This window comes from Pseudomonas sp. TE3-3-F2023 (assembly GCF_036784815.1).
Lineage (GTDB): Bacteria > Pseudomonadota > Gammaproteobacteria > Pseudomonadales > Pseudomonadaceae > Aquipseudomonas > Aquipseudomonas pudica.
Map to the genome: position 1 here is coordinate 3593922 of NZ_CP145113.1, position 56086 is coordinate 3650007.

Sequence of the window (56086 nt, forward strand, 5' to 3'; positions counted from 1 at the left end):
GCACCATCAGTACACCCACCAGCATGCCGACGGTGGTGACGCCACCGCTGAGGGACTGGCCGAGGGTGCTGGGGGAGAACGCCACCAGCAGGACGAAGCCGTAGTAGATCACCAGCATGGCCAGGGTCAGGCTGCCGTTGAGGCGGCGTTTGCGTTGCACCAGGTGCTGGAAGTCGGGGTGGTTGACGATGCTTTCGATGCGTTCGGGTGTCATGGGTTGCGATCTCTGGGTGTTGTAATTGTTTTGTTGAGGTCACGCGGGTGTTGCATTGCAATGCTGTTGGTGCGGCCTTTGTAGGAGCGGCCTTGTGTCGCGAAAGGGCTGCGCAGCAGCCCCGGCAATCCATGATCAGGGCCAGGATCCTGGGGCCGCGTTGCGGCCCTTTCGCGACACAAGGCCGCTCCTACAGAGACCGCGTCAGTCCGAGAGGGGCTTGGGCCTACAGCTGGTCGAAATCGAGCACCACCTTGTCGCTCACCGGGTAGGTCTGGCACGACAGCACGTACCCGGCCGCCACTTCGTAGTCCTCCAGGGCATGGTTGCTGTCCATCTCCACTTCGCCCTCGATCACCCGGCACTTGCAGGTCGAGCACACGCCGGCCTTGCACGAGTACGGCAGCTCGGCGCCGATGGCATTGCCGGCGTCCAGCACGCTCTGGGTGTTGCGTGGCAGGTCGAAGGTGAGGGCGCGGCCGTCGCTGATCACGGTGATGTGGCTGAGCGCCGAGTCCACCTGGCGCGCCGCTTCACGAGCCTCACGACGGGCTTCGCTGCCGGCTGCGGCGAACAGCTCGAAATGGATGCGTTCCTTGGCCAGGCCATTGGCCCGCAGGCTGTCGCGCACCGTCTCGGTCATCGCCTGCGGGCCGCAGATGAATGCGGCATCCAGGTTGGCAACGTCCATCCAGCGCGAGAACAGCTGGCCGCACTTGTCGGCATCGATGCGACCGTTGTACAGGTCGACATCCTGCTGCTCGCGGCTGAACACGAAAATCAGGTTCAGGCGGTCGAGGTAACGGTTCTTCAGGTCCTCCAGCTTGTCGCGGAACAGTGCGCCGGAGCTTGAGCGGTTGCCGTACAGCAGGGTGAAGCGGCTGTGTGGCTCGCTGGCCAGGGTAGTGGCGATGATCGACAGGATCGGTGTGATGCCGCTGCCGGCAGCCACGCCCAGGTAATTGCCCTGGCGGGCCGGCTCCAGTGGCACGAAGAAGCTGCCAGATGGCGGCATCACTTCCAGTTGCTGGCCGGCCTTGAGCACATCATTGGCAAATGCCGAGAAGCGCCCGCCAGGCACGCGCTTTACCGCCACACGCAGTTCGCCGTCCTGCACGGCACTGCAGATGGAGTAGGAACGACGGACTTCTTCGTTGTCCAGCTGGGTACGCATGACCAGGTACTGGCCCTGGGTGAAGCGGAACTGCGCCTGCAGGTGCTCGGGCACGTCGAAGGCAATCGACACCGCATCGCGGGTCTCGTTGCGCACTTGCTTGATGGTCAGGCTGTGAAACTGGCTCATGGCGTTCTCCACGGCTCAAATGCATTTGAAATAGTCGAACGGCTCCAGGCACTCGCGGCAGCGGTAAAGTGCCTTGCAAGCCGTGGAGCCGAACTGGCTGAGCAATTCGGTATGGGCACTGCCGCACTGCGGGCAACACACCTGCGGCGCCTCGCCGAGCAGGCTGCGTTTGCTGGCGCTGCCCTGTGGCGGGGCGATGCCGTAGGCGCGCAGGCGCTCGCGGCCCAGCTCGCTGATCCAGTCGGTGCTCCAGGCCGGGGTCAGCCGACGGTCGAGAGCCGGCGCGGGGAAACCTGCCTGCTCCAGCGCCTGGCGGATATCCCGTTCGATCACCTCGGTGGCCGGGCAGCCGGAGTAGGTCGGCGTGACGACCAGGTGCAGGTGCCCGGCGCGCCAGTCGAGGTCGCGCACGATCCCAAGGTCGACCACGCTGACCACCGGCACTTCCGGGTCCATGACCTGGGCCAGTACCGCCCAGGCCCGTGCCAGGTCGTCGCTTTGTTGCGCGCGGGCACCACGGTCGCCGGCAATCAGCTCACCAGTTTGCATCGGGGTACGCCCTTGGCAGGAACTGCATCTCGGCCAGCAGCAGGCCCAGGTGCTCGGTGTGCAGGCCTTTGCGACCGTCCAGGTAAAAGTGGCTGGCGGCCTTGGGCAGTGGCAGCTCGGCCGAAGTGAAGGTTTCGCCAACCTGCTTGAGCCAGGCCGCGCCGACGGCAGCGGGGTCGGCGGCAACGCCCGCTTGCGCCAGGCACACTTCGTTGTCGCTACCAGTGGCCAGTTCGACGGTGAAGCGCCACAGTGCCGGGATGGCCGCGAGCATGCGTTGGCGGCTTTCTTCGGTGCCACCGCCCAGGCGCTGCACCCACTCGCTGGAACGGCGCAGATGGTAGGTGACTTCCTTCAGGGCCTTGGCGGCGATACCGGCGATACGTTCGTCGTTCGAGTCGGCCAGGCCCTGAAGCACGGCGAAATGCCAGGCGTCATACAAGAACTGCTTGGTCATGGTCACGGCGAAATCGCCGTTGGGATGCTCGACCAGCAACAGGTTGCGATAGGCCCGCTCGTCACGGCGGAAGGCCAGGGCATCGGCGTCACGGCCATCATCGAGCAACTCGGCGGCGTAATCCAGCCAGTTGCGCGCCTGGCCGACCAGGTCGAGGCCGACGTTCATCAGGGCCAGCTCTTCTTCGATGGCCGGGGCGCGGCCACACCATTCGCAGAGGCGCTGGCCCTGCACCAGGGCACTGTCGCCGAGCAGCAGCAAGTAGGGGACAAGGGCTTCGTTGTGCATGGCCAACCTCACATGTGCCCGACTTCGTCGGGCAGTTCGTAGAAGCTGGCATGGCGGTAGACCTTGTCGTCCGCCGGGGCGAACAATGGGTCTTTCTCGTCCGGGGAAGAGGCAGTGATCAGTGCCGAAGGCACCACCCACAGGCTCACGCCTTCGCTGCGGCGGGTGTACAGCTCGCGGGCGTTTTCGATGGCCATGGCGGCATCGGCGGCGTGCACGCTGCCGACATGCTTGTGGTTAAGGCCGTGCTTGCTGCGCACGAACACTTCGTAGAGGGTCCAGACAGACATTTTCGATCTCCGCATCAATCGCCGCTCAGGCGGCGTTCTTGTTCTGTTGCTTGCGCGCGTAGGCCACGGCGGCCTCGCGTACCCAGGCACCGTCCTCGATGGCCTTGCGCCGGGTGGCGACACGTTCCTGGTTGCACGGGCCATTGCCTTTGATCACCTCGTAGAACTCGTCCCACTGGATTTCGCCGAAGTCGTAATGGCCGCGCTCGGCGTTCCACTTCAGTTCAGGGTCGGGGGCGGTGCAGCCGAGCAGTTCGAGCTGCGGCACTGTCTGGTCTATGAAGCGCTGGCGCAGTTCATCGTTGGTCTGGCGCTTGATCTTCCAGGCCATGGACTGGGCGCTGTTGGGGGAGTGCTCGTCGCTGGGGCCGAACATCATCAGTGCCGGCCACCACAGGCGGTTGATCGCGTCCTGGACCATGTCCCGCTGGGCCTGGGTGCCGTGGCGCATCATGGTAAGGAGGATTTCGTAGCCCTGGCGCTGGTGGAAGCTCTCTTCCTTGCAGATGCGGATCATCGCGCGCGAATACGGGCCGTAGGAGGTGCGCTGCAGCACCACCTGGTTGACGATGGCGGCGCCATCGACCAGCCAGCCCACTGCGCCCATGTCGGCCCAGCTGAGAGTGGGGTAGTTGAAGATGCTCGAGTACTTGGCCTTGCCACTGTGCAGCTTGGCGATTTCTTCGTCACGGTCGGCGCCCAGGGTTTCCATGGCGCTGTACAGGTACAGACCGTGGCCGGCTTCGTCCTGGATCTTGGCCATCAGCTGCAGCTTGCGCTTGAGGCTGGGGGCCCGGGTGACCCAGTTGCCTTCGGGCAGCATGCCGACGATTTCCGAGTGGGCGTGCTGGGAGATCTGCCGGATGAGGGTCTGGCGATAGGCCTCGGGCATCCAGTTCTTGGCTTCGATCTTGATTTCGGCGTCGATCTTTTCCTGGAAGTTGCGCTCCTCGGGCGACATCTCTTCCAGCGACTTGACGCGCTTGACTCCGGTTTCCACTAGCTGTGCGTACATGTGTTCCGACTCCTGCTAAGGCATGAGTCATTTGTAAGCGATACAAAACATAACGTCAAACAGTTTAATGTGTATCGAATAAGATTTGTGTATCGCTTTGCGGGCCAAGGGGGCTGCTGTGCAGCCCTTTCGCGACACAAGGCCGCTCCTACAGAAGATTGCGTTACCCTGTAGGAGCGGCCTTGCGTCGCGAAAGGGGCGCAAAGCGCCCCCAGCAATCTCCCAGGCAAAAAAAGCCCCGGACGATGCCGGGGCCGAAAAGGCAGCCGAATGAATCAGCTGGCCAACCGTTTGTCGAACACGTGACAGGCCTTGCCCTCTGAACGCTTGAGGGTGCCGCAGGGCTGCAGGCATACCTGGGTGCTGATGCCGATATAGGTCTTGATCTGCTTGGTCAGCTCCCCGGTCAACAGCTTGCGCTGGCCTTCATCGAGTTGCTGGCACTCCGCACGCAGTTCCACATGCACCTCGACACTGTCCAGGTTGCCATTACGATACAGATGAATCTCATAAAGCTCTGAAAGCTGTTTTATTTTCAGCACCTGCTCCTCGATCTGGGTCGGGAACACGTTGACCCCGCGAATGATCAGCATGTCATCGCTGCGGCCGGTGATCTTGCCAATCCGCCGCATCGGCCTGGCGGTGCCGGGCAGCAGGCGAGTGAGGTCGCGGGTGCGGTAGCGCACCATGGGCAACGCTTCCTTGCTCAGCGAGGTGAACACCAGTTCGCCCAGCTGGCCGTCCGGCAGCACCGCGCCGGTGACCGGGTCGATGATCTCGGGGTAGAAATGGTCCTCCCAGATGGTCGGGCCATCCTTGGTTTCGATGCACTCCATCGCCACTCCTGGCCCCATGATTTCCGACAGGCCATAAATGTCGAGGGCATCGATGCCCAGCCTTTGCTCGATCGAGCGGCGCAGCTCATCGGTCCACGGCTCTGCACCGAATATGCCCAGGCGCAGCTTGAGGTCTTGCGGGTCGATGCCCTGGCGCTCGATCTCGTCGGCCAGGTTGAGCATGTAGGAAGGGGTGACCATGATGATGTCGGGCTGGAAGTCGCGAATCAGCTGCACCTGCTTTTCGGTCTGGCCACCGGACATGGGGATCACCGTGCAGCCCAGGCGCTCGGCACCGTAATGCGCGCCAAGCCCGCCAGTGAACAGGCCGTAGCCATAGGAGACATGCACCTTGTCCCCCTTGCGCCCGCCCGCGGCGCGGATCGAGCGGGCGACCACATTGGCCCAGGTGTCGATGTCGTTCTGGGTGTAGCCCACCACTGTCGGCTTGCCGGTGGTGCCACTGGAGGCGTGCAGGCGCACCACCTCTTGCTGGGGCACGGCGAACATGCCGTAGGGGTAGTTGTCGCGCAGGTCGTTCTTGCCGGTGAAGGGGAACTTCGCCAGGTCTTCCAGGCACTTGAGGTCGTCGGGGTGGGCGCCGTATTCGGCAAAACGCTGACGGTACAGCGGCACGTTGTCATAGGCGTGCTTCAGGCTCCAGCGCAGGCGCTCCAGCTGGTGCTGGCGCAAGGCGTCGACACTGGCGGTTTCCATCGGGTCCAGCAGAGCACGATCGGCATCATGGTACATGTTCATGGCTTCACTCGAATTGTTCTTGTACGCCGCGCGGCACCGGTTGCAGGCCGTGCGGTGAGTGTCATGGAAGCAGCATATACGGCTGCGTTCGGTTCGGTAACAAGGCGATGGTCCGAGCCGCTCAGAGGCGTTCGATGACCATCGCGATGCCCTGGCCAACGCCGATGCACATGGTGCACAAGGCGTAGCGTCCGGCGGTTTCTTCCAGCTCGTGCAATGCGGTGGTGACCAGGCGTGCACCACTCATGCCCAACGGGTGACCCAGGGCGATGGCACCACCATTGCGGTTGACCCGCTCGTCGTCGTCGGCCAGGCCGAGCTCGCGCAGCACCGCGAGGCCCTGGGCGGCAAAAGCCTCGTTGAGCTCGATGACGTCCATGTCGGCCAGCGACAACCCGGTAAGTTCCAGCACCTTGCGGGTAGCCGGCACCGGGCCGATGCCCATCAGCCGTGGTTCGACCCCTGCCACCGCCATGCCGACGATGCGGCCGCGGGCCTTCAGGCCATGGCGGCGCGCGGCAGCGCTGCTGGCGAGCAGCAGGGCGCATGCACCATCGTTGACCCCGGAGGCATTGCCGGCGGTGACGCTGCCGCCGTCGCGGAACGGGGTACCCAGCCTGGCCAGTTGCTCCAAGGTGGTATCGCTGCGGGGATGTTCGTCGTGCTCGACCACTTTGGCCGGGCCTTTGCGCTGCGGGATCTCGACCGGCACGATTTCCCGTGCCAGGCGCCCACGTACCTGGGCGGCGGCGGCCTTGTGCTGGCTGCGCAGGGCAAAGGCGTCCTGGTCGGCGCGGGAAATACCGAACCGCTCGGCAACGTTCTCGGCCGTTTCCGGCATCGAATCGGTACCGAAGGCTGCCTTCATCAGCGGGTTGACGAAGCGCCAGCCGATGGTGGTGTCGAACAGCTCGGCCGCACGGCCGAACGCCTGCTCCGACTTGCCCATGACGAACGGTGCGCGTGACATCGACTCCACGCCGCCGGCCAGCATCAGCCCGGCTTCGCCGCAGCGCAGGGCGCGGGCTGCATTGCCAATGGCGTCCAGGCCGGAGCCACACAGGCGGTTGATGGTGGTGCCGGGCACTTCGATCGGCAGCCCGGCCAGCAGGCTGGCCATGTGCGCGATGTTGCGGTTGTCCTCGCCAGCCTGGTTGGCGCAGCCGAGGATGACGTCGTCGATGGCTTTCCAGTCCAGCTCGGGGTGGCGCTGGATCAGGGCCTTGAGCGGGATGGCGGCCAGGTCATCGGCGCGCACGCCGCTCAAGGCCCCGGCATAACGGCCGATGGGGGTGCGCACGGCGTCGATGATTAAGGCATCGGCCAGGGTGTGTTCAGTCATCTTGCGTCTCCTGCGCCAGCACGGTGCCGCGCACTTTGTAGGACTTGCCATGGAACATCGCCACCAGCTCACAGCGCTGGTTCTCGATGCGGACATCGTAAAGGCCGGTACGGCCCTTGCGGCTGACCTCGCTGGCGCGGGCGGTAAGTACATCATCGCGCAGCGCCGGAGCCAGGTAGTCAATGCTGCAGCCCAGGGCGACAGTGGCCTGGTCGTAACTGTTGCAGGCGAAGGCAAATGCCGAGTCGGCCAGGGCGAACAGGAAACCGCCATGGCAGGTGCCATGACCCTGGATCATGTCGGCGCGTACCAGCATGCGCAGGCACGCCTGGCCCGGGCCGGCTTCCAGCAGGCGGATGCCCAGGCCCTGGGTGGCCTGGTCGCGGGCGTACATGGCCTCGGCACAGGCTTGTGCCAGTTCGACTTCAGTCATGCAGGGTGCCTCCTTTGGCTTCGCAGCGGCGTAACAGCAGGGAAGGGCGGTAGCGGCTCTCGCCGTAGCTGCGCTGCAGGTTGTCGAGCACGCGCAGGGTGTGGGGGATGCCGATGTTCGCGGCCCAGGCCAGCGGGCCGCAGGGGTAGTTGACGCCGGCACGCATGGCCAGGTCGATGTCAGCGGCGCTGCCGACACCTTGCAGCACAGCATCGGCGGCCTCGTTGGCGAGCATCGCCACGGTACGCAGCACCACCAGGCCGGGCAGGTCGGCGACCGCCGTTACCTTCAGGCCGGCACGCCGCAGCAAGGCCACCGCGTGATCCCGAGCGTTGTCGCTGGTGTCGGCCGACCAGCTGATGGCGAGGCGGGTGGCGGTGGTGTAGTCCAGCGCGAGGTCCAGCAGCACCAGGTTGCGCAGGCCGTCGTCCCGGGCCCGCTGGCTGGCCAGGCGGCCATCAGACAGCGCCAGGGTGGCATCGCCCACGTGGAGCAAACCGCCGCCGGCGCGCTGGGTCACGGCGATGCCGCTTTGGCGCAGGCGCTCGATCAGCGGCTGCATCACCCCCAGGTCGCCTTCGACGACGCAGGCGTCGACGATGGCGGGGCTGTGCAGTTCGGCTGGCTGCGGGCGTTCGGCGCCTTCGGCATAGCTATAGAAGCCTTGGCCGGTCTTGCGCCCGAGGCGGCCCGCGTCCACCAGTTCCTTCTGCACCAGCGAAGGCTGGAAGCGGAAGTCGCCGTAAAATGCATCGAAGACCGAACAGGTGACGGCGTAATTGACATCGTGGCCAATCAGGTCGGTGAGTTCGAACGCGCCCATGCGGAAACCACCGGCATCACGCAGCAGCGCATCGAGGCTGGCGCAATCGGCTGCGCCTTCCTGCAGCAGGCGCAGGCTCTCGGCGTAGAACGGCCGCGCCACACGGTTGACGATGAAGCCCGGCGTGGAGCGTGTGTGCACCGGCTGCTTGCCCCAGGCCTGGGCGGTGGCATGAATGCACGTGGCAACGGCCGGGGCGGAGGCCAGGCCCGAGACCACTTCGACCAGGGCCATCAGCGGTGCCGGGTTGAAGAAATGCATGCCAACCACCTGTTGCGGGCGCTGCAGCCCGGCGGCGAGGCTGGTGATGGACAGCGACGAGGTGTTGCTGGCGAGGATGCAGTCGGTGGCGCACAAGGCTTCCAGCTGGTTGAACAGCGCTTGCTTGACCTGCAGGTTCTCGACGATGGCCTCGATCACCAGGCGAGCATCGGCCAGGGCTTCGAGGTGGTCCACCGGGCACAGCCGGGCGCTGATGGCTTCCCGTTCGGCAGCCGGCAACTTGCCTTTTTCCACCAGGCGGGCAAGTTGCCGCTCTATGCCGGCCACCGCCTGGGCTGCAGCGCCAGGGCGGTTGTCGTAGAGCTTTACCGGGTGGCCGGCCTGAGCCGCAACCTGAGCGATGCCTGCGCCCATGGCGCCCGCACCGATCACCGCCACCTGAGCGTTGCTTGCGAGTGCGCTCATGATCAACGCCCCTTGAATGCCGGCGTGCGCTTGTTCATGAACGCACTCACGCCTTCGCGATAGTCCTCGCTGCGCCCGGCCAGGCGCTGCAGGTCGCGCTCCAGTTCCAGCTGTTCATCGAAACCGTTGTCGAAACTGGCGTTGAGGCTGCGCTTGATCAGGGCCAGCCCGTAAGTGGGCTGGGTGGCGAGCTGTCGGGCGAGGGTGAGGGCTTCGTCGCGCAGCGCGGCATCGTCCACCACGCGGTGGATCAGCCCCCATTGCTGGGCCTGTTCGGCGCCCAGGCGCTCGCCCAGCATCGCCAGGGCCTTGGCCCGCGCCATGCCGACCAGGCGCGGCAGCAGCCAGGTACCGCCGGAGTCGGGTACCAGGCCAATCTTGCAGAAGGCCTGGATGAAGCTGGCCGAGCGGGCCGCCAGCACCAGGTCGCAAGCCAGCGGAATGTTGGCACCGGCACCGGCAGCCACACCGTTCACCGCGCAGACTACCGGCAGCGGCAGGTCGCGCAGGGTGCGCACCAGCGGGTTGTAGAACTTGTCGATCGATTCGCCCAGGTCCGGCATCTCGGCGCCCGGGGCGACGTTGCGGTCGGACAGGTCCTGGCCGGCGCAGAATCCACGGCCTTCGGCAGTCAGCAACAACACCCGTGCTTCGCTGCTCTGGCGTACTTGCTTGAGTGCCTCGCGCACTTCCAGGTGCATGGCGGTATTGAAGCTGTTCAGCTGCTCGGGGCGATTCAACGAGAGGAGGGCGACGCCTTCCTCGATGGAAAACAGGATGTGCTGGAAAGTCATGACAGACTCGCTCCGTCAGTCGAGGGAAAGGTGATCAGCGGCCCTGGAAGCGAGCCTGGCGTTTTTCCTGGAAGGCACGGATGCCTTCGTCGCGGTCGGCGGTGCCGGCCAGCAGGGTGAAGGCATGGCGTTCGAAACGCAGGCCGCTGGCCAGGTCGGTATCGCCGGCCTTGAGCAGCGCTTCCTTGGCCAGGCGCACCGCCAGCGAGGCCTTGGCGGCGATGCTGCGGGCGACGTGCAGGGCGCGTTCGACGGTGAGTTCCGGCTGGGTGATTTCGCTGACCAGCCCGGCCTGCAAGGCATGACGGGCGGTGATGGCTTCGCCGGTCAGCACCATTTGCATGGCCAGCGGCTTGCCTACAGCCCGCAGCAGGCGCTGAGTGCCACCGGCGCCGGGGATGATGCCGAGGTTGATTTCTGGCTGGCCGAAACGGGCGTCACTGCCGGCGATGACGATGTCGGCGCACATCATCAGTTCGCAGCCGCCCCCAAGGGCATAGCCGTTGACGGCGGCGATCAGTGGCTTGGGGAAGGCGGCGATGCTTTGCCAGTGGGCCACCCGGGGGTCGTTGAGGATGCCGACCAGATCGCGCTCGGCCATTTCGCGGATATCAGCGCCTGCGGCGAATGCCTTGCGGCTGCCGGTGATGACCACCGCGCGGGTCTGCTCGTCTTGCCCGGCCGCTTCCAGCGCGGCGGCCAGCTCTGCCAGTAGCTCGGTGCACAGGGCGTTGAGTGCCTCGGGCCGTTGCAGGGTAATGAGCAGCACACCGTGGTCGGGCGCCTGCACATCGAGATATCGCGGCATGTCGGGTTCCTCTGGCTGCACGCACGGCACATCGTGGGGCCGGCATTTCTTGGAATTGTTTGCAGGGGCGTGATGCGGGATCACGTCCAGGTGGAGCCAGTATATGCATTGCGCGATACAACAATGCAACATTCAAAATTGTTTCATGTATCTCTTTCTGTGTGAGTGACAACTGCCTCAGCAAAGGGTTTCATGATGTTGAATCGCTTCATCAACCTGTATTCAACGCATAATGCTGAATTTATGGGAGCGCGATGACTCCAGCAAAAGCGATACACGACCATGCTGATTGACGCACCACAAGATTGTGATACAAGATCAAGGCGCATTTGAAATCATTTCAGGAGCTTTGCCATGCCTTGCTATCGACTGGACGGCCTGACGCCCGTGGTTCATCCGACAGCCTACGTGCACCCCAGCGCCGTGCTGATCGGTGATGTCATCGTCGGCCCTCGTTGCTACGTCGGCCCCCTGGCATCAATGAGGGGGGATTTCGGTCGTATCGTGCTGGAGGAGGGCGCCAACCTGCAGGACACCTGCGTGATGCACGGTTTCCCGGGTGGCGATACGGTGGTCGAACGCAACGGGCATGTCGGGCACGGTGCCGTGCTGCACGGCTGCCGCGTGGGCGAAGACGCCTTGATCGGCATGAACGCAGTGGTGATGGATGGTGCCCATGTGGCACCGCGTTGCATTGTCGCGGCCACGGCATTCGTCAAGGCGGGCTTCGAATGTGCGGCGCAAAGCCTGGTGATGGGCTCGCCAGCTCAGGTCAAACGCCCGTTGACCGAACAGGAACTGGCCTGGAAGCAACGCGGCACGGCGGAGTACCAACACCTGGCGCAACGCTGCATGAACAGCATGGTCGAATGCCCGCCGCTGACCGAGGTCGAGCCCGAGCGCCCACGCATGGAAGACACCGGCGTCAGGCCCAAAGGCCAGGCATCGGCATGAGCCTGGCAGCGTCGCGCAATGGCCACGCGGCACGCCGCGCAGGTATAGTCGGTGCTTTAACCGCGCATAGTTCGCCCATGAGCAATCTCGCCCCACTGAACAACTTGATCACCCGCTTCCAGGAACAGACGCCAATCCGCGCCAGTTCCCTGATCATCACTTTATACGGCGACGCCATCGAACCCCACGGCGGAACCGTTTGGTTGGGCAGCCTGATCAACCTGCTGGAGCCGATCGGCATCAACGAGCGCCTGATCCGCACATCGATCTTCCGCCTTACCAAGGAAGGCTGGCTCACCGCCGAAAAGGTCGGCCGCCGCAGTTACTACAGCCTGACAGGTACGGGCCGCCGGCGGTTCGAGAAAGCCTTCAAGCGGGTCTACAGCCCGAGCCAGCCAGCCTGGGACGGTGCCTGGACGCTGGTGTTGCTCTCGCAACTGGAGGCCGGCAAACGCAAGGCTTTGCGTGAAGAGTTGGAATGGCAGGGCTTCGGGGCCATGGCGCCGAACCTGCTGGGCTGCCCACGGGCAGACCGCGCCGACCTGGCCACCACCTTGCGTGACCTGGAGGCGAGCGACGACAGCATCGTCTTCGAAACCCACACCCAGGAAGTGCTGGCATCCAAGGCCATGCGCGCCCAGGTTCGGGAAAGCTGGCGTATCGACGAACTGGGGCAGCAGTACAGCGAGTTCATCCAGCTGTTCAGGCCACTTTGGCAAGGTTTGAAAGAGCAGCAAGAGCTCGATGCGCAGGATTGCTTCCTTGCACGAACGCTGCTGATTCACGAATACCGCCGGCTGCTGCTGCGTGACCCGCAACTGCCGGACGAGCTGTTGCCTGGGGATTGGGAGGGAAGGGCCGCGCGACAGTTGTGCCGTAACCTTTATCGGCTGGTGTTTGCCAAAGCGGAAGAATGGCTGAATGCAGCGCTGGAAACGGCTGATGGGCCGTTGCCGGATGTGAATGAAGGCTTTTACAGGCGTTTTGGCGGGCTTGTTTGAAGATTGAGTGCAGAGGCGGGTTATATATAACTACGCTAAATGAGTATTTAGTGTAGTTATACCTTATTTGCATATGCAGCATGGCAAATGGGGGGGGTATGCCTGGCCCTCAGGTATCGCGCGGTCCTCATGTATCTTTTGTCGCTTGTACTGATCACATCGCTTTCAGGCCAGCACCCACAGGGATGGTGCGTGGCTTGCGGTCTGCGCGAGATGTAAACAACTGTCCTCTCAATCCTGCGGGCCCTTGTAGGAGCGGCCTTGCGTCGCGATGGGCTGCGCAGCAGCCCCAAGGTTTCAAAGCAGACGCATGAATTGTTGGGGCTGCCTTGCAGCCCATCGCGACACAAGGCCGCTCCTACAATTGACCGCGTTAACCGATCGACCGGAAGTTGGGTTGCCGGTGATGGGAAGCGTGACAACCTCAATGGCGCTGGCTGACAGGCGCTAGTCGTCAGTGTGGTCATGCATGCGCTGGGTTTGTCCTGATAAACAAAGTCGAGGGTGATCGTACCAGGTTTCGTTCAAGCACTCAGGGTAGCCAACAGTCCAAAAGGCAAGGCTAACGCATCTGGCACCAGGTCGGCGCTAGTGATGGTAAGCGAGCGATGGATCAGGACAGATTATCTAGACCAGGGAGCTTTCCCTGGTCCCAAAGTGCCTCACTCGTGGGCCGGTGACCAAATATAGACTAGCGCATAATGTGTATTATGTTAAATGGCGTATTTGGAAGCGCCCGTTCATATTTCGTCTATCACGCCCCCTGTGACTGGTCTAAGAAAATGAGAAGCGTCGACGCAAAAAAAGATACTGAGTAATCAAACCCGTAGCCTTTACCCTCGAAATTCGCCGGGACCGTTCGTAACCGATTGCGGAGACCGGCTTACCTGGCCAGATCTAAATGCCGTGTTGCCGGCGTTGGCTGAGCAGCTCGGCGACGGCACTCCTGACCGATATTTAGACACGCGATCTTCTCTATCAACTACGAGGGTGTGGAGTACTTTCCACGTTTCGCCCTCGAAGCACGCACCTTGGCCATTGCGGCCCAGGGAATGCAGCGCGTCATCGCTGTGCTGGCCACCAGGATGAATGACTGGGCCATGGCTTTGTGGTTCGAATCATCCAATTCGTATTTGGGGGGTAAGCTGCCGAAGGACATCATATCCTACGACCCCGACGCGGTTGTTCAAGCCGCACAGGAGGAGATAGATGGGGCCTCGCATGGCTAGCGCTGCTCGTGGCTAGGCCCATCCTCGCGCCTCGCTCGCTATACCCGAGAGACAATACCGCATTATTTAACTACGCCCTCCTCCATCCAGGCTCCCTGCCTGCAGTCTAATGAGACTGAGTGGGTGGATACCCATGCGGCCGACCAACTCTTCAATTCTTTGAATCGTCGGCGACTTGAGTCCGCGCTCAAGGGAGCTCACGTAGGTTCGGCTAAGCGTCTTGCCGCTGAGCTGCTCTGATAGCTCCTAGCACCGCTACGAAATCTTCCGACTTCACTCGTTCGACAATGCACGCGTTCCATAGTGATGGAATGGCATGAGTCTCGGCTGTCAGCAAAGCAGCCTCCCAGTAGCCTTTCAGTTTCAAACTCCCACCACCCACTGCCAGGCGCGAGGGGTTGAGCAAATTTATGATACTGGCCATCCCAAGACCCAATGCATCACCCCCGGCCCTTACTGTTGCCATGGCGATAGGGTCATCATCATTTGCCAAACGTGCGAGCGCCTCGCCACTGATGCCAAGCAGGGTGGCCATAGCGCCGCCACCGGCTATTTCATCCAGCCGCTTAACTGATCCATCAATGTGCAGCGGGAGGTACCCAAGCTCGCCAGCCCAGCCATTAACACCACGTAACCTCCGTCCGTGCGTCATGAATGCGGCGCCGATGGCAGTGCCAGCCATGATCACGCCACCTGTAAAATCATCGCTAGCATCCTGCATTTCTTCCAACAGGGCCGCCTCTACATCATTGATGACTGTCACCTGGCACACAAGTGCTTTGAGCGAGGTTTCTGGACGCCAGCCTGTCAGGCTGGGTAGGACATCGCAGCTAACGATCTCGCCGTCGGAAGCGACCAGACCAGGTACCGCGATACCAATACGAGTCGGGCGTAGATTCAGATCATCTATGAAGGCGCGGAGCTGGGCGGAAAAGTCTTCGGGTGTATAGCTGGGCCCAGTTTCAAATCGTCGTGAAAAGGCTCCGCATAATAGCAGTAGCTTAGTACCGCCCAAGTCGGCGCCAATGATGATCTCATTCCCTTCAGGGGTACTGTGCATTGCGATACCTTTGGTTTGGGGTGGACATCTTCAGGTCTCGGGCTTGAATGGCTCATCATTTAGTTGTACGCGATAGTGTACTGAAGGCACCTCACGAACTGGTAAGTCACGTTAGGGATCGCTGAACATATGCGTGATGCAAAAGCTCTCTGTGATGTTTCTTCGGCGCGAGGAGTAGTGCCTCGGTGTCGTTGAGCAGCTGCTGCCACTCCTGGGTCGACATTACCGGAAGATTAGTGCCTGTCATGATGGCATCCCCAGTACTGTATGTACATACAGTATTCTGAAAAAGCCCGGCTGCATAGAGAGTGCGGACGAAGTGCGCCTGCGACGGGAGTTAAGGTTGGCCAGATTGAACAAGACTCGCCGAGCAACCCGCAAAGCCTGGATTCGGCTGACACAGACTGGGTTCATCCAAGCGACTTGCGATAGCCCTCCCCCGATACTATTCACGTCCTTTTCACATGCGATGTGGGAACGTTAGCTATCCCTACGTGTGATAGAAGCTCCCTTGCCCGCCTAGCAGCGGGCTTTCTTTTGCCCGCAATTCCCCATTGACTCGGGCCATTCGTCCGTTGGTCTGTCCGCTTCATCGGCCATGGTTGTCCTCTAAAGACACCAGCCAGAGCCTTTCTCATGCGACAGCTATTCCAATCGATAAGCCTTCCCCTCGCCTGCACTCTGCTGTGGGCCTGCTCCGCTCCCGAAACGAAGTCTCCTGTGGAAACACCTGGCAGGCCCGAGTCTGGTAAAACCCAGCTGCTGGAAGCCGGCGCCGCGACGCTGCAGTCCAAGCCGCCCATTGAGGCCATCAACGCCTACCTGGATGGCTTTCACTTCTACAACGGGCATCCGGACGTGCAGATGGAAGCTCACCATTACTGCTCGATCCTCAATGAGGATGTCATCCAGTGCGTGATCTTCGACGGCAATACGAAGGACGCTAAGATTATGGGCGTCGAGTACATCATCGACGAGAAGCTTTTTGCCGGATTACCACCCAAGGAGAAGGCGATGTGGCACAGCCATGGTTACGAGGTCTCCTCTGGGCAACTGGTCGCCCCAGGCATTCCTGTACCTGCTGAGCATGCTCTGATGGAGCGCCTGGCGCGTACTTATGGGAAGACTTGGCACACCTGGCACACCGATCAGGACAAAGCGCTGCCGGTGGGTGTGCCGCAGTTGATGATGGGCTTTACCGCAGATGGGCAGGCTGATCCGGCGATGGTCGAACAGCGCAATCGGCGCCTGGGTGTGGATGCTGCGAAAACCAAAGCCGAGCGGGCTGACATTCGTATTCCTGAAGCTGATCCCCAGGCTGATGGCTGGCAGCACGGTACCGTCATTCAAATCACCGATCCAACTGGCGCGCATCTGCACCGCCCCGCTACATCGACTCCGGCGAATACCAACAGCCGTTCCAGCCAATAGCAAATTCAGAGGTATATAGCTCCGCCATTGGGCGTGCCCCTTCAGGGACGGCTGTCGTGAACCGCAACCTGGCATAGCGAGGTTACGGCCCTATCGGGCTTTTATCCTCACGCCTCTGGCTCTCCATGGGCCGGCGCCCTCCGCTTGCTATGGATAACACGATAGTGGGGGCTTAACAGGTTGCCACCTCATGGCCAACCTCAAACATTGCATTCAGGTCAGGAGCTTCCATCTTGCCTTCGGCGCAGCTAAGGCCGAGTCGCTGTCATCAGAGGATGAACTACGCTTCCTAAACAACACCGTAGATCGAAGACGCATTGCAGACGGTCGTTAAGGCCGGATGCTGGTGGTAAGGGAATGGCCATTCTTCGGGATCCGAGACCCTCATCACCATCGTCGGGGTGCGCTCCGTGAGAATCCAAAAGCTGCACATCGCCTTTCTGTATCTCACGCTTCTCCTGGGGGGTTGTACAACAATCAACATACCTCACGAACCCAGTCACGCCTTGCCTGCGAACGATTCGGCATTCGGCCGATCTATCCAGGCCCAGGTTGCCCCCCATCAAGGACAATCGGGCTTTCGCCTATTCCCGGAGAGTGCCGAGGCTTTCGCCGCCCGCGCGGAACTGATTCGCAACGCTCAAAGCAGCATTGACCTGCAGTACTACATCGTCCACGACGGTATAAGTACTCGAATACTGCTGAGCGAGCTCCTCGTCGCTGCCGACCGTGGCGTGCGCGTCAGGATCTTGCTCGATGACACCACCAGCGATGACCTGGAGCAAACCATCGCGACACTGACGATGCATCCGCATATACAGATCCGCGTGTTCAATCCTCTCCATCTTGGCCGCAGTACCGTCGTGACACGCACAATGGGTCGGCTATTCAACCTTTCTCAGCAACACCGGCGTATGCACAACAAATTGTGGTTGGTAGACAATTGCGTGGCCATCGTTGGAGGGCGCAATCTGGGTGACGAGTATTTCGATGCCGAGCCCAACAGAAATTTCACTGACATTGACATGCTCAGTGTCGGCCCGGTCGCAGCACAGTTGGAATATAGTTTTGATGAGTACTGGAACAGTGTCCTCAGCAAGCCCATCGAGCAGTTCATATCGTTCAAGCCGTCTAGCAAAGACCTGAAAGATCTTCGGACTCGGCTGGATGCCTCCTTGGAGGCAACGCGCACCCAGAAGCACGCGCTCTATCAGCAATTGATGAGCTATACCACCCAGCCACGCCTGAATAACTGGCGCAAGGAGTTGATCTAGCCTGGAACAAAGCGATGTGGGATGCACCGAGCAAGGTATTGGCGAGTGGTGAACCCGCTCCGCACTTGCTGTTGGCCACCCAATTGGCACCCGAGCTCAACGGAGTCAGCAAGGAGTTAATCTTGGTATCGGCATACATGGTGCCTGGACAACCGGGGGTGGTTTACCTGACCCGTCGAGCCGACGCCGGCGTGTCGATCAGCTTGTTGACCAACTCGCTGGAGGCCACCGACGTACCGGCTTCGCACGGTGCTTACGCACCCTATCGCAAGACCTTGCTTGAGCATGGTGTGCAGCTGTTCGAATTACGTCGTCAAGCCGGTGATCGAAGCGAAAGCGATACCAGGCCGCGCTTCTCTCGCAAGGGCTCCTCCAGCGGCCCTTCTAGCAGCTCCGACTCCAGCCTGCATACCAAGGCGATGATTTTCGACCAGCAAAAAGCGTTTGTCGGTTCGTTCAATTTCGATTCGCGCTCTTTGCTGTGGAATACCGAGGTCGGTGTCTTGGTTGATGATCCGCAGCTCGCCGGACGGGTGCGCGAACTGGCGCTGGAGGGCATGGCACCTGCTCTAAGTTATCAGGCCCGGCTGCAAGATGATCACTTGGTCTGGGTTACCGAAGACATGGCCAACAACGCACGTTGACCACTGAACCGGGGGGCTGGTGGCGGCGCTTCAATTCCTGGCTCAGCAGCTCAATAGGGCTTGAAAAGATGCTTTAGCATGGGAAAGACAAATCATGCGGCGGCCAGTTCTGCTTCGGAAAGTTCCATGTCCGTGTGACAGTGAATCGCCTCTGGTTTCCTAGAACTCCACCTTGCCCCGGCCCGCCTTGACAGTGCTGCGCCTGGCTTTTCCTTCGAGGCGACGGGTCTTCGAGCCGAGGGTCGGCTTGGTGGGGCGGCGTTTCTTCTCGGTCTTGCCAGCAGTGATGATCAACTCGGCAAGACGCGCCAGTGCGTCAGCACGGTTCTGCTCCTGTGTGCGGTATTGTTGTGCCTTGATGATCAACACACCGTCGCCGGTGATGCGGCTGTCACGCAGCGCCAACAGCCGCTCCTTGTAGAACTCGGGCAGCGACGAGGCGGGAATGTCGAAGCGCAGGTGCACGGCGCTGGACACTTTGTTGACATTCTGACCACCTGCGCCTTGCGCGCGGATGTAGGTCAGTTCGATATCGGCATCTGGCAGATGCACGTTATTAGAGATGGTCAGCATGGCATGGCCTTTGTAATTCCCCCCATTATCACAGCCTTCGCCGCTCACCCACAGAACAAAATTCTTATTTTCCGAGGCTAGTTGTAATCAATGAACAACGAACGATTCACCATCACATCAGGCAATAGAATTCCGTAACCTCTGCCACAATCTCTCCCTTGGCATCATAAAGCCTCGCCTCTGGCGTCATGGCCATGGAGCGGGCCTCGAGCACGTAGCGCTGCCCAGCCTTGAAATGCTCGTAGTCTAGGGTCAGGTAGCATTGCCTTACCGTGGTTCCTCCCATCAGGCTGATGCCACCGCCACCATTGACCTCGTAGTCGAACCTGACGACCAATTCATGGCTGCCGGGGCTGACCTCAAAGAAGCGCCCGTCGCGCAGGCGTTGTTTATCCAGGCGTTCGGCCAACAGCACACGGTCATTCGGAAATGGCGTCGAGAGGTCGACCCAAGCCAACTGTGGGTTGGCAGTGGGCATCGGCGCCTGGCAACCCGCAAATGCAGCGATCGCGAACAACAGCGTCAACTTACGCATGGGTAGCTCCCCAAAGGCTCCTGGACTCACTATTCAGGATAACGCCGACAAGTGTCGAGTGCGCCTGAAGGGACGACCGAAGCCCCCTCCTTCGCCTTCATGCTGATACTTGGTTCACGCAGCCCCTTCTCGTATGATCGTCGCAATCTGATCTGGAACGGATTTCGTGAAGTCGTTACCTGAAAATGTCCCAATTACCCCTGCCGCCCCCAAGGACGCGAAATGGAACGTGGGCGAGGCTGCCAACCAGCTCTCATGGGACGACCTGCGGATCATCAAAACGCTCAGTGAGTGTGGCAATCGCGCTGCCACGGCCAAGAAGCTCGGCATCAACGTGTCCACCGTCTCCCGCAGGGTCTCCCAGGTTGAAAAAACACTGGGCGTAGCCTTGTTCGACCACCGCAAATCAGGCTATCTGCTCACCATCGAGGGCGCGGAGTTGCGTGCTCTCGCCGAACGCGTGGAGCTGGACATTGTCAGCGTGACGAGGCGTGTCTCACGTGCCGGCCAAGGGCCACTCGGAAAGCTTCGTATCACCACCAGCGACTCACTGCTGCTTTACTTCCTCACCCCCATCATCGCGGACTTCAAGGCCCTCAATGAAGGCATCACGATCGAGGTGCTGGTGGGCAACGAATCACTGAGCCTTGCGCGAGACGAATCGGATATTGCGGTTCGAGCCACCAGGAAACCCGCCGAAAGCCTGGTGGGTCGCAAACTGGCCACAATCGCCTGGGCGCCCTACGGCAGCAGCAACCACACATCGCCTGCTCCTCTGTTCACAGAAGGCCAGGCATGGGTTTCCTATTCCGCGGCGCTACGCGGGCTCAAGGCAACGAGCTATGTCGAAAACAGGGTCGCTGCCGAGTGCATCTCGTACCGCACCGATTCGGTTGCGGCGGCAAGTGCTGCAATCGCGGCAGGCCTGGGGGTGGGTTTTCTGCCCTGCATGCTGGGTGATATCACACCAGGGCTTGAACGAGTCGGCCCGGTGGTGCCGGAGCTGCAGGATGAGCTGTGGCTGCTGACGCACCAGGACATCCGCAAATCGTGGCGGGTCAAAGCCTTCATGACATTCTGTGCCGCTGCCGTTGCCAATCAGAAGCCGTTGATCGAGGGCCAACTGGTACTCCCGGTCACGTAGAGCGAAACCGGGAGTGCGGGTCACTCAGCGCGTGGGCCAAGTACCGCTTTGCAGGCGATTTCGATCAGTTGTGGGCGCTGGGCAAGCCTCGAAACGCCGATGATGTTGCTGGCGCATTGAGGCCGCTCCGTGCCGTAGGCGGCCTTGCGTACCTTGCCGACCACGGCAAAGGCCGCGTCCATGTCCAGTACGTAAAGCGTCTCTTCCACGACATCTTCAAGCGTCGCTCCATACAGCGCGAGCAGCTTGGCGATATTGTCGTAGGCGGCGCGCATCTGATCCCCCATCGAAGAGAAATCACAGGGCCTGCCGTCACGATCCAGCGGTGCCGGCGCGACCAGGTTGCCTTCTTCGTCATGATTGAACTGGCCCGATACGTAGATCTCGTTCCCTACCCGCCGAGCCTGCGGATACCCATAGGAACTCTCCCACGGCACGCCCCAATAGGCGGTTTGTCTGTTGAGTGGTTGTGAAGCTGCCATCGCTTTCTCCTGGCGTAAACCGGATCAGGTAGATCCGCGTTTGCGGGCGAATCCTAGCAGCAGGATGAACAAGCGGATGATGCATTAATGCGCTCCTGAGAGCGCAAAAGTGCGCCACCGCATCGCTCAGCGATTCGCTATCTTGTGCTCGGACTCAAGCAACGGCCATCACTGAGGACGTCATCCAGTGCCTCAGCACAGTCTGCCGAAGGCAGGCGCCGTGACTTGTGCGATGACCACCATCCAGCTGACAGGGAACAACAATGAACAATCCAAAAACTGAAGTCCTGACCCCATTCAACAGCCAACTGATCTTCATCGATCAGCAGCCGCAGATGGCCTTTGGCGTTCAGAGCATCGATCGCCAGACGCTGAAAAACAACACCGTAGGCCTGGCCAAGGCAGCCAGGATCTTCAATGTGCCCACCACCATCACGACGGTCGAGACTGAAAGCTTCTCTGGGCACACCTACCCCGAGCTGCTCGCCGTCTTCCCCGACGCTCCGCTGCTGGAGCGAACCTCCATGAACTCCTGGGATGACCAGAAGGTGCGTGACGCACTCAAGAAAAACGGGCGCAACAAGATCATCGTTTCCGGCCTGTGGACGGAGGTGTGCAACACCACGTTCGCGCTGTCTGCAATGAACGATGCCGGCTATGAAATCTACATGGTTGCCGACGCCTCCGGTGGCACCACCAAGGAAGCCCACGACTACGCCATGCAGCGCATGATTCAGGCAGGCGTGATTCCGGTGACCTGGCAACAAGTGCTGCTGGAGTGGCAACGCGACTGGAAAAACCGCGACACCTACGATGCCGTCATGGAACTGGTGAAAGAACACTCCGGCGCGTACGGCATGGGTGTCGACTATGCCTACACCATGGTGCACAAAGCACCAGAGCGCGTTCAGCACGGCCCAACCCTGGCCCCGGTTGCTGCCGCTGTCTGACCATTGCCAGCCCCTGCATCCAGGGGCTGTTCATTGACCCGCTGATGGGTACGCCGGCTATCTGACAGGCCACCGAATCGAGCGTTATCGTCTGTAGCCCGCCCAAGGCTGCAGTGGCCTGCTCTGCCCCCTCGAAACGTGCGTGCCCACTTCATTGATTAATGGATTGGTATGAACAGCGATCACTGCACTGTGCTGGCGACTGTCGCACTGAAAACAACCGGGCTCCTCAAGCCCTGGCAGGTCACGACTGCCAAGAAGTTGATGCTGGAGAACCTGGACACTGGCATAACTGTTACGGAACTCGCCCAAGCCTGCTCGCTGTCGCGTAGCCATTTCACACGAATGTTCAGAGATACCATGCACGTGCCCCCTCAGCAGTGGATGCGTGAACAACGGTTGCGCAAAAGCAAGGAACTACTGGGGGGCTCGGGAATGATGCTTGCCGAGATCGCACTGGAGTGCGGTTTCTGCGATCAGTCCCACTTCTGTCGCACATTCGTGAAGGCCGAGGGGATGTCGCCGCAGGCCTGGCAGCGACAAGCGTCCATTCGAACTGAGCCTCTGCTCAGTCAGGGAGCACATTTGTGCTCTGTCGCTGACGCTGGACATCGACCAATGTCCACCCCTGGCGGTCCCAGGTACGTTCCTGGCCACACACCAAAATTTCGTACCCCTGAAGTTAATGCGTTTAGTCAGCTTCCCAGACATTCCTTGCACACCGCGGGAACGGGCCCGGGTCATAACAGTACACACAGACCTTCCTGTGTCTGACCTGAGGTAAGCGATCATGGCAAACAATCAAGACAAGGGTGGCAACCAAGGCAATGCTGACACTGGCATGGGTAACAACACTGCCGGCACCGGCCAGCAAGGCGGCCAGGGTTCGGGCGGTCGGATGCCCGGCCAGCAGCAAGGTGGCAGCCAGTCCGGCCAGAAACCTGAGGACAAGATGAACAAGGACTGGGAACGTTCCCGTGACACAGGCAGCCAAGGCGGCCAGCGTACTACTGAAAAGCAGAACCAGAACGTGACAGACAAGGACCGCATGGGCGGTCAGCAAAACCAGGCAGATGACCAGCAGTGGGATAAAGATCGCTGATCATCCGCAGCGGGCATCAGGGTGAGTTCTGCCCTGATGCCACCTCCATCGTATGGGAGGCTCCTGATGAACAACTCCAGAGAACGGCATTCGACAGTCATTTGCCTGCAAGCAGGACGCATCCTTTTCGTGCGCAAGCAAAGCGCTGAATGGTCGTTGCCAGGTGGGAAAATCGATCCAGGCGAGCATCACCTGGATGCTGCGCAGCGCGAGCTGATGGAGGAGACTTGCCTATCCTTCGACGGGGCCAGGTTCCTCAATCACTACATGCTTGCAGCCGAGGAACACTACCTCTATCAGCTGCCTGTCGAACCTGGCGCGCAACCCGCTGCAAATCACGAAATCGTGGAGTGCCGCTGGTTTACAGCGCCCGAAATTCACAAAGTGCACGTCAAACCGTCCAATATCGAGCTGCTTGAACGAGAGCATCTGCTCCCTGTGTAGTGCTTTATCGGCAGCACAGCGCATATGGACCTGGTGTGCATTAACCCGATTCAGCGCTTGTCATTCGGCCGATACCACCCGCCGGGCATCTCTTCGCACAGCTTGGGGCGGGACACCGAAACCACGAATGAACACCTCCCGCATATGCCGACGGTCCCTGAACCCTGTCTCCTTCGCCACCACATCCAGGCTGTGACGGCTCTGCTCGATCATCAAGCGGGCAGCCTCAAGACGCAGGCTCTCCACAGCCTTTGCGGGTGACTGGCCTGTCTCTGCAGTGAATACGCGGGTAAATTGCCGAGGGCTCAGATGTACGGATTCTGCGAGCTCCTCCACACTCAATGGACGATTCAAATGCTTGCGGGCGTAATCCAGGGCGTTCTGAATCCGATCAGATTTCGGCGAAAGCGTGAGCAGTTCGGAATGTTGCGATTGCCCACCGGAGCGGCGCTGATGCATCACCAGCTTTCGTGCCACCGACTTGGCCATCTCGGTTCCCAGATCCTTTTCCACCATGCCCAGCGCCATGTCCAGGGCGGCGGTCATCCCGGCGGATGTCCAGATCGGCCCATCCACAATGAAGATTCGGTCTTCTTCCACTTCGATTTTCGGGTGCAGTTCACGCAGCTTTTTCGCATAGGCCCAGTGTGTCGTGGCGCGCCGGTTATCCAACACTCCGGCCTGGGCCAGCACGAAACAGCCGGTACACAGGCCAGCGATGCGGCGGGCGCCGTCGACAAAGCCGCGAACGCTGGCCAGCACGTCATCGCCTGGCGGGGTCAGCGGGGTCAGAGTGCCCGTGATCATCCAGGTATCAGCCAAACCAGGAGCGCCCAATGGCAGTGTGTCCATGTACATGCCCAGGGAAGACCGCACCGTTCCGCCCCCGACGGAAAAATTCTGGATCTTGTAAACCGTTTCGCCCGCGACGATGTTCGCGAATTCGAACACGGCCTGCGTCGCCAGCGACATGATCTGGAAACCTTCGGTGATGAGATAGCCGACCCGGTGCATGGTTGACGCTCCACAGTTCAATGTCCTGAAAACGTACCATATGTGTCGTTTGAGACAAAGACGACCTTCTGCATCATGGGCTCCACACCCAACAACGGAGCACGACCATGAAACAGCAATTCAAAGGTACTGCACTCATCACAGGCGCCTCCACCGGCATCGGTTCGATCTACGCAGACCGCCTGGCGCGTCGGGGTTACGACCTGGTGCTGGTGGCCCGCAATCGGGAGCGCCTGAACACCCTGGCCAGCCGGCTGACTACAGAAACCCGGCAGAACGTGGAGGTATTTCCGGCAGACCTGGCAAACCCGGATGATCTGGCCAAGGTAGAACGCAAATTGCGCGAGGACGCCAGCATCAGCCTGCTGGTGAACAACGCGGGCATAGGCACGCACACCAGCCTGCTGGAGAGTGATGTCGAGCGCATGGCTGAAATGATCACTCTCAACGTCACCGCCCTCACCCGCCTTACCTATGCCGCCATCCCTGGATTTGTCGCCCGCAAGCAAGGCGCCGTGATCAACATCTCGTCCATTGTCAGCCTGGCGCCGGAGTTGCTCAACGGTGTGTATGGTGGTAGCAAGGCGTATGTCACCGCCTTTACCCAGTCACTGCACAGGGAGCTTGCGGAAAAAGGCATCAGGATCCAGGCTGTGCTGCCAGGGGCAACCGCTACCGACTTCTGGCAGATCGGCGGCTTGCCGGTCGAAAACCTGGACCCAGGCATCGTGATGTCGGCCCAGGACCTGGTGGACGGGGCCCTGCAGGACTTTGACGACGAGGTACTGATCTCCATCCCTTCAATGCACGACCTGCAGTCCTTCGAACGTTACGAGGCAAGCCGGCAAGCCCTGTTCGGCCAACTGTCCAGCAATCGGCTGGCCCCACGTTACAACGCCAATTGATCACGGTTGCCAGCGCCAGTACCGGGTGTAGCTGTCGGCCTGTCGACCAGGGCGACAGCCACCCGATTATCAGCGAAATGCGGAAAGTGTTCCGGCAATAGCCGGGTTTTTCTGGAAGCCCGGGGTGCTTAACCTGTCACCACTGCTCACCAGAAGGTTCACATCCAAATGAAAGCAATCGTCTACGACACGCCCGGCCTCCCGATACAGGATCCCCGGTCCTTGTATGAACATGAACTGCCCAAGCCCACACCTGGTGCCAGGGACCTGTTGGTGGAAGTCAAAGCCATCGCGGTAAACCCGGTCGATACCAAGGTCAGAGCCAGCCGCAGCGGTGACCACCCTCAAGTGTTGGGATGGGATGCCGTCGGGATCGTCCGCGAGGTCGGCGGCGAGGTGTCGTTGTTCCAGCCTGGCGACGAAGTGTTCTACGCCGGCGCAATCGACCGCCCGGGCAGTTACAGCGAATTTCACCTGGTCGACGAGCGTATCGTTGGGCACAAGCCCCGCACTCTGGACAATGCCAGTACCGCCGCCTTGCCGCTGACCTCCATCACCGCCTGGGAACTGCTGTTCGACCGCCTGGGTGTGGAGGAAAATGGCGGCATCGGCAAGAGCCTGCTGGTCATCGGCGCTGGCGGTGGTGTTGGTTCGATCCTGGTGCAGCTTGCACGCAAGCGTACCCAGCTCAAGGTGATCGGCACCGCGTCACGGCCTGAAACCCAAGCCTGGGTCAGCGAACTCGGGGCACATCATGTCATCGACCATTCGGCTTCCTTTGCCCTGCAACTGGAACAACTTCAGCTCAACCCGGTGGATTACGTCATCAGCCTGACCCACACCGATGCGTACCTCGCGCAGATCGTCGAAGTGCTGCGGCCACAGGGCAAGCTCGCGCTGATCGATGACCCTCAGCATCTCGATATCATGCCGTTCAAGCGCAAATCGCTGTCGGTGCACTGGGAGCTCATGTTCACCCGCTCGCTGTACCAGACCGAGGACATGATCAAGCAGCACCATCTGCTGGAAAAGGTATCGGCGCTGGTCGACGAGGGGGTCATCAAGACCACCGTTGGCGAGCACTTCGGCAGCATCAACGCCAGCAACCTCAAACGCGCCCATGCCCTGATCGAAAGTGGCAAGGCAAAAGGCAAGATTGTCCTGGAAGGCTTCTGATCACTGATCCAGCCAAGGCAACGAAGGCGGGGCCATGCGCCCCGTCAGCTTATTCATCAGCAGCGACGAGCTGCTCGAAACGCTCCGCCAGAAACGCTCTGAGCACCTGCACAGCCGGTGTGAGCGATGTTCGATGAGCGCACACCAGTTGCAATGGCGCAGGTTGGCCGTAATCCCCGGGAAACAACTCGATCAGCCGACCGGCGCGTATGTCCGCCAGCACATCCAGCCTGGATTTGTAAACGATCCCCAACCCTTCGACGCCCCAGCGCCGAACGATATCGGCGTCATCGCTCACACGGTCACCTGTGACTTGCACGGTCCTGACGCCATCGGGCAAATGAAAGCTCCATCGCTCGTAGGTTTGCTCGCCCATCACATAACGCAGGCAATTGTGCCTGACCAGATCCTCCAAGGCGTCTGGTGCCCCATGCCGTGCCAGGTAATGTGGTGAGGCACAGACTGTTCTGCGATTGCCAGGGGCAAGCATCAGTGAAACAAGGCCGGAATCTGCCAGCTGCCCATATCGGATACTCGCATCCAATTGTTGGCCGACAAGGTCGGCTACCTGATCGCTGACCCGCAGTTGCAGCTTCACCTTGGGGTGCGATTGCTGGAAGTCGTCCAGCCAGGGCAGCAACAGATTCCTGCCAATATCCGAAGGCATGGACAGGCGAAGTGTACCCGCGATCTCATCTCGCCCCTCGGTCAGCGCCACCTCGCCGTTGCCCAGTGCCTCCAAGGCCTGACGGGCATGGGGCAGATATCGCTCGCCATCATCCGAAAGCCGCAAACGCCTTGTGGAACGCACGAACAACCTGGCCCCCAGGCTGCTTTCCAGGCGCTGGACTGCCCCGCTGGCCAAGGCCGGTGAAATATCCAACAACCTGGCTGCTGCCGAGAAGCTGCCGGCGGAGGCTGTGGTGACGAAGACCTGAAGGTCATCAAACCGAACTGTTTTCTTCACTGTGGAAATGTCTTGACCTGGCGCGAGGATCAAAGCGTAGCGGCAATCCTGATACGTGCCCAGCGTTGGCTTGCAGGAAATGGGAGCGTGCCAGGCGTGCCGCGTCATCCAGGCAAAATAGCGCGGCCAGCCTGCCACCTATTCAGCGCCGATGGCGCATGCCACGAGACCGTTCTTTTCCAGGTAGCGCTGCTGATCTTCGTCCGCCAGCTCGAAGCGCCCTAGTTCGACCACCACTGTGGTAACCGGCCGGCGATAGCGCCCCGAGCTGTCAAGTCGGGTGCGCGCCGCGACAGCTATCACCGCCTGAGCGCTAGTGTGCGTGAAGATCGCAGAGCGGTACTTCACCCCCACATGCTCGCCCTGGCGATCGACCGAGGTCGGATCATGCAGTCCCCAGAAGGCATCGACCAGAGAGGCATAGCTGATTGCCTCAGGGGCGAAATCCACCTGCACCACTTCGATCAGCGGCGCATCCCGCCCAGCCTCCAGCGCGTAACCGACGCGGCTGTCGAGCACCCCATCGAGCTTGCGCAACGCCATCTCCGCACCCCAAAAGCATCCCGCGCCAAAGGTGGCCTTTTGTGTTTCGCTCATACCCTTCCCTCTTCGCGGGCTTGCAGATGCTCGTTGAGTCGGGCGATGTGCTCCGGACCGATGCCGCAGCAGCCCCCGACGATGGTCGCACCCTCTTCAATCCATTGCTGCGTCCACTGCAGGTAGGCCTCTGGCCCAAGGTCGCTGCGGATATCGAGCAGAGTGTCGTTGGCCTGGGCGTCTTCACGCACCGGAGGAAAGGCATTGGCATAGACGCCGAGCGGCAACTCGCACGCGTGCTTGTCAAGCACCTGCCGGGCACTGTAGAGCGCGGCGCCCATGACTTCCGGCTGGCTGCAGTTGAACAGCAAGGCGCTGGCTTCCAGCTCAAGGGCCACTAGAACTGCCTGCTCCACGCTTTCGCCCGAGCGCAACAAAGGCTGCGCCTGTTCAGTATCGGGGTCGAGCAGCGTGAAGGATAGCCAGAGCGGCTTGCGCTCGCCGTCCAGCGCGGCGCGCACAGCCCGGGCTTCGGCCAGGGAACTCTGGGTTTCCGCCAGCCAGAAATCCACATGCGGCGCCAGGCCGCAGATCAATTCACGGTGGATGGCATGGGAACGGACTGGATCGAAAAGGTCCGGCCGATACGATCCAAGCGCAGGCGGCAGTGAACCCGCTACCAGCACCGAAGCGTCCGCTTCGTCGGCGGCACCTCGGGCAAGCTTCCCGGCAAGCCCGGCCAGGGCCTGACCGGAACGGGCAAAGCGTTCTTCACCAATATGAAACGGCACCAGCGCATAGCTGTTGGTGGTGATCACCCTGGCGCCAGCCGCAATGAACGCACGGTGTACCTGCGCCACGTATTCAGGCGCCTCAAGCAGGGCCAGGGCAGACCATTCCGGCTGCCGGAACGGCGCGCCAATGCGCTTGAGTTCTCGTCCCATCCCGCCATCAAGAAGGGTCCAGGTGGTCTTGGTCATTGCGCGGCCACCTTGGTGCCAGCGGCACCCAACCAATGATCGACGGTCGCCTGGTTGTCTGCAATCCAGGCCTTGGCGGCAGCGTCCGCCGGCTGCTTCTCGCGCTCGATCTTGAGGATAAGATCGTTTAGGGATGCCGGATCGATACTCACGTTTTCCAGGAATGCGGCGATCCTGGGCGCGCGCTGCTGCAGCGCCGAAGACGCGAGGATGTGCACCTTCGCATCCGGATAAGCGCAGGTGACTCTGCTCTTGTTCAACCAGTCGGCATCGACGGTCGGGCTGATGAATTTCCAGCAGCCGTCAGCCTTGTACAAGGGGTCGCCCTTCTTGTTGTCCTGGGCATAGCCATCGAACGGTGGCTCATCGAGACGGCGCAGGTCATAGGCAGAGAAGATCCAGTCCGGTGTGTAGGCGTAGAAGATCACCCCGCGCTCGGCTTTGTAGGCAGCGTCGAGCTTGGCGTAGGTCACCGAGGCTTCGGTGGATACAGACTCGAAATTGCCGTCGAAGCCAAAGTCCTTGGCTTTTATCTGACCGATATAAGTCGACTCCCACCCCGCCGGGCCCACCAACAGCTGGGACTTGCCGCCCCCTGGCGGAGCGAACAGCTTGGCGACTTCAGGCTTCTTGAGATCGTACACCGACTTTACTGCGTACTTGTCCTGTATGTAGCCGGGCACATAAAAACCTTGCTCACCAACGTAGGGATGCTTGTTGGGAATCAGTGAATGTGTACCGCCAGTGACGTATCTGGCCCAGGCGGCAGACTGGTTCGGCAGCCAGATGTCGGTAAGCACGTCCACCGAACCATCGCCCTTGGCGGCGGCTGCGAGCAGTACAGGAAGATCACCAGCCAGATAGGACACATCACCGTCGAGCCGGCTGGTGATGATGTTACCGAGGATGTACTGGATGGCGATGGCGCCGGTCCAGTTCTGCTCGCCGATGACGATCTTGTCCTTGGCGAAGCTTGCCGTGGCTGGCACTAGCGCGCCCAGCAACGCGACGCCAGCGAGGGCACGAGAAAGGAAACTGGCCATGAAGGGGGTTACTCCTGAGTGGAATGATGACGTTTGCGAAGGGATGCCTGGATGATCCGGTCGGGCACCAAGGCACAGAAAACAATGGCGATGCCGGCGAGGACGCCTTCCCCACCCTTGATGTTGCGCAACGCGGTCATGACGTCGTAGCCGAGGCCACCGGCGCCGATCAGCGCCGCCACGACGACCATGGACAGGCTCATGACGATGGTCTGGTTAACCCCCAGCAACAGGGAGCCGGAGGCCAGCGGCAACTCGACCCGAGTGAGCGTCTGCCAGGGCGTCGCGCCATGGGCGACTGCGGCTTCCACGGCGGCCTTGGGCACCTCGCGGATACCCAGCGCGGTGAGACGGATCATCGGCGCGAGGGCAAATATCACCGTGGCAATCACCGCCGGCGTCTTGCCGACGGAGAAGAACGCTACCGCCGGGATCAGATAGACGAAGGTCGGCAAAGTTTGCATGACATCGAGCAGCGGCGTGATCAGGCGCCGCGCCAGCGGCCGCTTGGCCAGCACGATGCCGGTGGGAATGCCGATCAGCAGCGACAGCAGCACCGATGAGCCTACCAACGCGATGGTAGAGACCGTGCGTTCCCAGAAACCGAAGAGGCCAATGTAGCCGAGGGCCAGCGCACTGGTCAGCGCCAGGGGCATGCCAGCGGAGCGCCAGGCCAGGTAGACCAGGGCCAGGGCCGGTACCGGCCACGGAATCCAGCCCAACGCGCCTTCAACACCCTCGATGACAGTACGCACCGCGAAGATAACCCCGACGAAGGCGCTCTCGAAGGTCACCTGAGACCAGCCGATCAACTGGTCGACGGCACCCGCTACCGCCAGCATGCTGTCGCGGTCGGAGGGGAACTCCAGCAGTGCGCCGCCAGCATCTGCTGCCGCGGCACGCCACAGTGTCAGTGCCTGGCTGACCAGTAGCAGCGCCAAGGGCACTGCTGCGCCCTCAGAGTCGCGGCCATGACCGCGCAGGGTCAGCCAGGCGCTGGCGGTGCGGTTCAGCAAAAGCGCCGCCAGTGCGATGACCAACGTCCATCCGGCCCCCTTGCGCCATGCGCCAGCGAACACTGCCAGGGATGTCAACTCGATCAGCAGTGCCAGCCAGAACAGACCACCTCGGCCGGCAGCAGCCAGCGCCGCCGGGCCCAACAGGGCTTGGCGGATCCAGCCGTTTGCCGCAGGCTCCCGAACCGCCGACGGTAACGTGCCGACCGCCTGGTCGTCGGGCAACGCAGCGGTGGAAGGAATATGGGGTCTCTCGTCGAAGAAGTCGGCCACACCCTCGTCCACCGGGTGTCGAAGCAGTTCACCAGGGGTTCCGACCTGAATCAGCCGCCCGGCGCGCAGCACGGCGATACGGTCACCCAGACGCAACGCTTCACCAGGATCGTGGGTCACCAGGAGAGTCGTGATACCGCGCTCGCGCACCAGTTGCAGGAAGCGACCCTGCAGGTCGCGGCGGATCGTTGGGTCCAGCGCGCTGAATGGTTCATCCATCAGCAGGATGTCAGGATCGGTAACCAGCGCCCGAGCCAGCCCGACGCGTTGCTGCATGCCGCCAGACAACTGGTGGGGAAAATGCTCGCCCCATTCTGCCAGCCCCACAGCCTGCAACTGCCGCTGTGCCGCCGCGTGCCGCGCACCCTCGGGCTCACCGCGCAGCTCCAAGGGTAATGCAACGTTGTCGCGCACACTGCGATGCGGTAACAATCCGAAGTGCTGGAATACCATGCCGATGCGTTGCGAACGCAATCGACGCAGCGCAGCCGGGGTCAAATCGCCCAACACCTCGCCATCGATCAGCACGTCACCGCTGCTAGGTTCTATCAGCCGATTGACATGGCGCAGCAAAGTCGACTTACCGCTACCGGATGTACCCATAAGGCAGAGGACTTCGCCACGTCGCACTGCCAGGCTCACGTGTTCTACTGCGTTCTTCGGGGCTGCCCAGTCCCCCTCGTAGCACTTGGTCACCGCGCGGAATTCCAGCGCGATATCGCCGGTCGGTACAGAACCAAAGGCGATACCTCGTCCATCCGCCTCGACCAGGGCAGCGGCTTCCACTTGGTCACTGGCAATCAATGGGTATTCATCAACGCTCACATCAGCCCCTGGAGTTCATTGGATTCCAGGGAGGCAGAGCAGACTTCATGCCACACAGCCAAGCCTCACGGATTTCCGTGCGTGCCTGCTATCTAGCGGGAAAGCGCTGCTGCTGAAGCAGCAGCGCTGTACGTCTGCTGTCGGACGGGCAACAGTAGGGAGCAAGCCTGTTGTCCAGGGCGAAAATGGCCAAGCCCAGATGCCAGCCCACTGCCAAAGCAGAAAAGGCTGGCAACGCACATCCCACAGGATCAGGAATTGAAGCCTAACCCCGAGGAAAGGTCGGAGTCTCCTGGCCTGCGCTCTGCCTGTGTCGACGCTTTACCACCCGCCTGATCGATCGACTCTTCGACCGATGCCTTCACCTCGCGGCCCTTGGCCTTGAGTGTGTCGGTCACGCGATCGCTGCTGGCGCCCATCAGCTGATCTTCCTTGCGGGTAGTGGGTAGCGCCGCCCCCAATGCCGCACCCAGTGCTATGCCCAAAGCGGCCAATACCAGCGGTTGCTCCTGAAGCAGATGATCGAACTGGCCCTTCAGAGCCGTGGCCTGATCTGCGGCCTTGTGTGCCGAATGGCGCAGGGTATCCGCGGAAGCCCCCACGGAGTCGCGGGTGCCGCTGCCCAGTTCGCTGGCCCGGTCGCGCATGTCATGGGCTTTCATGCGCACCTTCTGGCTGGCGTCGTGCATTGCCTCCCCCGCGTGTGCGAAAGCGTCCTTCACCGTGTCCACCGCGTCGCCGAGCTTTTCGCCCAACCCCGGGCCCTGGTGCGCAGGCCCGGGGTTGAAGGGACGGTTCTGGTTCAAGCCCAGCCAGGCCAGGCCCAGTACCGTCAGGGTAGCGGGTACGGGGTTGTTCTTGAGGGTAGTGCCCAGGTTCTGGAAGAACTCGCCGCCATTGCCCTTGGCGTAGGCCAGGACCCGGTCGACCATCTGGCCTGGGCTCAGGCGCTGTTCGAGGGCATCCACCAGATCGCTGATGTGCTCGCGCTTGGCGTTGATTTCCTGCTCTAGCAAGTCAGGGTCTTTGTGCGCTTCGTGTTCGAAGGAAGTGGTCATGGCAGTTTCCTCTTCAGCGTGTCCTTGTCCTGCTGCATGGCGTGCAAGGTGCGGTCAGGGGCCAGGTGCGTGGGTTCGAACTGTTTCTTGCCCGACTGCAACATGATGAACCCGATCACCAAGGTGACGGCGCCCACGATCAAGGCTGCCAGCCAAGGCTCGACCACCATCGCCAAGGCGTAGACTGCCGCCAGCAGGAGGATGACTAAGCCCGCCAGCATCACGATCGCTCCCGCGGCAACCGCAGCCGTGCCGGCCTTGAGGGTTGCGAGGTTTTGCTGCAGCTCTGCCTTGGCCAGCGCCAGCTCCTTGGTGAACAGGTCCGGTACTTCCCGCATAAGCTGGCGCAACAAACCGCCAACACCGACGGCGTCGTCTTCTGCCGTATGCAAGCCCGGGGTGGTATGCAAAGGGTCTTTGTTCATCATTCACCTCCTTTGAGCGGGTCGCGCTCGAACGGGCTGCCACTGACCGGCGAGCCTGCACCAGGCCCGACCGGGTCGACGGGGGTGTAAGGTTCGCGGGTGGAAACGTCGCTACCACGATCAGGCACGGGCGGCGCGGGTTGCGGCTGGCTCCAATCAGCGGAAGACGTCGGGGTGGTGGATTCGTGGCTGGTGCTGGCCCGCATGAAACGCGACACGGCGAACCCGATGGCAACGCTACCGGCCAGGAACAGCGCCGGGTTGCTCCTGGCCAACTGAGCGCCCCGCTGCAGCAGGCTCTCGGCGCTTTCATGGCGTACCTGCTCGGCAAACTCGCCGACGCACTCTGCTGCCTGGTTCAGGTAATGCGACAGCCCGAGGCTATCGTTGCCTTGCAGCGCAGCCGCCGCAGAGCGGGCACTTTCCTCGAGCGAGTCAAGCTGATCGGCTGCGTTATCGCGGTAATGCTCGAACTGCTCACTGCCTTTGTGCCTGGCCTCGCCAAGCAGCGCACCGGCGTCATCGATCAAGGCATGTTCCTGGGTGCTACCGGGTGGAGACGTCGAACTTTGATTGGTCTTGTCCATCGTTTCGCCCTCGAAGCTGATTGCTGGCTGAGTGCCGCCTTTATTGGGGCATTCATTCGAGGGACGCAGGTGAAGTGGCAGGAGTTCAGCATATGTGATCTATGACATTTGCCTGGCGCACCAATGGAAATAACGCAATCAACCCTGGTTATTGGTACCGGAGCAAAGGCTTTGGCGGGGACGGTAATCAGCGTCGACAATCATTGGAGCACCCTGTTCTTGAATGGGTGCACCTGTGCGGCTCACGCCAGCTGGATGAAGACCGCGTAGATGCCAAGGATCATCCAGAACACCAGGAAGATCCACGGTGTACGCAGCGAGAACAACAACGACTTGCGGTGCCCGGCCAGTGAGGTTTCCGCCTCGCTGAACAGTGGCGATTCATCATACGCCAGCCCCATCAGTGGCTCGCTGCGCAGAAGGTGGCTCTGTTTCAATTGCCAGTGCTCGATGATCTTGTAGGCCGCGCGAATGCCCGGCCAGGCATTGAGCGAACTCAAAACGCCCAGCAAGGCGAGAAACGGCGGAACCACCAGGGTGAACATCTCGCCCCAGCTCTGGTTGAGGTTACCCATCGACGACACGAAGGCGATCACCAGAAACGACTGGGCAGCCAGATAGGCATCAGTGCGGTTGGCAAGGATGCTGGTCTCGTACTGGATTTCACGGCGGTAGAAATCCAGGCGCTCCTTTGGCGAGCCGAACATGCGGGCATTCTGCGCATTGATTTCGTGCTCAGGGGTGGCTGGAGTGATGATTCGCGGCACGTGCTGGCTCCTGAAAGTGGGGATGATCGTGTCTCGAAACTTGAGAAGCGAACCCAAGAGCGAAGGCCTGCCTGAAGATTTCACGCAGGCCTTGCGCACAACATGCGTCACGTATTGCCGGTACCGCTATTGGAGAATTTCTTTACATCAATGGTCGGTGCCACGAACTCCGGCCCATCGCCCGATGCCCGCCAGCGCACATTGTTGATGCCGTAGCGCTCAGCCATCGGCCGGCTGACCTTCTTGATCTTGTGCTGGCCGAACCGTGGAATGATGCCCACCCCCGCATCGCAACTTGCCCAGTGCCAGGCTTCGGCGTTGTCCATACGCTCGAGCCGGATGATGAAGGTGCGAAATTCCCCGTGAAGCTCGTACTCGATCACATACAACTGCTGTCCCGCCATTGCTATCTCCTTCAGCGATTCAGACCAATGGAGCCGGCGACTTGGAAAAGATTCATTTATTTTGACCGGTTGGTCATCGCTCTCTTCCATCGCTTTGTTTCCGCACCCGTCTCAGCGCAAAAGCCGCTGCAGAGCCAGTGTGTTGGCCATCGCAGCACCGGAGGCGGTGTTGTCGAAAATGCACCAGGTGGGCACTCCAGAAGCACGGCTGTGCTGCAAGCGTTCAGCCAGACGCTGCAAATACTCGTCGGAATACTCGCTGTGGTAGATCCTCGGTTCGCCATGCAGACGCCAGTAGACCAGCCCAGGCCAACCACCCGGGTGCGCATCGGTAACGAAACGCGCAGGGCTTGCCGCGACCTGGGCGATGCGCAAATCGACCAGCATCGGCTGCGCCGATTGCCAGCTGGCGTGCCTGGGCTCCAGCGCTACCGGCCCCTCATACCGTTGCCGCAGGCTTTCAAAGAAACGTCGTGCGTGCTCGGTTTCATGGCCAAGCGATGGCGGCAGTTGTAGCAGCAGGCAACCCAGGCGATCGCCCAACTGCCCGCATTGAGCAAGAAACCTGTCCAGAGCGTCCTCGCACCCGATGAGCCGCTGCTCATGGCTGATGGCCTTGGGCAGCTTCACCGCAAAGCGGAAATGCTCAGGCACGGACGCAGCCCAACGGGCATAGGTTTCGGGGCGATGGGGCCGGTAGAAAGAACTGTTGATTTCCACCGCATTGAAGTGGCTGGCGTAGCGTTGCAGGTGGCTGCCGGGCTGCGCAAATGCCTCGGCATGATGACTGGACAGGCTCCAGCCAGCGCATCCCAGATAAATCATCACCGCCCCCGTCGCAAACCGTCGCAGCTGTATTCACCAAGTGTCTGCGTCGCCCGGTTCAGCTACCGGCCGATTCGCCACAGCACGCCTCGTCCTCATCCTCGCATGCCACGCGCCTGGCATGCCTCACCCCCCATACCAGCGCCCGGCTCATGGTTTCGCCGGCGCGCTGGTCGTAGGCTTGTTCGCACACCACTGAACCGTCGCTGCGATAGACACCGATGAACAACTGGGTCGCCCCCGTACGTGACAGGCGCGTCTGCACATCGATGCAGGTACCGCTGTCGAGCGTTTCCTCATGGGTTTGATGGTGCAGAATCGGGTCGCACCACTGCCTGTAGGTTTCACCTCTTCTTTTCATCTGCCAGCCCTCCCCCTTTCATGGCTGCTGATAATGCCCCGGCGATGTGCCTGGTTCATGATCATGTTCCAGGCGCTGCACCTGTACATCGGTGAACGATGACGCCTCGTTGCGGTGCAGGCCTTGCAGGTAATCACGCGCCGCTTCGCGGCTGAGGTCTTCCTGGTCGCTGCGTAATTCGCAGGTTCCGGGTTGGTTGTCGAGGATGTAACTGATCAGGTACAGGTACTTGGCCATCGCTGTAACTCCTGCTGGCTGAATGAAATCGGGCGACTCAGCTCGATTGATCCTGGGTTGCCTGCAGCCGTTCAGCAGCGACGACGACCGGCTTGGCGCAGGAGAGAAGCTGCCATACGTCCGCTTCGAATGACCGAACGGCTGGGCGGCGGTACTTCGACATTAGTTGCAGCCCCCACAGCGGATCGCCGATCCGCTGTGGCTCTTCTGCTAGGCCGGCTGGTCACCGTTGACCTTGCCCAGTTCGGCGCCGGTCAATGGCTGCGCCTGCGGGTTGGACTCGGTTCTCAGCTTCATCGCCTCTGCAGCAGCGGCCGATGCTTTATCCAGCTCTACAGTCGCCAGGCCATCGCCACCATCCACGGCGGGTTCAGGCTTATCGACGTAGATCCAGTCCTGTCCTTCGTTCCACGACCCGCGCATTTCCCCGCCATGAGACATGTTGAAATAGGTCCGGTTGAGTTCCGGGTCGCCGGGTAGCTTGCCTTGAGGGAAGTTCGGCTGAATGGAATGCAGGGCTTTTTCGAAGGACATCTGGTGGGCGATTTCACGGCTCATCAAGAACCCCAACGCATCCTTGATACCCGGGTCGTCGGTCACGTTGATCAGGCGCTCGTAGACGATCTTGGCCCTGGCTTCGGCGGCAATGTTCGAGCGCAGGTCAGCGGTGGGTTCGCCGATGGTGTCGATGTAGGCTGCGGTCCAGGGGATGCCTGCGGAATTTACCAGTGCCGCGCCGCCGCCATACAAAAGGCTGGTGATATGCGAATCGTTGCCAGCGCCAGTCAGCGAGCGATACAGCTCGCCTTCAGCCTCGACACCTTCGGCAAGCCGCCCCCTGGCGCCTTTGTTGAGCATGACCACGATCGAGCCGATGATTTCCAGGTGGCTGAGTTCTTCGGTGGCAATGTCGAACAGCATGTCCTTGCGCCCCGGATCATCCTCGGTGACGGCCTGGGTGAAATAGCGCATCGCTGCAGCCAGTTCGCCCTGCGGGCCACCGAATTGCTCCAACAGCAGGTTTGCAAGCCCAGGGTCAGGCTCTGCAACACGGACGGTATATTGCAATCGCTTGTTGTGCATGAACATTGGCAAATCCTCATCAGCGAGCCGGGGCGGTTAGCCGCCCCGGTCGGTTCAACGTTGATCAGCGGTTGTCATCGCTCTTGCGGCCGCCGCCATGGCTGTGTTCGCCGCCCTTGCGGCCAGCCTCGGAGGCTTTTTCACGGTCGTTGGCGAAGTTGCCACCGGATGCCTGGCCGCCTTTTTGCCCGGCTTCGGAGGCCCGTTCCGGATCGTTCTTGAAGTTGCCTCCAGATGCCTGGCCTCCCTTGTGGCCGGCTTCCGACGCTTTCTCGCGGTCGTTGGCGAAGTTGCCTGGATTGGTGTTGGCGTTGCCGCCCTGGTTGCCGCGGTTCTGGTCTTGGTTATTGGCCATGATCTTTTACCTCAGGTCGTTTACACAGGATGGTCTGTGTTCATTGATGACCTGCGGCAGAGGTTGCGCAGTGAAAAAGTTTTCCCACGCTCTGACGAAATGCTTTAAGGAAATGGGCGCCAGACATTCAGACGAAACAAGAATAGGTCGTGCCTGCCTGCGCCCGGTACATGGCGCCTCCATAGGTGATTGTCCAGCCTTTTGGGCCGTGATGTTGCAAAGGTTCCGGTCGGTAGACCGATACGCACATGCTTGAAACTTTCACGACCCAAGCAAAGTCCAGACCCCTATCGGTCACGGATGGGAGAAGGCAATGACCAGCACGGTAGGCGACTTTCTGGTGGAGCGTTTGTATCAATGGGGGGTTCGGCGCATTTTCGGCTACCCCGGCGACGGCATCAACGGCGTATTCGGGGCGCTGAGCCGAGCCGAGGGCAAGATCCAGTTCATCCAGGCACGCCACGAGGAAATGGCGGCCTTCATGGCCAGCGCCCATGCCAAGTTCACCGGCGAATTGGGCGTGTGCATTGCCACCTCCGGCCCCGGCGCTTCACATCTGCTTACCGGCCTGTATGACGCGCGCATGGATCACCAGCCAGTACTGGCCATCGTCGGCCAACAGGCGCGAGCAGCGCTTGGCGGGCATTACCAGCAGGAGCTGGACTTGCTGTCGATGTTCAAGGACGTCGCAGGCGCCTTCGTCCAGCAGGCTTCGACCCCGGAGCAGGTGCGCCACTTGCTCGACCGCGCAGTACGTACTGCCATCGGCGAACGCCGGGTCACCGCCATCATCCTGCCCAACGACCTGCAGGACCTGCCCTACCACGAACCACCAAAAGCCCATGGCACGGTGCATTCCGGCATCGGCTACAGCAGGCCCAGGGTGGTGCCTTTCGAGCAGGACCTGCAACGTGCCGCCGAGGTACTCAACGCTGGACGAAAAGTGGCAATCCTGGTCGGAGCCGGTGCACTGCAAGCCACCGAACAGGTGATCGCGGTAGCTGAAACGCTTGGTGCAGGCGTGGCCAAGGCGCTGCTGGGCAAGGCCGTAGTGCCAGACGACCTGCCCTGGGTCACCGGTGCCATCGGGCTGCTAGGTACCGAACCGAGTTATCGGTTGATGAGCGAATGCGACACCTTGCTGATGATCGGTTCCGGCTTCCCCTACGCCGAGTTCCTGCCTGAGGAAGGCCAGGCCCGTGGCGTACAGATCGATTTGCAGCCAGACATGCTCAGCCTGCGCTATCCCATGGAGGTCAACCTGGTCGGCGACGCCAGCGAAACGCTGCGGGCACTGCTGCCATTGCTCGAACACAAGAACGAGCGCCGTTGGCGCGACAAGGTCGAAGGCTGGCGCACAGACTGGGACAAGACCCTGCAGAAACGCGCCTTGGTCAAGGCCGACCCGATCAACCCCCAGCGCGTGGTACACGAACTCTCCCCTCGCCTGCCCGACCACGCCATCGTCACCAGCGACTCCGGGTCCTGCGCCAACTGGTTTGCCCGCGACCTGCAGATACGCCAGGGCATGCAGTGCTCGTTGTCCGGTGGCCTGGCCAGCATGGGCGCGGCGGTACCCTATGCCATCGCCGCCAAGTTCGCCCATCCGCAGCGCAGCGTGGTGGCATTGGTGGGTGACGGGGCGATGCAGATGAACAACCTGGCCGAGCTGATCACCGTCGCCAAGTACTGGCGCCTGTGGGAAAACCCCCAGTGGATCTGCGCGGTGTTCAACAACGAAGACCTCAACCAGGTGACCTGGGAGCAACGGGTAATGGAGGGCGACCCCAAGTTCGAGGCCTCACAGACGATTCCTGATGTGCCCTACCATCTGTTCGCCATCTCCATCGGCTTGCAAGGCATCTATGTGGAACGCGAAGAAGACATTGCCGGGGCCTGGGAGCGAGCCCTGGCGGCTGACCGACCGGTGTTGATCGAGTTCAAGACCGATCCGGACGTACCTCCCTTGCCGCCGCACATCAAGCTTGAACAGGCAAAGAAGTTCGCCAGCAGCCTGCTCAAGGGCGACCCGGACCAGGCTGGGGTCATCGTGCAGACGGCCAGGCAAGTTCTCGGTTCGGTATTGCCGGGCAAGCGATGAGATGTGCGCGGCAGCGGGGCCTTACACATCTGCCCGGCGAAACACCAATACCCTTGAAACAGTGGTTTGGCATACGGCATCGTTCTGGGTCATTTCATGCGAGCCGCTCAGGAAGGACTCACCTACTGTCCGCCTGGAGTCGGTCCCCCAGGCGCACGCCGGCGTCAAAGCCGGTGCCATGCACCGCGTTGGCCGTTTCGCGGGCTCGCCCGCTCCCACAGTAACTGTGTATGCCTTCAGAGCTTACAAACAGCCAGGATGCTCGCGGCGTCGCTGCAATCGAACTTGCCGGGTGCTTCGAACGCGATGTGCCTGACCACCAGGTCGTCGACCAACATGGCATAGCGTTGCGAACGCCGGCCCATGCCGCGTGCCGAGAGGTCCTGGATCAGGCCCAGCGCCTCGCTGAATTCACCATTGCCATCGCCAATCATCCTGACCGCCTCGCCCACCTGCAGGCTCGCGCCCCAGGCATTCATGACAAATGCATCATTGACCGAAACACAGAGAATTTCGGCAATCCCAGCGGCGAACAGGTCCTGGGCCGCGGCCACGTAGCCCGGGACATGCCGCTCCGAACAGGTTGGCGTGAAGGCACCAGGCAAGCCGAAGATCACCACTTTTTTCTGCTTGCAGCGCTCGTGCAGGGAAAACGCGTTCGGGCCAATCGCACAGCCGCCCTCGCCGTTGCTGTACTGGTAAAGCGTTACGTCGGGCAGTGTATCGCCGGTCTTGATCATCGCTGTCTCCCTGGGGCGGTAAATGGCCAGGCATGATGCAGCATCCACCGGGGTACGTACATACAGCGGTCTGCTCTGGAAAGCTGGAAGTCAGCTACCACCGCGAACAGGCCAGCCCCCAGCCCGATCAACGCACTGAAGCACGCCATCGATCTCGGCCACTACCTGCAGCGTTGCATCCTCGATGGCCCCTTCATTACGGCACAGTACCCAGCCGTGTTCCGCTACCGCACGTTCGAACGCCTCGGTACAGGCAACCTGCTCGTCCAGGCTATGGATCACCGTACTACCCAACCCGCGCGTTCGTGCCGCGGCCCTTGCCCATGAAGTATCAGGGGCCGTGACAACGCCGACATGCAAATCGGGCACTTGCACATTTCGCTCGAGGTTCAGGCGCAGAATCTCGTCGAACGACACGCTACGGCGAAATGCGGCATCAGACGGGTACCAGCGATCGATCAGGATGATGCTGTCTACTGGCTGCCTGGGCAGCACATGCCGGGAAATCCAGGCACGGCTTTCGGCGAAGCGCTCGCATACCCTCAATTCCAGGTCCCGGGAGGGGTTTCTGACCAATTGGTTGACGAGGGCCATGGTTTCTCCCCGGTAGGGGTCGCTTTTTCTCTCGCAAAGCCGAATCACTTTCTTGTTGTCAGCCCTAAGGGCCTTGGTAACGGCCTCCAGAAGCGTGGTCTTGCCGGCGCCCTTGGGCCCATCGATGGAAACAAACAGCGGGCGGGTCATTTTTAATTACCAGTCGAATCTGAAGATGCAGCGCAGGCCTGGGTGCCAGCGCGGTCTTTGTGAGAGCGGGCATGCCCGCGAAGCAGGCGACGCGGTGGATGGCACCGGCCAAGCCGGTGTTCGCGGGTAAACCCGCTCCCACAGGGTTCCTGCCAAAGCAACAAGTCATGTGCAGCCCCATGAGAGGGGGCATGCAGTTGGCCGGAATCAACCCAGCTGGGCCTGAAGAAACAGCGAAAAAAGCTCCGACTGCGATTTGATACCCAACTTGCTGTACATATGCTTGCGGTGCACTTTCACCGTCTCCACGGAGATTTCAAGCTTGCGCGCGATCTCTTTGCTGGAACACCCGCTGAGCATCAGCCGGCCCACCTCCAGCTCACGCCCGGTCAATGGCGACTCCATCTGCTCGACCTTATCCTCCATGCGGCTTTGCCAGTGCGGTGCGGGCTTGGTGTCCTCTTCCAGCAACTCCCGCTCGAAGGTCATCCGCTGGCGCATCAGCGCAGTGACCCACGGCCGCAACAGCTCCAGCAGGGTGACCTGTTCGATGCTGAATCGGCGCTTGCTACCCAACGACAGGCACAGCGTGCGCTGCGCATCCAGCTGCACGTTGAACTGAATTTCATCGGCAACCACGTTAAGCCGGAAATAGCGCTGGTAGTAGTCCGTCTGCTCGAAACACTCAGGGGCTACATCCGCCAGGCGCACCAGGCCGGACGCTGCCGACTCCCGACTGGCCACGTAGAACGGGTCCAGCAGGTACAGGCCCTTAAGGTAATCCTGAAACAGCGGATCAGGGTTGCCGTCTGCACTGGGGCATTCGGCGAACACCTGCGGGCGCCCAGCGGAAAACAGCAGCGCAACCCAGCTGTCGCAGGCAACGTACTCGTTCAGTAACCGCACCAGGGCTGTCCAGAAGTGGTCCTTGTCGAGGGTTTCGATCAATTGACCTACCGATCGATGCCAGGCGATGTCGTGCAGCGTAAAATTCATCTTCTACCCCTGTTGGGTTACCACGTGGGCGTAATACCCCCCGCCATGATGACCACCCCATAATCGGGGCTAGCTTACGCTGAGCGAACCTGTACCGGGATCGTTTTTTACACCCCATGCCGCCAGGGCATGGCGGTCGAAGCCGTTAGTCGAGGATTGGAAATGAAGGTAGAGCTTGTTCAGCTAGCCGGTCGCGATGGCGATACCGCATACAACCTGCAGCGCACCATCGAGGCGATCGGCAACTGCGGCACCGATACCGATCTGCTGGTCTTCCCGGAAACCCAGCTGATGGGCTTCCCAACCGAAGAAAACATCGGCCGCATCGCCGAGCCACTGGATGGCCCAAGCATCACGGCAGTCCAACAGGCCGCACAAGCGCAAAACGTTGCCGTGGTCGTCGGGATGGCCGAAGCCGCAGACGACGGTCGTTTCTACAACACCACCGTGCTGGTCACGCCTGAAGGCGTAGCGCTCACCTACCGCAAGACCCACCTTTGGGCATCGGACTGCGGGGTTTTCACCCCAGGCGACCGTTTTGCGACAGCCCTGTTCAAAGGCATCCGTGTCGGCCTGCTGATCTGCTTTGACATCGAGTTCCCCGAAACCGCCCGTGCCCTGGGGCAGCTGGGCGCAGAACTGATCATTGTCACCAACGGCAACATGGACCCGTATGGGCCCACCCACAGAACCGCCATCACCGCACGCGCCATGGAAAACCAGGCCTTTGCGGTCATGGTCAACCGCGTGGGCGACGGTGATGGCGGCCTGGTTTTCGCTGGCGGCAGTGCCGTCGTCGACCCGTACGGCCAGTTGCTGTGCGAAGCCGGCCGGGGCGAGTGCCGGATGACCGTCGAGCTGGGCATGGAGCAACTGCAGCAGTCGCGGCGCGATTACACCTACATCGCCCAGCGCCGCATCCGGCTGCCGGGTGAACAGGTCGAGCATGCCAACGGCCTTCGCGAACTGATCATCCCCTCCTGAATATTCAACCCTTCCAGGCACTCTTACTGGAATGCAAGGCCGCCAGGGACGGCAGCGTGTTCGACTCTGAATAACAATCACAAGCTGGAGCAAGCAGTAATGGCCACACTCAAGCGAACGCTTTCGCTGGGCTCGGTGGTGCTTTTCGGCATCGCCTACATGACCCCCATCATCGTCCTGGGCACATTCGGCATCCTCGCCGAGACGACCGGAGGGAAGGTACCCGCAGCCTACCTCGCTGCCGCCATCGCCATGCTCTTCACCGCCTTGAGCTACGGCCACATGGCGCGTGCCTTTCCGGTCGCAGGGTCCGCCTATACCTACGTGCGCAAATCGATCAGCCCGCAGCTGGGTTTCATCACCGGTTGGGCGGTGTTGCTCGACTACCTGTTCCTGCCCATGGCGATCTGGCTCATTGGCGCGGCCTATCTGCACTCGGCGTTCCCGGGCGTGCCGCAAGCCATCTGGGTGCTGGCATTCATTGGCATCACCACAACGATCAATGTGATCGGTCTGCGGCTGGCCAAGACCGTCAATGGCCTTTTGATGTTCATCCAGTTGCTGGTCCTGGCGGCATTCGTTGCACTCGCGGTGCACTATGTATGGGGTGACCCCACGGTGGCGCTGTGGACACTCGAGCCGTTCTACAAGGAGGGCACCCAGTTGCCGCTGATCATGAGCGGTGCGGCGATTGCCTGCTATTCATTCCTGGGCTTCGACGCGGTCAGCACCCTGACCGAAGAAACCAAGGAGCCACGCAAGAACATCCCGAAAGCCATCCTGCTGATCACCCTGATTGGCGGCGGGCTGTTCATCGCCTGCAGCTACTTCGTTCAGCTTGCTCACCCGTCCACCGACTTTGCCAACGCCGACGCGGCGGCTTATGAAATTGCCCAGAACATCGGTGGCGACATCTTCGTCAGCATCTTCCTGCTGGGGCTGATTGTCGGCCAGTTCACTTCGGGCCTGTCGGCGCAAGCCAGCGCCTCCCGGCTGCTGTATGCGATGGGGCGTGATGGTGTGCTGCCCAGGGCACTCTTCGGCAAGCTGAGCGAACGCTTCAGCACGCCAGTGCCCAGCATCATCCTGTGCGGGGTGGTCGCCCTGCTCGCCTTGCGCATGGACGTGACGACCTCCACCTCGTTCATCAACTTCGGGGCGTTTCTCGCCTTCAGCCTGGTCAACCTGGCGGTGATCTTCCACTACTGGGTTGGCATGCAGCAGCGTGGTGCCAACGCGCTGCTGATGTACCTCGCATTCCCCCTGGTGGGCTTTGCCTCTACCTTGTGGCTGATGGCGAGTCTCGATCACCTGGCGATCTACCTGGGGGCAGGCTGGCTTTGCCTCGGGGTGCTCTACCTGGCCGTGATCACCCGTGGTTTCAGGCGCAAGCCCCCGGAGATGCACTTCGAGGAAGCCTGAGCGGCCCATCGATGAGGAAGATCCGGTCATCGTCGACCTCGACCTTGGGGTGCATGGTGCGCAGTGCCTTGGCAAAGGCCCAATAGCGCTACACAACCTGCGAGAGCAACCGTAAGGCCCTGTCGAAGGCCCGCGCGGAGGTTACATTTGTAATCCTCTTCGCGGGCCTTCGATCATCCCGCGCTTACCACCCGATTGCGCCCGGCGTCCTTCGCCCTGTACAAACGCTCATCCGCGCACTTGAGAATGGCGGCGGACGTTTGCTCGGCGGACGTACGGCCGGCTACCCCGATGGAAATCGTCATCGCCCCGACCTGGTCCAGCGGGCTGGCAGCGATTGTGGTGCGGATGCGTTCGGCAATGTCGGTTGCCACCTGCAGGCTGGTATCCGGCAACAGCAGGCAGAACTCTTCCCCGCCGGCCCGGCAAGCCAGGTCGCCTGCGCGTGAACAGGACTGGATGATGCCCGCGATATGCTGCAGGGCGACATCCCCGACATCGTGCCCCCATGTATCGTTAACCCGCTTGAAGTGGTCTATATCCAGCGCCAGCGCACAATACTGCTGCTCGCGCTGGTCGAGGATTGCCAACGCCGCGCTCATGCCCCGGCGGTTGACCAGCCCGGTCAGCGGGTCACTTTCCGCAGCGTGGTTCAGGTTGCTGATCTTCAAGTCCAGTAACTGCACCCCGGCCACCAGCGCACTGCGAATGGCCGCAGCCTCGGCGTACCAGGCATTCAGCGCGTGCAATTCCCGGCTGGCACCGAGTTCAGGCACGTGTTGCGCACTGTTGGCCAATTGCCGCAGTGGGCGGGTAACCCAGGTGGACACCGCCAGTATCAGCAACAGCCCGAACAGGCTCACGGGCAGCAGTTTCAACAATGTGTCATGCATCAGGTTACGCAACGGGTGCAGCGCGTCCTCCCGCGGTTGCTGGGTCACCACCGCCCAGTGCGCGCCCTTGACCTCGGCATACCCGGCCAACATCGGTATGCCTCGATAGTCAGTCGCTTCCAGTTCCCCCTCGCCCCCTCGCAAGGCCGCATGGGCAGTTGCGCTGGAGTCCAGCACCACCCCCAGCCTGGTGGGATCCGGGTGATACAGGACCTGCAGGTTCTCGTCGACGACGAACGCAAATGCGTCGGCGAGCTGATGCCCACCGATAAGGATGCTCATTACCCCACCTTCTCGCAGGTTCACCACGCCCCCGATCAAGCCGAGCACGTTGCCTTGGCCATCGCGAATGGGGTTGGAGATGAAAACGCTGAAATGGCCGTCAGGTGAGGTGAACGCCTGGCTGACCAACGGGCGTCCGGCGCTTGCCGCTCGCCTGGCGGCTTCACCGAGTTTCAAGGTTTTCGCGAAGTCCAGGTGCGGGTAACCATCGAGTATGTTCCCCGAGGCATCGGCAATGATCACGATCTGAAGCTCGGAATCCTGCGCCTGCAGGCGTTTCGCTTCGCTTGTCACCAGGGCGCGGTTGGTGAAGTCCTGCCCGATCAGTTGGCTGCTGTATTGCAGGCGCTCATGCACCGAATGGATGAACTGGTCGATACTGGACGCCACCTTGTAGGCATAGGCCTTGTGCGATTCCAGTGCCGAGTGGATCAACGAGTCACGCATCACCCCGTAGGCAACGACCAGGCAGGTGGCCAGCGTGACCAGGACGCTGGTCGACAGCAGCCACAGCATCAGACCGCGAATGCCTATGTATCGCGCGCTCGTTCTGCTCGTTCTCTCCATGAATAGCGGCTCCCCCTGCCCCCTTCAGAGCGTAGAAGACTCCGCCATCGGTGCAAGGGCCGGGGTAAGGCCGCTTTGCGGCCCCAATCGGCTTGACTGGCTTGCATCAGAAAACAGGGAATCGGCGCCTGCCCTACGGTGGCGCCGATCCTTTCAGGCCTTACACCGCCAGCGCGCGCTCACGCAGTTCGCTGTTGAGGATGCGGTCGTTTTCGCTGTAATCGACCGGGCAGTCGATCACGTGCACGCCCGGGGTCTTGATGCAGTGCTCGAGCAGCGGCAGCAGGCCTTCTGCGCTTTCCACGCGGTGGCCGTTGGCACCATAGGCTTCGGCGTATTTGACGAAGTCCGGGTTGCCGTAGTCCAGGCCGAAATCGGTGAAGCCCATGTTCGCCTGCTTCCAGCGGATCATGCCGTAGCCGTCGTCACGCAGGATCACCACGGTGATGTGCATGCCCAGGCGTACCGCGGTTTCCAGCTCCTGGCTGTTCATCATGAAGCCACCGTCGCCGCAAACCGAAATAACCGGGCGGTCCGGGTGCACAAGGTGCGCGGCCATGGCCGATGGCAGGCCGGCGCCCATGGTCGCCAAGGCGTTGTCCAGCAGCACGGTGTTCGGCTTGTGCGCCTTGTAGTTGCGGGCGAACCAGATCTTGTAGATGCCGTTGTCCAGGGCAACGATGCCTTCGGACGGCAGCACGCGACGGATGTCGGCGACCATGCGCTGCGGGTAGACCGGGAAGCGGTTGTCGTCGGCACCTTCGGCGATCTGTGCTTCGTTGGCTTCACGGATCGCCATCAGGCGGGTGAAGTCCCAGTGCGAAGTGTCGTTCAGCGCTTCGCTGATCTGCCACACGGCGTTGGCGATGTCGCCGATCACTTCCACCTGCGGGAAGTACACGGCATCGACTTCGGCAGAGCGGAAGTTGATGTGGATGACTTCGGTGCCGCCACGGACCATGAAGAACGGCGGCTTTTCGATCACGTCGTGGCCGATGTTGACGATCAGGTCGGCGGCTTCGACGGCGCGGTGCACGAAGTCACCCGACGACAGTGCGGCGTTGCCCAGGAAGCGTGGGTGACGCTCGTCGACCACACCTTTGCCCATCTGGGTGGTGATGAACGGGATGCCGGTCTTGTCGATCAGTTGCTTGAGGACCTTGGCGGTCATCTTGCGGTTGGCGCCGGCGCCGATCACCAGGATCGGGCTGCGGGCGTTCAGCAACTTTTGCACGGCAGCGTCGATCGCCACGTGCTCGGCCAGCGGGCGGCGGTGCAGGCTTGGCGGGATAGGCAGTGCGTCGGTCTGCTCGGCGGCGATGTCTTCTGGCAGCTCCAGGTGCACGGCACCCGGCTTTTCTTCTTCGGCCAGGCGGAAGGCTTCGCGCATGCGCGACGGGATGTTGTCGGCGGAAGCGAACTGGTGGGTGTACTTGGTGATGGGGTCCATCATGCCGCACACATCGATGATCTGGAAACGGCCCTGCTTGGACTTCTTGATCGGCTTCTGGCCGGTGATCATCATCATCGGCATGCCGCCCAGGTAGGCGTAGGCGCTGGCGGTGACCAGGTTGGTGGCGCCAGGGCCGAGGGTCGACAGGCTGACGCCGGTCTTGCCGGTCAGGCGGCCATAGGTGGCAGCCATGAAACCTGCGGACTGCTCGTGACGGGTCAGTACCAGCTTGATCTTCGACTTGCGCAGGGACTCCAGCAGGTCCAGGTTTTCCTCACCAGGAATGCCGAACACATACTCGACACCTTCGTTTTCCAGGCATTGCACAACGACATCGGCGGCCTTGGCCATTTGGGGTACTACCTCAAAATCTTTGTGGGATTGCAGATTTATTAAGCTGCGTGACTGAGATGTTGCAGGATGTCTCAGTGGCGCGCATCGTAGGCCCTCTGGTTAATAATAATAAATATATTGTTATGATGCTTGGCATCACAGTTTGTTATGAACGGTAAACCCCCTCGATGAACCTCAAGGCATTGCGCTGCTGCGTCGAAATCGTCCGCCAAGGCAGCTTCACCAAAGCCGCGCAGCACCTGCATATCGCCCAGCCGGCACTGAGCATGGCCGTTACCCGTCTTGAAGAAGAACTGGGCGTGACCCTGTTCAACCGCACCACGCGCAAAGTCCTCCTGACGGCCGAGGGCGAACGGTTTCTGCCACGTATCGAATCGGCACTGCGCGAAATGGATGTTGCCCGGCAAGAACTGCGCGACATGGCCGACCTGAAGCGCGGCGAAGTGCGCCTGGGTATCCCGCCAATGTTCGGCCTGCACTATGTGCCCGGGTTGATGAACGCCTTCCGCAAGCTGTACCCGGGCATTGCCATGACCGTGTTCGAAGGCAGTGCCGAGGACATCGGCCATCGCCTGGAACAACGGGAAATCGACCTGGCGTTGCTGGAGTCCAGGCGCGTGCCGCCCGACAAGGAATCGATCCTGCTGGGCAGCGACGAGATGCTGGCGTGCATGCACCCTGACCATCCCTATGCCCGCAAGGCCTTTCTCACGGCCGAGGACCTGCGCAATACCGACATGGTGGTATTCGACCGCACCTTCGTGCAGCGCCACCTGCTGGACGCGTTCTTCGCCGAACATGGCATCACTTACCAGGTAGCGCTGCAGAGCAACTTCGTGTCGCTGGTGGTGCAGGCCGCGCTGGACAACATGGGCGTGGCGACCCTGCTGCGCTCGGTGCAACAGCGCACGCCGGGCATCGTCGGCGTACCGTTCCAGCCAGCGCAGCAGATGAGCTTCCGCTTGTGTTGGCGCTCGGGGGAATACCTGTCGCTGGCCAGCAAGCGCTTCATCGATTTTGCCGCGCAGACCCATTACCTGGAGCGTTGAAGCCAGCCTGTGCCGGCCTTCTTCGCGGCTAAAGCCACTCCCACAGGGGGAGTGCATACCGCAAGCCTGCAGTGATCCCTGTGGGAGCGGCTTTAGCCGCGAATACCCGCGCAACCGGTGGCAGACGATTTGACCGGGGCAGGCAGCAAATGTCAGGTAATGCTCCCATCAAATGCCAATAAAAACCTGTAAATCGTTGCAATTCGTCAGGTTCTTGCCTGCGCTTCGCCTCCCTACAATGGCCTCACAACAACAAACGAGCCCAGCTCCGTGAGGCACGACCCCATGTACAGAGACCACATCGTCAAACCGCGTGCGACCGACAACCCTGCGTTCATGGCCCTGGCCACCACCGTAATCTTTGCACTCGCCCTGTTCTACGGCGTGGGCGACGGTAGCCTGGCCCGGCTGATGGGCCCGATCGTGCTCGACCTGCAGGCACCGCTACTGCGCAACATGGCCGTGGCCGGGACCTTGGCCATCACCCTGGTACTGAATCTGTTCATCCTCGGCCGCTTTGCGCTACGGGCCCAGGTGATCACCGTCTGGTTCGAACTGTTGCTGCTGTTCCTGCTGTTCTTCGACACCTTCGACCTGTCCTACAGCTTCATTGCCAGCAAGGTCGGCTTCATGATCACCCAAGGGGTGTTCACCACCGTCTACGTGTCCACGATCTCGATCGCCATCGCCTTCGTCCTGGCCCTGATGGGTGCCACTGCACGCTTGTCGTCCAACGGCTTCGCCATCGCCATCGCCAGTTTCTATACCTCGTTCTTCCGCGGTGTACCGCTGCTGATCCAGATCTACCTGATCTATCTCGGCATCCCCCAACTCGGCTATGTGGTCGGTGCAGTGCCGGCGGGCATCCTGGCCCTGTCGCTGTGCTATGGCGCCTACATGACGGAAATTTTCCGCGCCGGCATCAGCAGCATCCCGCGCGGGCAGTGGGAAGCCTCGCGAGCGATTGGCCTGACACCCTTCCAGGCGATGACCCGGGTGATCCTGCCGCAGTCGATGCGCCTGATCATCCCGCCCACCGGCAACCAGTTCATCTCCATGCTCAAGGACAGCTCGCTGGTGTCGGTGATCGGCGTGTGGGAATTGATGTTCCTGGCCCGCACCCAGGGCCGCGCGGAGTTCCGCCACCTGGAAATGCTGATTACCGCCGCCGTCCTGTACTGGGTGCTGTCGATCCTGCTCGAAACCGTGCAGTCGCGCCTGGAAAAACGTTTCGACCGCGCCCACCGCTGATCGAGGAGCATCACGATGAATCAAGTAGTCACCCCCGCTGCCGCCCAGGCCGCCGTGTCGATCCGCGGTCTGCAGAAATGGTACGGCGAGTTTCACGTACTCAAGGGTATCGATCTGGAAATAGCCAGCGGCGAGATCGTGGTGGTCTGCGGCCCGTCAGGCTCGGGCAAGTCCACGCTGATTCGCTGCCTGAACCTGCTGGAGGACTTTCAGAAAGGCCAGGTGCTGATCGCCGGCAACCCGCTGGGTCGTGATGCCGCCAGCGTGGCCGCCATTCGCCGCCAGGTCGGCATGGTGTTCCAGCAGTTCAACCTGTTCCCGCACCTGACCGTGCTGGAAAACCTGATGCTCGGGCCGCGCCTGGTCAGCAAGCTCAGCGAGGCCCAGGCCCGCGCCCTGGCCCTGGAGTACCTGGAGCGGGTTCGCATCGCCAGCCAGGCCGACAAGTTCCCCGGTCAGCTTTCCGGTGGCCAGCAACAGCGGGTAGCCATTGCTCGCGCGTTGTGCATGAAGCCGCGGATCATGCTGTTCGACGAACCCACTTCGGCACTGGACCCGGAGATGGTCAAGGAAGTGCTCGATGTGATGGGTGAGCTGGCCCAGGATGGCATCACCATGCTCTGTGTCACCCACGAAATGGGCTTCGCCCGACGGGTTGCCGACCGCATCATCTTCATGGACCAGGGCCAGGTCATCGAGCAGGCCCGGCCCAACGACTTCTTCGACAACCCGCGCCATGCCCGCGCCAGGGAGTTCCTTTCGCAGATTCTCAGCCACTGAGGCCTGTGTCTACCGCTGTGCCAACACCACAACAACAATTGCATACCCGGAGACTTATCGAATGAACCCACTTGCACGCTTGTTCGCACTCACCGCCGTCGCCGGCAGCCTGGCCCTGATGACCGGTGCCGCCTGGGCGGGCGCCACCCTGGATCGCATCCACCAGAGCAAGGTCATGAAAGTGGCCACCGCCGCCAACTGGCCACCGCAGTCGTTCCTTGGCGAGGACAACACCCTCAAGGGCTTCGACATCGATGTTGCCAACGAAATCGGCAAGCGCATGGGCACCACCGTAGCCTTTGTCACCCCCGAGTACGGCATCATCACTGCCGGGCGCTGGGCCAGCCGCTGGGACCTGTCGGTCGGGTCGATGACGCCTACCACCGAGCGTGGCCGCGTACTCGACTTCCCGGCCATCTACTATTACACCCCCTACATGTTCGCCGTGCACAAGGATGCCGCCGGCGCCAGCGCTGCCGACCTCAACGGCAAGACCATCGGCGTCGAGGCCGGCACTACCTCCGAGGACTACATCAACCGCCGGCTGAAGATCGACGCGGCGGACGTACCTGCGTTCAGCTACACCGTGGAGCCTGGCGATGTGCAGACCTACGGCGACAGCATGGGCCCGCTGGATGACCTGCGCATGGGCAACGGCACGCGCCTGGATGCCGCACTGTCGCCGCTGCCGACCATCATGGGTGCGATCAAGGCCGGTTACCCGATTGCGCCGGTGCAGGGCAAGCCCGCCTACTACGAACCGCTGGCCATCGCCACCGACAAGGGCGACGACGCCTTCAATGCCGAACTGGCCAAGGCCGTCGACAGCATGAAGGCCGACGGTACGTTGAAGCAGCTGTCCGAGAAGTGGTACGGCGCCGACCTCACGCAAGTGCAGTAACCCCATCACCCACAGACCAACGCCCTTCAGCTGAAGGGCGTGCGGCCCCCGCGTGCCCGTGGAACATGCAACGCCCAGTAAAAGGATGACCCAGCCGATGTTCAGCTACAGCAACAACTACTACACCGGAACCATGCGTCCAGCCCCACAACGACCGGCTTTGGCCGGCGAAACACGAGCCGATGTATGCATCATCGGCGGTGGCCTGGCGGGCCTGAGCGTAGCCCTGGAACTGCTGGCGCGCGGGCGCTCGGTGGTATTGCTGGAAGCCGCTCGAGTTGCCTGGGGTGCCTCAGGGCGCAATGGCGGCTTCGTGCTGCAGGGCTGGTCCGAGGGGCTGTCGGCCATCGAACGGCGCTGCGGCAAGCAGACAGCGGCGGCATTGTTCCGGCTGTCACTGGAGGGCGTCGATATCGTCCGCGACACCATCGCCCGCCACCAGTTGCCAGGCTGTGCCGCGACCACCGGCAAACTCAGCGTGGTGCGCTACGACGACGCCGACAACCTGCAGCGCACCCGCGACCGCATGGCCCGTGATTTCGGTTTCGAGATGGAATACCTGGATACTCCTACGCTACGCAGCCACCTGAACACCGACCGCTACTACCAGGGGCTGCGCGACAGCCATGGTTTTCATTTTCACCCGCTGAACTACTGCCTGGGCCTTGCCGAGCTGGTCGAGCTTGCCGGCGGCCGCGTCCACGAGCAATCGCCCATGCGGCGGGTAGCACGCGAGGCCGGGCATCACCGCGTGAGCACTGCCCACGGCGCGGTCACCTGTGCCGACGTGGTGTACTGCTGCGGCGGCTACGGCGGCGCCGAGTTCGGCCGACTGCGCCGAGCTTTCCTGCCTATCGCCACTTACGTGGTACTCACCGAACACCTGGGTGAACGCCTGAATGACGTGGTACGTACCACGGATGCCGTCGGCGACAACCGCCGCGCCTCGGACTACTACCGTATCGTCGAGGGTGATCGCCTGCTTTGGGGTGGCCATATCACCACCCGCAATCTGCAGGACGAACAACGGCTAGGGCAGTTGCTGACCCGTGACATTCTCAGCGTATATCCGCAGTTGCAGGGCTTGAAAATCGCCAAGGCCTGGTCCGGGCTGATGGGCTACGCCCGCCACAAGATGCCGCACATCGGCCCTCTGGGCCCCGGGTTGTGGGCCTGTACTTCGTTTGGGGGGCATGGTATGAACACCGCACCCGTGGGCGCCAGGGTGGTCGCCGAGGCGGTGTGCGGCGAAACCGACCGTTATCGCCTGTTCGATGCCTATGGCCTGGAATGGAACGGCGGGCCGTTCGGGCCTGCTGCGGCACAAGCGGTGTATACCGGGCTGAAGCTGATGGACCGGTTTCAGGAAGCACGCTCGCAATACAACAACTAGAACGACTACCAGGAGTCGCCATGGACGCCCTCCCCCCCGGCGCGCTGTTCAAACTTACCGAAAAGGACCGCCAGTTGCTGGCGCTGCTGCAGGCCAACGCCCGTGAGCCCACCGCCTCGCTGGCACGCAAGCTGGGTGTGTCGCGCTCGGCGGTGCAGGAGCGCATCAACCGCCTGGAGAACGCCGGTGTGATCACCGGCTACAGCGTGCGCATCGACCAGGACAAGCTGCAGCAGGTGATCAACTGCTTCACCATGACCTCCTGCAGCAACAAGAGCTACACCGACGTGATGACCACCTTGCGCAAGATGGAGTCGGTGCAGGCGGTGTACGCGGTGTCGGGCGAAATGGACTTCATCATCCACCTGACCACCCATACCTTGGGCGAACTGAATGCCGAGCTGACCCGTATCAACATGATCAAGGGCGTGACGCATACGGCGTCGCACATTGTCATGGAGACCAAGTTCAGCAAGAAGCTGACGTTGTAACCCCCTCCCAGGCTTTTCCAAGGCCTTGTGGGAGCGGGCGTGCCCGCGAACACCGGCGCAGCCGGTGCCATCCGTGCGGGACTCTTCGCGGGCATGCCCGCTCCCACATGTGCCCCCGCCAGACGTACGAGTACGAGGAAGCCGGCCACCTTCCTCGACGTCACCGGCACGGATTGACTATGATCCCGCCTTGAACGTTTCAGCATGTTTCAACAAGGACCCAGATGTCAGTTCAGGAACTACCCCCTCTCCCTGGTAAAAGTACCGTCGCGAAAATGGAAGCCGCCATGGCGCTGGGCAGCTTTGCCATTGGCACCGGCGAGTTCGCCATCATGGGCCTGATGCCCGATATCGCCAGCAACTTGCAATTGAGCGAGCCCCAGGTGGGCCATGCCATCAGCGCCTATGCGCTGGGGGTGATGGTTGGCGCCCCCACGCTGGCGATCCTCGGCGCTCGGCTGTTGCGCAAGCACATGCTGCTGTTGTTGATGGCGCTGTACGCCCTTGGCAACCTGGCTACCGCCTTCGCCCCCTCGTTCGGCGGCCTGGTCGCCTTCCGTTTCATCAGCGGCCTGCCCCATGGCGCCTACTTCGGCATCGCGGCGGTAGTGGCCTCTAGCATGGTGGCCAAGGACCAGCGGGCTGGGGCCGTGGCCCGGGTGATGATGGGGCTGACCCTGGCCATGTTGCTCGGCAACCCGCTTGCCACCCTGCTGGGCCAGTACTTCGGCTGGCGCTCGGCGTTCGTGCTGGTCGGCGCGATCGCCGTGAGCACCATCGCTCTGGTCTGGCACTTCGTGCCCCAGCGTCACGATGAAGTACGCAGCGACCCGCGCAAGGAACTGCAAGCGTTCACCTTGCCGCAAGTGTGGATGGCACTGGGCATCGCCTCGATCGGCTTTTCCGGCATGTTCTGTGTGTTCAGCTACCTTGCGCCGACCATGTTGCAGGTAACCCAGGTGTCGCCGCAGTGGATTCCGTTCGGCCTGGCGGCGTTCGGCTTCGGTGGCATCGTCGGCAACATCGCCGGTGGCAAGCTGTTCGACCGCCTGCAGTTCCGCGCCGTCGGGCTGGTACTGGTGTGGTCGATTGCCGTGCTGCTGTTCTTCAGCTTTGCCGCGCAGGCGCTGTGGAGCCTGCTGCTGGGCATTGGCCTGGTCGGCACCATGATCGCCCTTGCGGCGCCGTTGCAGATCCGCCTGATGGACATTGCCCATGAAGCGCCAAGCCTGGCGGCGGCGTCGAACCATGCGGCGTTCAACCTGGCCAATGCGCTGGGGCCGTGGCTGGGTGGCATGGCGATTACCGCAGGCATGGGCTGGACCAGCACCGGTTACATCGGCGCGACTACGGCGCTGGTTGGGCTGGGGATCTACCTGGTGGCACGGCGGATGAAGGGTGGGCACTAAGGTTGAGGCCTGACAGA

General features: G+C 61.5%; 56 protein-coding genes and 3 pseudogenes (1 of these 59 running past the window's edge). 21 read left to right on the plus strand and 38 right to left on the minus strand.

What is annotated here, in order from left to right:
* The 12 genes from V3314_RS16165 to paaF all read right to left on the minus strand — a co-directional run.
* Positions 1-214, minus strand: the 5' portion of a protein-coding gene (locus tag V3314_RS16165; RefSeq protein ID WP_046614155.1) for a DUF485 domain-containing protein. It extends 95 nt beyond the left edge of the window; the window shows 214 of its 309 coding nt (coding positions 1-214); the start codon lies at positions 212-214; its stop codon lies off the left edge, out of view.
* A gap of 226 nt (positions 215-440) precedes the next feature.
* Entirely contained in the window at positions 441-1517 is a 1077-nt protein-coding gene (paaE, locus tag V3314_RS16170; RefSeq protein WP_046614154.1) for a 1,2-phenylacetyl-CoA epoxidase subunit PaaE, read from the minus strand.
* Between the two features lie 15 nt (positions 1518-1532).
* On the minus strand, positions 1533-2066 hold the full coding sequence (gene paaD / locus V3314_RS16175; protein ID WP_046614153.1) for a 1,2-phenylacetyl-CoA epoxidase subunit PaaD: 534 nt from the start codon (positions 2064-2066) through the stop codon (positions 1533-1535).
* Entirely contained in the window at positions 2053-2811 is a 759-nt protein-coding gene (paaC, locus tag V3314_RS16180) for a 1,2-phenylacetyl-CoA epoxidase subunit PaaC (protein ID WP_338459281.1), read from the minus strand. Before paaC ends, paaD begins: the two co-directional genes overlap by 14 nt.
* Before the next feature lie 8 nt (positions 2812-2819).
* A complete protein-coding gene (gene paaB, locus V3314_RS16185; protein WP_013972614.1) occupies positions 2820-3101 on the minus strand; it encodes a 1,2-phenylacetyl-CoA epoxidase subunit PaaB in 282 nt (93 codons plus the stop codon).
* 25 nt (positions 3102-3126) lie between these two features.
* Positions 3127-4116, minus strand: a complete 990-nt coding sequence (gene paaA, locus V3314_RS16190) for a 1,2-phenylacetyl-CoA epoxidase subunit PaaA (protein WP_015270325.1) — start codon at positions 4114-4116, stop codon at positions 3127-3129.
* Positions 4117-4391: 275 nt separating this feature from the next.
* Positions 4392-5711, minus strand: a complete 1320-nt coding sequence (gene paaK / locus V3314_RS16195) for a phenylacetate--CoA ligase PaaK (protein ID WP_046614151.1) — start codon at positions 5709-5711, stop codon at positions 4392-4394.
* A 121-nt stretch (positions 5712-5832) separates the two neighbouring features.
* A complete protein-coding gene (pcaF, locus tag V3314_RS16200) occupies positions 5833-7053 on the minus strand; it encodes a 3-oxoadipyl-CoA thiolase (protein WP_046614150.1) in 1221 nt (406 codons plus the stop codon).
* Entirely contained in the window at positions 7046-7486 is a 441-nt protein-coding gene (gene paaI / locus V3314_RS16205; RefSeq protein ID WP_046614149.1) for a hydroxyphenylacetyl-CoA thioesterase PaaI, read from the minus strand. Before paaI ends, pcaF begins: the two co-directional genes overlap by 8 nt.
* Positions 7479-8996 (minus strand): 3-hydroxyacyl-CoA dehydrogenase PaaH, encoded by a 1518-nt coding sequence (paaH, locus tag V3314_RS16210; protein ID WP_046614148.1) that lies wholly within the window; start codon positions 8994-8996, stop codon positions 7479-7481. The genes paaI and paaH overlap by 8 nt, the downstream gene beginning before the upstream one ends.
* 2 nt (positions 8997-8998) lie before the next feature.
* Positions 8999-9790: a 2-(1,2-epoxy-1,2-dihydrophenyl)acetyl-CoA isomerase PaaG gene (paaG, locus tag V3314_RS16215; protein WP_046614147.1), complete on the minus strand. Its 792-nt coding sequence runs from the start codon at positions 9788-9790 to the stop codon at positions 8999-9001.
* A gap of 34 nt (positions 9791-9824) precedes the next feature.
* The gene (paaF, locus tag V3314_RS16220; protein ID WP_046614146.1) at positions 9825-10598 is read right to left on the minus strand and encodes a 2,3-dehydroadipyl-CoA hydratase PaaF; all 774 of its coding nucleotides are present in this window, start codon (positions 10596-10598) and stop codon (positions 9825-9827) included.
* 354 nt (positions 10599-10952) lie between these two features.
* Between paaF and paaY the strand changes: the two genes are divergently transcribed.
* Together paaY and paaX are read left to right on the plus strand one after the other, a co-directional pair.
* Entirely contained in the window at positions 10953-11552 is a 600-nt protein-coding gene (gene paaY, locus V3314_RS16225; protein WP_046614145.1) for a phenylacetic acid degradation protein PaaY, read from the plus strand.
* A gap of 77 nt (positions 11553-11629) precedes the next feature.
* The gene (gene paaX / locus V3314_RS16230) at positions 11630-12553 is read left to right on the plus strand and encodes a phenylacetic acid degradation operon negative regulatory protein PaaX (protein ID WP_178081779.1); all 924 of its coding nucleotides are present in this window, start codon (positions 11630-11632) and stop codon (positions 12551-12553) included.
* A gap of 1337 nt (positions 12554-13890) precedes the next feature.
* Here the strand turns inward: paaX and V3314_RS16235 are convergent.
* Positions 13891-13995 (minus strand): annotated as a pseudogene (locus V3314_RS16235) (transcriptional regulator); the annotation flags it as partial.
* Entirely contained in the window at positions 13994-14842 is an 849-nt protein-coding gene (locus tag V3314_RS16240) for an ROK family protein (RefSeq protein ID WP_338459285.1), read from the minus strand. The gene V3314_RS16240 and the pseudogene V3314_RS16235, both read right to left, overlap by 2 nt.
* Positions 14843-15478: 636 nt before the next feature.
* Here V3314_RS16240 and V3314_RS16245 point away from each other — a divergent pair.
* Together V3314_RS16245 and V3314_RS16250 are read left to right on the plus strand one after the other, a co-directional pair.
* Positions 15479-16273 (plus strand): OBAP family protein, encoded by a 795-nt coding sequence (locus V3314_RS16245; RefSeq protein WP_338459286.1) that lies wholly within the window; start codon positions 15479-15481, stop codon positions 16271-16273.
* 410 nt (positions 16274-16683) lie between these two features.
* Positions 16684-18268 (plus strand): annotated as a pseudogene (locus V3314_RS16250) (phospholipase D family protein).
* 82 nt (positions 18269-18350) lie between these two features.
* On the opposite strand, the gene arfB reads toward V3314_RS16250, so the two are convergent.
* The gene (gene arfB / locus V3314_RS16255) at positions 18351-18764 is read right to left on the minus strand and encodes an alternative ribosome rescue aminoacyl-tRNA hydrolase ArfB (RefSeq protein ID WP_033701529.1); all 414 of its coding nucleotides are present in this window, start codon (positions 18762-18764) and stop codon (positions 18351-18353) included.
* A 112-nt stretch (positions 18765-18876) separates the two neighbouring features.
* Positions 18877-19299: a hypothetical protein gene (locus V3314_RS16260; RefSeq protein ID WP_338459287.1), complete on the minus strand. Its 423-nt coding sequence runs from the start codon at positions 19297-19299 to the stop codon at positions 18877-18879.
* Positions 19300-19465: 166 nt separating this feature from the next.
* Here V3314_RS16260 and V3314_RS16265 point away from each other — a divergent pair, with 166 nt between their 5' ends.
* Positions 19466-20443, plus strand: a complete 978-nt coding sequence (locus V3314_RS16265) for a LysR family transcriptional regulator (protein ID WP_338459288.1) — start codon at positions 19466-19468, stop codon at positions 20441-20443.
* Positions 20444-20463: 20 nt separating this feature from the next.
* On the opposite strand, the gene V3314_RS16270 is transcribed toward V3314_RS16265, so the two are convergent.
* Positions 20464-20925: a Rid family hydrolase gene (locus V3314_RS16270; protein WP_046614140.1), complete on the minus strand. Its 462-nt coding sequence runs from the start codon at positions 20923-20925 to the stop codon at positions 20464-20466.
* A gap of 263 nt (positions 20926-21188) precedes the next feature.
* Here V3314_RS16270 and V3314_RS16275 point away from each other — a divergent pair, with 263 nt between their 5' ends.
* From V3314_RS16275 to V3314_RS16290, 4 genes and pseudogenes are all read left to right on the plus strand, one after another.
* Complete coding sequence (locus tag V3314_RS16275; protein WP_003258732.1) at positions 21189-21875, plus strand: hydrolase; 687 nt, start codon at positions 21189-21191, stop codon at positions 21873-21875.
* Positions 21876-22046: 171 nt separating this feature from the next.
* Positions 22047-22421: pseudogene (locus V3314_RS16280) on the plus strand (AraC family transcriptional regulator); the annotation flags it as partial.
* A 244-nt stretch (positions 22422-22665) separates the two neighbouring features.
* Positions 22666-22977 (plus strand): hypothetical protein, encoded by a 312-nt coding sequence (locus V3314_RS16285; RefSeq protein WP_196172782.1) that lies wholly within the window; start codon positions 22666-22668, stop codon positions 22975-22977.
* Positions 22978-23043: 66 nt separating this feature from the next.
* Positions 23044-23421: an NUDIX domain-containing protein gene (locus V3314_RS16290; RefSeq protein ID WP_108481063.1), complete on the plus strand. Its 378-nt coding sequence runs from the start codon at positions 23044-23046 to the stop codon at positions 23419-23421.
* Between the two features lie 60 nt (positions 23422-23481).
* Here V3314_RS16290 and V3314_RS16295 read toward each other — a convergent pair whose 3' ends face one another.
* The gene (locus V3314_RS16295; protein WP_338459289.1) at positions 23482-24435 is read right to left on the minus strand and encodes a GlxA family transcriptional regulator; all 954 of its coding nucleotides are present in this window, start codon (positions 24433-24435) and stop codon (positions 23482-23484) included.
* 107 nt (positions 24436-24542) lie between these two features.
* Here V3314_RS16295 and V3314_RS16300 point away from each other — a divergent pair, with 107 nt between their 5' ends.
* Entirely contained in the window at positions 24543-25340 is a 798-nt protein-coding gene (locus V3314_RS16300; RefSeq protein ID WP_046614136.1) for an SDR family oxidoreductase, read from the plus strand.
* Positions 25341-25508: 168 nt separating this feature from the next.
* Positions 25509-26516, plus strand: a complete 1008-nt coding sequence (locus tag V3314_RS16305) for a zinc-binding alcohol dehydrogenase family protein (RefSeq protein WP_046614135.1) — start codon at positions 25509-25511, stop codon at positions 26514-26516.
* Positions 26517-26565: 49 nt separating this feature from the next.
* Here V3314_RS16305 and V3314_RS16310 read toward each other — a convergent pair whose 3' ends face one another.
* From V3314_RS16310 to V3314_RS16380, 15 genes are all read right to left on the minus strand, one after another.
* Positions 26566-27621, minus strand: a complete 1056-nt coding sequence (locus tag V3314_RS16310) for a LysR family transcriptional regulator (RefSeq protein WP_235431395.1) — start codon at positions 27619-27621, stop codon at positions 26566-26568.
* Complete coding sequence (gene msrA, locus V3314_RS16315; protein WP_338459290.1) at positions 27622-28080, minus strand: peptide-methionine (S)-S-oxide reductase MsrA; 459 nt, start codon at positions 28078-28080, stop codon at positions 27622-27624. It abuts the gene before it with no gap.
* Positions 28077-29000: a homocysteine S-methyltransferase family protein gene (locus V3314_RS16320; RefSeq protein ID WP_338459291.1), complete on the minus strand. Its 924-nt coding sequence runs from the start codon at positions 28998-29000 to the stop codon at positions 28077-28079. Before V3314_RS16320 ends, msrA begins: the two co-directional genes overlap by 4 nt.
* Positions 28997-30043 carry a glycine betaine ABC transporter substrate-binding protein gene (locus V3314_RS16325; RefSeq protein ID WP_338459293.1) on the minus strand — a complete coding sequence of 349 codons (1047 nt, stop codon included), beginning with the start codon at positions 30041-30043 and terminating at the stop codon, positions 28997-28999. Before V3314_RS16325 ends, V3314_RS16320 begins: the two co-directional genes overlap by 4 nt.
* Before the next feature lie 8 nt (positions 30044-30051).
* Positions 30052-32103 carry an ATP-binding cassette domain-containing protein gene (locus V3314_RS16330; RefSeq protein ID WP_338460320.1) on the minus strand — a complete coding sequence of 684 codons (2052 nt, stop codon included), beginning with the start codon at positions 32101-32103 and terminating at the stop codon, positions 30052-30054.
* Positions 32104-32408: 305 nt separating this feature from the next.
* Positions 32409-33215, minus strand: coding sequence for a DUF3618 domain-containing protein (locus tag V3314_RS16335; protein WP_284385528.1), 807 nt, complete (start codon positions 33213-33215; stop codon positions 32409-32411).
* Positions 33212-33640: a phage holin family protein gene (locus V3314_RS16340; RefSeq protein WP_135002494.1), complete on the minus strand. Its 429-nt coding sequence runs from the start codon at positions 33638-33640 to the stop codon at positions 33212-33214. The genes V3314_RS16335 and V3314_RS16340 overlap by 4 nt, the downstream gene beginning before the upstream one ends.
* Positions 33640-34170: a hypothetical protein gene (locus V3314_RS16345; RefSeq protein WP_338459295.1), complete on the minus strand. Its 531-nt coding sequence runs from the start codon at positions 34168-34170 to the stop codon at positions 33640-33642. The genes V3314_RS16340 and V3314_RS16345 overlap by 1 nt, the downstream gene beginning before the upstream one ends.
* Positions 34171-34469: 299 nt before the next feature.
* Complete coding sequence (locus V3314_RS16350) at positions 34470-34994, minus strand: hypothetical protein (protein WP_046614128.1); 525 nt, start codon at positions 34992-34994, stop codon at positions 34470-34472.
* Between the two features lie 107 nt (positions 34995-35101).
* On the minus strand, positions 35102-35398 hold the full coding sequence (locus tag V3314_RS16355) for a DUF6555 family protein (RefSeq protein WP_046614127.1): 297 nt from the start codon (positions 35396-35398) through the stop codon (positions 35102-35104).
* Positions 35399-35509: 111 nt separating this feature from the next.
* Positions 35510-36223 carry a DUF72 domain-containing protein gene (locus V3314_RS16360; RefSeq protein WP_338459296.1) on the minus strand — a complete coding sequence of 238 codons (714 nt, stop codon included), beginning with the start codon at positions 36221-36223 and terminating at the stop codon, positions 35510-35512.
* 58 nt (positions 36224-36281) lie between these two features.
* Complete coding sequence (locus V3314_RS16365) at positions 36282-36584, minus strand: hypothetical protein (RefSeq protein WP_046614125.1); 303 nt, start codon at positions 36582-36584, stop codon at positions 36282-36284.
* Positions 36585-36602: 18 nt separating this feature from the next.
* Positions 36603-36821 (minus strand): hypothetical protein, encoded by a 219-nt coding sequence (locus tag V3314_RS16370; RefSeq protein ID WP_046614124.1) that lies wholly within the window; start codon positions 36819-36821, stop codon positions 36603-36605.
* Positions 36822-37031: 210 nt separating this feature from the next.
* Positions 37032-37910: a manganese catalase family protein gene (locus tag V3314_RS16375; RefSeq protein ID WP_046614123.1), complete on the minus strand. Its 879-nt coding sequence runs from the start codon at positions 37908-37910 to the stop codon at positions 37032-37034.
* A 58-nt stretch (positions 37911-37968) separates the two neighbouring features.
* The gene (locus tag V3314_RS16380; RefSeq protein ID WP_046614122.1) at positions 37969-38259 is read right to left on the minus strand and encodes a general stress protein; all 291 of its coding nucleotides are present in this window, start codon (positions 38257-38259) and stop codon (positions 37969-37971) included.
* 313 nt (positions 38260-38572) lie between these two features.
* Here V3314_RS16380 and V3314_RS16385 point away from each other — a divergent pair, with 313 nt between their 5' ends.
* Complete coding sequence (locus tag V3314_RS16385; protein ID WP_046614121.1) at positions 38573-40360, plus strand: thiamine pyrophosphate-requiring protein; 1788 nt, start codon at positions 38573-38575, stop codon at positions 40358-40360.
* A gap of 236 nt (positions 40361-40596) precedes the next feature.
* On the opposite strand, the gene V3314_RS16390 is transcribed toward V3314_RS16385, so the two are convergent.
* From V3314_RS16390 to V3314_RS16400, 3 genes are all read right to left on the minus strand, one after another.
* Entirely contained in the window at positions 40597-41100 is a 504-nt protein-coding gene (locus V3314_RS16390; protein ID WP_338459298.1) for a peroxiredoxin, read from the minus strand.
* 90 nt (positions 41101-41190) lie between these two features.
* Positions 41191-41844 carry a dTMP kinase gene (locus tag V3314_RS16395; RefSeq protein WP_046614119.1) on the minus strand — a complete coding sequence of 218 codons (654 nt, stop codon included), beginning with the start codon at positions 41842-41844 and terminating at the stop codon, positions 41191-41193.
* 207 nt (positions 41845-42051) lie between these two features.
* Positions 42052-42840, minus strand: coding sequence for a helix-turn-helix transcriptional regulator (locus V3314_RS16400; RefSeq protein ID WP_046614118.1), 789 nt, complete (start codon positions 42838-42840; stop codon positions 42052-42054).
* A 162-nt stretch (positions 42841-43002) separates the two neighbouring features.
* Here V3314_RS16400 and V3314_RS16405 point away from each other — a divergent pair, with 162 nt between their 5' ends.
* Both V3314_RS16405 and V3314_RS16410 read left to right on the plus strand, forming a co-directional pair.
* Positions 43003-43824 (plus strand): carbon-nitrogen hydrolase family protein, encoded by an 822-nt coding sequence (locus V3314_RS16405; protein WP_046614117.1) that lies wholly within the window; start codon positions 43003-43005, stop codon positions 43822-43824.
* A 99-nt stretch (positions 43825-43923) separates the two neighbouring features.
* On the plus strand, positions 43924-45246 hold the full coding sequence (locus V3314_RS16410) for an APC family permease (protein WP_046614116.1): 1323 nt from the start codon (positions 43924-43926) through the stop codon (positions 45244-45246).
* Positions 45247-45419: 173 nt separating this feature from the next.
* Here V3314_RS16410 and V3314_RS16415 read toward each other — a convergent pair whose 3' ends face one another.
* Together V3314_RS16415 and V3314_RS16420 are read right to left on the minus strand one after the other, a co-directional pair.
* Positions 45420-46937 carry a sensor domain-containing diguanylate cyclase gene (locus V3314_RS16415; protein WP_235431393.1) on the minus strand — a complete coding sequence of 506 codons (1518 nt, stop codon included), beginning with the start codon at positions 46935-46937 and terminating at the stop codon, positions 45420-45422.
* Between the two features lie 211 nt (positions 46938-47148).
* A complete protein-coding gene (locus V3314_RS16420) occupies positions 47149-48792 on the minus strand; it encodes an acetolactate synthase large subunit (protein ID WP_338459299.1) in 1644 nt (547 codons plus the stop codon).
* 170 nt (positions 48793-48962) lie between these two features.
* On the opposite strand from V3314_RS16420, the gene V3314_RS16425 reads away from it, so the two are divergent.
* The 7 genes from V3314_RS16425 to V3314_RS16455 all read left to right on the plus strand — a co-directional run bounded on the left by V3314_RS16425 (position 48963) and on the right by V3314_RS16455 (position 56069).
* A complete protein-coding gene (locus tag V3314_RS16425; RefSeq protein ID WP_046614113.1) occupies positions 48963-49844 on the plus strand; it encodes a LysR family transcriptional regulator in 882 nt (293 codons plus the stop codon).
* A 285-nt stretch (positions 49845-50129) separates the two neighbouring features.
* Complete coding sequence (locus tag V3314_RS16430) at positions 50130-51095, plus strand: amino acid ABC transporter permease (protein WP_046614112.1); 966 nt, start codon at positions 50130-50132, stop codon at positions 51093-51095.
* A gap of 15 nt (positions 51096-51110) precedes the next feature.
* Positions 51111-51875 carry an amino acid ABC transporter ATP-binding protein gene (locus tag V3314_RS16435; protein ID WP_108481172.1) on the plus strand — a complete coding sequence of 255 codons (765 nt, stop codon included), beginning with the start codon at positions 51111-51113 and terminating at the stop codon, positions 51873-51875.
* A 61-nt stretch (positions 51876-51936) separates the two neighbouring features.
* The gene (locus V3314_RS16440) at positions 51937-52776 is read left to right on the plus strand and encodes an ABC transporter substrate-binding protein (protein ID WP_046614110.1); all 840 of its coding nucleotides are present in this window, start codon (positions 51937-51939) and stop codon (positions 52774-52776) included.
* Positions 52777-52873: 97 nt separating this feature from the next.
* Positions 52874-54169, plus strand: a complete 1296-nt coding sequence (locus V3314_RS16445; protein WP_046614109.1) for an FAD-binding oxidoreductase — start codon at positions 52874-52876, stop codon at positions 54167-54169.
* 20 nt (positions 54170-54189) lie between these two features.
* Positions 54190-54660, plus strand: coding sequence for an Lrp/AsnC family transcriptional regulator (locus tag V3314_RS16450; protein WP_046614108.1), 471 nt, complete (start codon positions 54190-54192; stop codon positions 54658-54660).
* 224 nt (positions 54661-54884) lie between these two features.
* Positions 54885-56069 (plus strand): MFS transporter, encoded by a 1185-nt coding sequence (locus tag V3314_RS16455; RefSeq protein ID WP_046614107.1) that lies wholly within the window; start codon positions 54885-54887, stop codon positions 56067-56069.
* The last annotated feature ends 17 nt before the right edge of the window (positions 56070-56086 follow it).

Excerpts from the sequence above, each read along its gene's own strand:
- V3314_RS16400 (WP_046614118.1), bottom strand. The coding sequence starts at position 42,840 with ATGAATTTTACGCTGCACGACATCGCCTGGCATCGATCGGTAGGTCAA.
- V3314_RS16270 (WP_046614140.1), bottom strand. The coding sequence starts at position 20,925 with ATGGCAGCTTCACAACCACTCAACAGACAAACCGCCTATTGGGGCGTG.
- V3314_RS16410 (WP_046614116.1), top strand. The coding sequence starts at position 43,924 with ATGGCCACACTCAAGCGAACGCTTTCGCTGGGCTCGGTGGTGCTTTTC.
- paaE (WP_046614154.1), bottom strand. The coding sequence starts at position 1,517 with ATGAGCCAGTTTCACAGCCTGACCATCAAGCAAGTGCGCAACGAGACC.
- V3314_RS16455 (WP_046614107.1), top strand. The coding sequence starts at position 54,885 with ATGTCAGTTCAGGAACTACCCCCTCTCCCTGGTAAAAGTACCGTCGCG.
- paaD (WP_046614153.1), bottom strand. The coding sequence starts at position 2,066 with ATGCAAACTGGTGAGCTGATTGCCGGCGACCGTGGTGCCCGCGCGCAA.
- V3314_RS16365 (WP_046614125.1), bottom strand. The coding sequence starts at position 36,584 with ATGAAAAGAAGAGGTGAAACCTACAGGCAGTGGTGCGACCCGATTCTG.
- V3314_RS16420 (WP_338459299.1), bottom strand. The coding sequence starts at position 48,792 with ATGGCCAAGGCCGCCGATGTCGTTGTGCAATGCCTGGAAAACGAAGGT.
- V3314_RS16405 (WP_046614117.1), top strand. The coding sequence starts at position 43,003 with ATGAAGGTAGAGCTTGTTCAGCTAGCCGGTCGCGATGGCGATACCGCA.
- paaB (WP_013972614.1), bottom strand. The coding sequence starts at position 3,101 with ATGTCTGTCTGGACCCTCTACGAAGTGTTCGTGCGCAGCAAGCACGGC.
- V3314_RS16445 (WP_046614109.1), top strand. The coding sequence starts at position 52,874 with ATGTTCAGCTACAGCAACAACTACTACACCGGAACCATGCGTCCAGCC.
- paaC (WP_338459281.1), bottom strand. The coding sequence starts at position 2,811 with ATGCACAACGAAGCCCTTGTCCCCTACTTGCTGCTGCTCGGCGACAGT.
- V3314_RS16300 (WP_046614136.1), top strand. The coding sequence starts at position 24,543 with ATGAAACAGCAATTCAAAGGTACTGCACTCATCACAGGCGCCTCCACC.
- V3314_RS16355 (WP_046614127.1), bottom strand. The coding sequence starts at position 35,398 with ATGGCGGGACAGCAGTTGTATGTGATCGAGTACGAGCTTCACGGGGAA.
- V3314_RS16260 (WP_338459287.1), bottom strand. The coding sequence starts at position 19,299 with ATGCGTAAGTTGACGCTGTTGTTCGCGATCGCTGCATTTGCGGGTTGC.
- paaY (WP_046614145.1), top strand. The coding sequence starts at position 10,953 with ATGCCTTGCTATCGACTGGACGGCCTGACGCCCGTGGTTCATCCGACA.
- V3314_RS16440 (WP_046614110.1), top strand. The coding sequence starts at position 51,937 with ATGAACCCACTTGCACGCTTGTTCGCACTCACCGCCGTCGCCGGCAGC.
- paaK (WP_046614151.1), bottom strand. The coding sequence starts at position 5,711 with ATGAACATGTACCATGATGCCGATCGTGCTCTGCTGGACCCGATGGAA.
- pcaF (WP_046614150.1), bottom strand. The coding sequence starts at position 7,053 with ATGACTGAACACACCCTGGCCGATGCCTTAATCATCGACGCCGTGCGC.
- paaF (WP_046614146.1), bottom strand. The coding sequence starts at position 10,598 with ATGCCGCGATATCTCGATGTGCAGGCGCCCGACCACGGTGTGCTGCTC.
- V3314_RS16305 (WP_046614135.1), top strand. The coding sequence starts at position 25,509 with ATGAAAGCAATCGTCTACGACACGCCCGGCCTCCCGATACAGGATCCC.
- V3314_RS16290 (WP_108481063.1), top strand. The coding sequence starts at position 23,044 with ATGAACAACTCCAGAGAACGGCATTCGACAGTCATTTGCCTGCAAGCA.
- paaA (WP_015270325.1), bottom strand. The coding sequence starts at position 4,116 with ATGTACGCACAGCTAGTGGAAACCGGAGTCAAGCGCGTCAAGTCGCTG.
- V3314_RS16370 (WP_046614124.1), bottom strand. The coding sequence starts at position 36,821 with ATGGCCAAGTACCTGTACCTGATCAGTTACATCCTCGACAACCAACCC.
- V3314_RS16390 (WP_338459298.1), bottom strand. The coding sequence starts at position 41,100 with ATGATCAAGACCGGCGATACACTGCCCGACGTAACGCTTTACCAGTAC.
- V3314_RS16240 (WP_338459285.1), bottom strand. The coding sequence starts at position 14,842 with ATGCACAGTACCCCTGAAGGGAATGAGATCATCATTGGCGCCGACTTG.
- msrA (WP_338459290.1), bottom strand. The coding sequence starts at position 28,080 with ATGAGCGAAACACAAAAGGCCACCTTTGGCGCGGGATGCTTTTGGGGT.
- V3314_RS16320 (WP_338459291.1), bottom strand. The coding sequence starts at position 29,000 with ATGACCAAGACCACCTGGACCCTTCTTGATGGCGGGATGGGACGAGAA.
- V3314_RS16285 (WP_196172782.1), top strand. The coding sequence starts at position 22,666 with ATGGCAAACAATCAAGACAAGGGTGGCAACCAAGGCAATGCTGACACT.
- V3314_RS16430 (WP_046614112.1), top strand. The coding sequence starts at position 50,130 with ATGTACAGAGACCACATCGTCAAACCGCGTGCGACCGACAACCCTGCG.
- V3314_RS16360 (WP_338459296.1), bottom strand. The coding sequence starts at position 36,223 with ATGATTTATCTGGGATGCGCTGGCTGGAGCCTGTCCAGTCATCATGCC.
- V3314_RS16245 (WP_338459286.1), top strand. The coding sequence starts at position 15,479 with ATGCGACAGCTATTCCAATCGATAAGCCTTCCCCTCGCCTGCACTCTG.
- V3314_RS16335 (WP_284385528.1), bottom strand. The coding sequence starts at position 33,215 with ATGACCACTTCCTTCGAACACGAAGCGCACAAAGACCCTGACTTGCTA.
- V3314_RS16450 (WP_046614108.1), top strand. The coding sequence starts at position 54,190 with ATGGACGCCCTCCCCCCCGGCGCGCTGTTCAAACTTACCGAAAAGGAC.
- paaG (WP_046614147.1), bottom strand. The coding sequence starts at position 9,790 with ATGACTTTCCAGCACATCCTGTTTTCCATCGAGGAAGGCGTCGCCCTC.
- V3314_RS16395 (WP_046614119.1), bottom strand. The coding sequence starts at position 41,844 with ATGACCCGCCCGCTGTTTGTTTCCATCGATGGGCCCAAGGGCGCCGGC.
- V3314_RS16295 (WP_338459289.1), bottom strand. The coding sequence starts at position 24,435 with ATGCACCGGGTCGGCTATCTCATCACCGAAGGTTTCCAGATCATGTCG.
- V3314_RS16415 (WP_235431393.1), bottom strand. The coding sequence starts at position 46,937 with ATGCTGTGGCTGCTGTCGACCAGCGTCCTGGTCACGCTGGCCACCTGC.
- paaH (WP_046614148.1), bottom strand. The coding sequence starts at position 8,996 with ATGAGCGCACTCGCAAGCAACGCTCAGGTGGCGGTGATCGGTGCGGGC.
- V3314_RS16380 (WP_046614122.1), bottom strand. The coding sequence starts at position 38,259 with ATGGCCAATAACCAAGACCAGAACCGCGGCAACCAGGGCGGCAACGCC.
- V3314_RS16375 (WP_046614123.1), bottom strand. The coding sequence starts at position 37,910 with ATGTTCATGCACAACAAGCGATTGCAATATACCGTCCGTGTTGCAGAG.
- V3314_RS16275 (WP_003258732.1), top strand. The coding sequence starts at position 21,189 with ATGAACAATCCAAAAACTGAAGTCCTGACCCCATTCAACAGCCAACTG.
- paaX (WP_178081779.1), top strand. The coding sequence starts at position 11,630 with ATGAGCAATCTCGCCCCACTGAACAACTTGATCACCCGCTTCCAGGAA.
- V3314_RS16385 (WP_046614121.1), top strand. The coding sequence starts at position 38,573 with ATGACCAGCACGGTAGGCGACTTTCTGGTGGAGCGTTTGTATCAATGG.
- paaI (WP_046614149.1), bottom strand. The coding sequence starts at position 7,486 with ATGACTGAAGTCGAACTGGCACAAGCCTGTGCCGAGGCCATGTACGCC.
- V3314_RS16435 (WP_108481172.1), top strand. The coding sequence starts at position 51,111 with ATGAATCAAGTAGTCACCCCCGCTGCCGCCCAGGCCGCCGTGTCGATC.
- V3314_RS16340 (WP_135002494.1), bottom strand. The coding sequence starts at position 33,640 with ATGAACAAAGACCCTTTGCATACCACCCCGGGCTTGCATACGGCAGAA.
- arfB (WP_033701529.1), bottom strand. The coding sequence starts at position 18,764 with ATGCTGACCATCTCTAATAACGTGCATCTGCCAGATGCCGATATCGAA.
- V3314_RS16325 (WP_338459293.1), bottom strand. The coding sequence starts at position 30,043 with ATGGCCAGTTTCCTTTCTCGTGCCCTCGCTGGCGTCGCGTTGCTGGGC.
- V3314_RS16425 (WP_046614113.1), top strand. The coding sequence starts at position 48,963 with ATGAACCTCAAGGCATTGCGCTGCTGCGTCGAAATCGTCCGCCAAGGC.